The sequence below is a fragment of the Nocardia higoensis NBRC 100133 genome, assembly GCF_000308595.1.
GTDB classification, from domain to species: Bacteria; Actinomycetota; Actinomycetes; order Mycobacteriales; family Mycobacteriaceae; genus Nocardia; species Nocardia higoensis.
In genome coordinates this window covers 1-57,284 of sequence record NZ_BAGA01000098.1, presented here as the reverse complement: position 1 = coordinate 57,284, position 57,284 = coordinate 1, and the positions used below count along the sequence as shown (strand labels likewise).

Below are 57,284 nucleotides of genomic sequence, written 5' to 3'. Positions count from 1 at the left end.
TGGGCCGGGTCGGTCCGGTCCAGGTGCCGCGTCGTGGAGGACAAGCACAACCGGGTGCGCGAGGGTCGCGCACCCGGGCCGCAGCAAGCGGTACATCAGATGGAGGCGGGATCAATCGATGGCTAATCCGTTCGTCAAGGCCTGGAAATACCTGATGGCCCTCTTCGATTCGAAGATCGAGGAGCACGCGGACCCCAAGGTGCAGATCCAGCAGGCTATCGAGGAAGCTCAGCGCCAGCACCAGGCTCTCTCGCAGCAGGCCGCGTCGGTCATCGGCAACCAGCGACAGCTGGAGATGAAGCTCAACCGCCAGCTCGACGAGGTCGAGAAGCTCAATGCCAACGCCAGGCAGGCCGTGCTGCTCGCCGACCAGGCGGCCGCGGCGGGTGACACCGAGAAGTCCATCCAGTACACCAATGCCGCCGAGGCCTTCGCCGCCCAGCTGGTCACCGCCGAGCAGGCCGTCGAGGATCTCAAGGTGCTGCACGATCAGTCGCTGCAGGCCGCCGCCCAGGCCAAGAAGGCGGTCGAGCAGAACGCAATGCTGTTGCAGCAGAAGGTCGCCGAGCGCACCAAGCTGCTCAGCCAGCTCGAGCAGGCCAAGATGCAGGAGCAGGTCTCGGCCTCGCTGCAGCAGATGGACTCCACGCTGTCCGCGCCGGGCAGCACGCCGAGCCTGGACGCCGTGCGCGAGAAGATCGAGCGTCGCTACGCCAACGCGCTCGGTGCGGCCGAACTGGCCCAGAACTCGGTGCAGGGCCGCATGATGGAAGTGCAGCAGGCCAGCGTGCAGATGGCCGGGCACAGCAGGCTCGAGCAGATCAGGGCCTCGATGCGCGGCGACGCTCTGCCCGCCGGTGGCGTCGATGCCGCGCTCAATCCCGCCCCGGTCAATCCGGCCCAGGCCCAGCCGCAGATGAACAAGGGGCAGACCGCCCAGCAGTAGGACCGCGATCAGGTGAGCCGACGGTGCTCAGTTCGCGACACGTGTGAAGGAAGCACATGAGCCGCAAGCGAATTCCGGCCGGATACGCTCCGGCCGAGTACGCGCACGCACCGTACGGCACGCCGCCGCAGGCTGCCCTGCCGGACACCCTGCGCGACATGGGCGAACAGGCCCTGGGCGCGGTGCGCCGCTGGGCCGATCCGAGGGAACGTGAACTGCGCAAGCGGCGCCGGGTCCGCAGGCGCAGTGTGCACCTGAGTACCGTCTCCGGGATCACCACGGTCGGCCTGGTCGGCCTCGTTGTCGTCTCCGCGCCCGCCTGGGCGGTCGTCGCACTCGGCGGCGGTGCGGCTGTCGCGGTCACCGGCGCCGCCTACAACACCCGCCGTTATCTGCAGATGCGGCATATTCCGTTGCCGCCGCCCCGATTCCAGCCCCGGCGGCAACCCCCCTTGCGCTCGGCGGCCCGTGCTCCGATCGCCCGGCTGGTCCGGGCGGAACGAGCGATGCACGGCGTGACCGCCCAGATCGGCGCGGGTCGCAGACTCCCGCCCGCCGAACTCACCGAGATGGCCCAGACCGCCGCGGCAGGCGCCGCCGCGCTGCACGCGCTCGCCGCCGACATCGTGCAGATGGAACAGGCGCTCGAGGTCATCGGCCGGGCGGACCGGCGCAGCGCCGCCGCACTGGCCGAGACGGTGCGCGCCGCCCTGGCCAGGCTCGAACACGGCGTCGGCGAATACGAGCAGGTTCTCGCCGCGGCCGGCCACGTGCTGGCGGTTCCGGAGAACTCGGTGGTCGACTATCGGTTCCAGACCATCGTCGGGGAATTGCGCGACGCAGCCGACCGGCTGGACGGCTGGGCTCAGGCGCTGACCGAGATGGCCGATGGGCCGACCATGCGCCTCGACTAGGGGTGAACCCTGATTTCCACCCGGATATCCCGCCTGACCTGCTGATTTCCTGCTCCACGGCTGCCAGTGTGGAAGGTACCGGATCGTCGGACGACGACCGGACAAGACCTCCGGGAGGCTGGAAATGCTGTGGAAGATCATCGGTGTCGTGGCGATCGTCTGGATCGCGCTGGCGATCATCGGCGCGCTGATCGAAGGGCTGTTCCCGGTCCTGGTGGTCGGCGCCCTCGTCTTCGGCGCCTATCTGCTGTTCAAGGCGGTGTCCGGGAACGACCGGAGCACCGCAGGCAAGCTCTGACCGGGCTCAGAGCTGACCGCTGTCGGTGATCGTCACCGGCAGGTAGGTCGTGCCGTCCTCGGTGCCGACCTGCTCGACGGTCCGGACCACCTCGAGACCCTCGATCACCGAGCCGAAGACCACGTGCTTGCCGTCGAGCCAGGGCGTGGCGTCGAGGGTGATGAAGAACTGGGAGCCGTTGGTGTCCGGTCCACGGTTGGCCATGCTGACCACGCCCGCCCTGTCGTGGGTCAGCTCGAAGTTCTCGTCCGGGAAGGACGGGCCGTAGATGCTGGTGCCCCCGGTACCGTCGCCGTTGGTGAAATCCCCGCCCTGGGCCATGAATCCAGGGATCACCCGGTGCAGCGAGGAGCCCCGGTACCCGAAACCCTGTTCGCCCGTGGCCAGTGCGCGGAAGTTCTCGGCGGTGCGCGGCGCCACATCCGAGCGCAGTTCGATCACCACGCGGCCCACGGGGGCGTTGCCGATGGCGAGGTCGAGATAGACCCGGGGCAGTGCGTCGGCGTGCGCGTGTGGCGCGGTCAGCGGGCCCGGCGCGAAGACGGTGAACAACGCCAGCGCGAGGACAGCCACGGCACGTGTGAGCTTCATCATGCGCATGTGTCTACATGATGAACTGTGCAGTTGCTCACCGGGGCGGTGTTCAATGGGGCCCATGGAGCAGATACCCGAGGACTGGCACCGCGGCCTGGTGATCGTCGCTCACCCCGACGACATCGAGTACGGTGTGGCGGCCGCGGTCGCGAGGTGGACAGCGCAGGGCAAGGACATCCGGTACGTGCTGGTGACCAGCGGAGAGGCAGGCATCGCCGGTCTGCCGCCCGCGGAATCGGGGCCGTTGCGCGAACGCGAGCAGCTCGCCTCCGCGGCCGTCGTCGGGGTGAACGAGGTCGAGTTCCTCGGCTATCCGGACGGGCGTATCGAAGCGAATCTCGCACTGCGACAGGATCTGGCCGCCGCCATCCGCAGGCACCGCCCGGAGATGGTGCTGCTGCTGAACTTCGACGACACCTGGGCCTCGGGGTACCTCAACAGCGCCGATCACCGGGCGGTCGGTCGCGCCGGTCTGGACGCGGTCGCCGACGCCGCCAACGAGTGGATCTTCCCCGACATCGCCGACCTGGAACCGTGGCACGCGCGCTGGGCGGCGGTCACCGGGCCGAATCCCACACACGCGGTCGATGTGACCGAAACGGTCGACCGGGCGGTGCTCTCGCTGGCGGCGCATCGGCGCTATCTGGAAGTGCTGAGCCCGGAACCGGTGGAGCAGCAGGCCCGCGCCGTCGTCGACATGGCCACCGCCCCGATCGCGGGTTTCCCCGCCGAGCGGGCGGTGGGGGTGCGGCTGTACTTCTTCTCGTGAGGGGTCCGGTGGACAGCGCGAGGGGTATGCCCCGTACCGAGGCCCGCGGTGTGGCAGGCTGAGCCGATGCGTGTTGCGGTCGTCGCCGGTCCGGATCCCGGCCATGCGTTCCCTGCGCTCGCACTGTGCGAGCGATTCCTCGCCGCGGGTGACGATCCGGTGCTGTTCACCGGCCCACGCTGGTTCGATACGGCCAGGAACGCCGGGATTCCGGTACGCCGCCTGAAAGGGTTGGCGCCCAGGACGATCGATGACGACACCGACGCCGGACAGCGCATCCACGAGCGCGCCGCGCACATCTCCACCGAGATCCTGCCCGACCTCGGCGCCATGTTGCCGGAACTGGTTGTCGCCGATGTGCTCACCGCGGGCGGCGGAATGGCCGCCGAACGGCTCGGCGTGCCCTGGGTGGAACTTTCGCCGCATCCGCTGTATCTGCCGTCGAAAGGCTTGCCTCCCATCGGAAGCGGACTCGCGGTCGGCGAGGGCGTGCGCGGCCGGCTGCGGGATTCGGTGCTGCGCGCGATGACCGATCGCGCCGTGCGCAAGGGCGAGCAGCAGCGCTCGCGTGCCCGCGAGAGCGTCGGGCTACCCGCCGTCGACCCGGGACCGGCGATGCGCCTGCTGGCGACGCTGCCCGCGCTGGAGGTGCCGCGTCCGGACTGGCCGGACAACGCCCACCTGGTCGGGCCGTTGCTGTGGGAGCCGACCGACGACGTGCTCGAACTGCCGCCGGGCGACGATCCGCTGGTGATGGTCGCTCCGTCCACCGCGCACACCGGCGTCGAGGGCATGGCCGAAACCGTGCTGCGCGCGCTCGACGGCGCGGGTGTGCGGGTGGCGATATCGATGCTCGACACCCCGCCCGGCGACCTGCCGTCCTGGGCCACCGCGGGCCTCGGCAGGCAGGACGAACTGCTGCGACACGCGGCGGTGGTCGTCGGCGGCGGCGGGCACGGCCTGCTTGCCAAGACGCTGCTCGCCGGCGTCCCCATCGTCACCGTGCCCGGCGGGGGGGATCAGTGGGAGCTGGCCAATCGCGCGGCGCGCCACGGCAGTTCGATCGTCGTCCGGCCGCTGACCGCCGAAGCGGTGCGCGCCGCCGTGCGGGAGATGCTCGATCAGCCGCGCTACACCGCGGCCGCGGGGGCAGCCTCCACGGGTGCCGCCGAGGTCGAGGATCCGGTCGCACTCTGCCGCCGAGTGCTCGATCGAGTGCGCACCCGCTGACCGCGGGGGCTCGGGCGCCGAGCCGCAGGGCACGGTGCGGGCGCGTATCCGCGCGAGTATCTTCGGGACGATGCGGTTGACGGAGTTCCAGGAACTGTTGCACACCGAGTTCGGCAGTGTACGAGGCGACGCCCTGCTCGCCGACCACACCATTCTGGCCCTCGGCGGCCGTACCGGAGCGCAGGCTATCGAGGCGGGCATCGATCCGCGCGAGGTGTGGCGGGCGCTGTGCGCGGAGTTCGACGTCCCCAGGTCTCGTTGGTGAACGACCGGCTCGCTTCTACCCGGCTGTCGCGGGGTGCTCGGCAGTCTCAGGATTTCTTGGCGTAGTGCCGCGCGGCTTTGGCCCGATTGCCGCATGTGGACATCGAATGCCACCGCCGCGTGCCGTTCTTCGAGGTGTCGTAGAAGAACAGAACGCACTGGTCGTGGGCGCACTGACGGATCCGGTCCGGCGCCTCGGCGAGTAGCTCGAGCAGGTTCTCCGCCGCGAGCCAGCCGGGCAACCAGGCCGCCGTGGCGACCTCGGGTTCGGCGACCGGGCCACGGGCGCGCAGTGCCCGCCGGATCCGCCCATGATCGAGGACGGCGTTGAGACCGGCGTGGGTCCGTGTCTCGTGCATGCCCGAGACGACCACGTCGTAGATGGCCGCGCGCGCTTCCAGCAGCGCCGCCAGTGTCGGCTCGTCGGCCGTGGCCCGATCGGCGAGCCCGGCCGAGACCAGCCAGATCCCCAAACCGGTCACATCGGTGAGCAGATCCTGCGGACCGTTGTCCACCCATCGGGTGTTGAGCAGGTCGAGTGCCAGCGGTTCACCGAGGTGCGGGCGCGGATCGGGCATGCCCGAGGGTATCGAGCCACTGTCTGTCCGCATCATTGTCACCACCTCTATAACCACTTAAACACGTTTAGGGGGTTGACACTGCGTGCGCGCCGGCCGTACGGTTCTAACCGTTGAAATCGCAAAAGGCGGTTGCAAATTTCAGGAGGACGCAATGACCACGGTGGCCGCTCCCGCGCTCACGACCGGACATATCGGATTGAACGTCTCGGACATCGATCGTTCCGCCGAGTTCTACCGGCGCGCATTCGGTTTCGAACAGCTGGCGAACGGCGGGGAGGGCGGCACCCGCTTCGTGTTCCTCGGCGCGGACGGCAGGCTGGTGCTGACGCTCTGGGCGCAGTCCGACGGTGAGTTCTCCACCCGTACGCCGGGCCTGCACCATCTGTCCTTCCAGGTGGACGACATGGAGCAGGTGCGCGCGGTCGAGGCGACGCTGCGGGAGCTCGGCGTGGCCCTGGTGCACGACGGGGTGGTGGCGCACGGCGAAGGTGCGTCCTCGGGCGGCGTCTTCTTCACCGATCCCGACGGCATCCGGCTGGAGGTCTACGCGCCCGCCGGCGCCGAAGCCGCTCCCGCACCCCACGGTGCCGCGCCCACCTGCGGCTTCTTCTGAGGCAGGCGGTCGTGGGGCCCTTCCATCCCGGTGAGCTCGCCGTCCAGCGACGGATGGGGCAGGACGGCATCGCGGTCAAGGTCGGCCGGACCATTCGCACCGGCGTTCCGTCCGTGGCGGCCGATTTCCTGGCCGCACAGCCGATGGCGGTCCTGGCCGCCGCCGACGGCGACGGCAGGCTGTGGGCGAGCGCGCTGACCGGGACGCCCGGCTTCCTCCGGGTGACCGGTGACACCTCGATCGTCGTCGCCGCTCGTCCGGACGCCGGTGATCCGCTCGCCGCGGCGCTGTCCGCGCCCACCCGTGTCGGCATGATCGCGCTGCAGCCGGCCAAGCGCAGGCGGATGCGGGTCAACGGCAGGTCCGTTCCCGTCGGGGAGGGCCTCGCGATCACCACCGAGCAGGTCTACTCGAACTGCCCGAAGTACATCGCCCGCCGTGAACCGGTGGCACACGCGCTGGACCACATCGCGGGCGAGCCGCGCCGGGGAACGGCACTCGACCCGGCTCAGCAGGCGGCGGTGGCGGCGGCCGACACCTTCTTCATCGGTACCGCGGACAGCGACGGCAATGCCGATGCCTCGCACCGCGGCGGGAATCCGGGCTTCCTGCGCGTGCTGTCGCCGACCCGGCTGCGCTGGCCGGATTACCGGGGCAACTCGATGTTCATGACGCTCGGCAATCTCGTCGCCCAGCCGCGCTGTGGATTGCTCATCCCGGACTGGGCCACCGGCGGTGCGCTGCAGATCACCGGAACGGCCGAAACGAACTGGGATCCGGCGACATTCGCGCCGGGCGCGCAATGCTCGATCGATTTCACCGTCGACGAGGTGCTGGAGCGGCCGGACGGCCCGCTGCGCTGGGGCGCGGCCGAACTGTCGCCGGTCAATCCCTGACCGGGCCGATCACCTTGTTCACGCTGTATTCACGACGTGTCTCCACCGAGAGGATTCCTATGCGACCACCGCTACCCCCGTTCGACCGCGCGACCGCGGCGGAGAAGGTGCGTGCCGCCGAGCACGCTTGGAATACCCGCGATCCCGAACGGGTCGCCGCCGCGTACACCGAGGACTCGGTATGGCGCAACCGCGACGAGTACTTCATCGGCCGGGCGGCCATCGTCGACTTCCTCACCAGGAAGTGGGAGAAGGAGAACGGCTACGCGCTGCGTAAAGAGTTGTGGGCCTTCGACGGAAATCGCATCGCGGTGCGGTTCCAGTACGAATGGCACGACGAGTCGGGCGCCTGGTGGCGCAGCTACGGCAACGAGCAGTGGGAGTTCGCCCCGGACGGCCTCATGTCGCGCCGGGAGGCGAGCATCAACGACGTGGCCATCGCCGAGGCCGACCGGCGGATCTTCGGGCCGAGGGGACCCGAAGAGGACGATGCCCCGCTGCCGCAATGGTAGGTCCGGCGTTCCCTCGGCCCCGGTGAGCCGGTGATCGCCGGGCCGTTCGGGAGGTGACCCGATCGGTCCGGCGAGTCACTTGGACTCGAACACGTGTTCGTCTAGGCTCGGCGTCAGAACTTGTCGGTGCCGCCCTCTACTGTGGGCGCCAACCAGGACAACAGACCTACCCGTGGAAAAGGGGACAGGACATGGCACCACAGGCCTACGATCGCGACAAGGCCCTCGAGCTCGCCCTCGCGCAGGTCGAGAAGAGCTTCGGCAAGGGTGCGGTGATGCGCCTCGGCGAGGAGGCTCGCCAGCCCATCTCGGTGATCCCGACGGGTTCCATCGCCCTGGACGTGGCGCTCGGTATCGGCGGCCTGCCGCGCGGTCGCGTCGTCGAGATCTACGGCCCGGAGTCCTCGGGTAAGACCACCGTCGCCCTGCACGCGGTGGCCAACGCGCAGGCCGCGGGCGGCGTGGCGGCGTTCATCGACGCCGAGCACGCGCTTGACCCCGACTACGCCCGCAAGCTGGGCGTGGACACCGACGCGCTGCTGGTCTCCCAGCCCGACACCGGTGAGCAGGCGCTCGAGATCGCCGACATGCTGGTCCGCTCCGGCGCCATCGACATCATCGTCATCGACTCGGTGGCCGCCCTGGTGCCGCGCGCCGAGATCGAGGGCGAGATGGGCGACAGCCACGTCGGCCTGCAGGCCCGCCTGATGAGCCAGGCGCTGCGCAAGATGACCAGCGCGCTCAACAACTCCGGCACCACCGCCATCTTCATCAACCAGCTGCGCGAGAAGATCGGCGTCATGTTCGGCTCGCCGGAGACCACCACCGGCGGTAAGGCGCTGAAGTTCTACGCCTCCGTGCGCCTGGACGTGCGCCGCATCGAGACCCTCAAGGACGGCAGCGACGCGGTCGGCAACCGCACCCGCGTCAAGGTCGTCAAGAACAAGGTCTCCCCGCCCTTCAAGCAGGCCGAGTTCGACATCCTCTACGGGCACGGCATCTCCAAGGAGGGCTCGCTCATCGACATGGGTGTCGAGCACGGCTTCATCCGCAAGTCCGGCTCCTGGTACACCTACGAGGGCGATCAGCTGGGACAGGGCAAGGAGAATGCCCGCAAGTTCCTGCTGGAGAACACCGACGTCCGCGACGAGATCGAGAAGAAGATCAAGGAGAAGCTCGGTATCGGCGCCGACCTGACCGCCGAGTCCGCAGCCGAGGTGCCCGCCGATTTCTGAGCCGGTCGCCGGCAGGCACGGTGCATCGGATCGTTCCGCCGGACAGCGGGCTGATCCGGTGGACGACATGCGCCGCCGGTTGCACGAACTCCTCGCCGACGCCGGCCGCTCCGGGACCGACACCGCAGCGGACCGGCGGCGTGCGGGGGAGGAACCAGTCCCGTGGGCCGAAGGTGGTTCGGCCGACGCGGACCGCCAGGGAGCCCGGTCGAGCGCGCCCGATCCGCAGCGGGCACGCTCGACCGGGTCCACCCGCCGAGAGAGTTCCCGGTCGGCGCGCGCTGGTCGTGCGGCTCGCCGGGCGGATCCGGTGGCGGCCGGATCCGAGTGGGATGCGCGGGAGACGGAGGCGGGCGAGAGCCGGTCGACGCCGGGGCGCACCCCGCACGGTGGGACGGTCGAGCAGGCGAAGGACGCGTGCCTCCGCCTGCTCGCCGTCCGTGCCCGCAGCCGTGCCGAACTGGCGCAGCGGCTGGCAGCCAAGGGCTACACCGCCGAGGTCGCCGAGGCCGCGCTGGCACGTCTCGCCGAAGTGGGCCTCGTCGACGACGCCGCCTTCGCCGAGCAGTGGGTCACCGCCCGCCACACCTTCTCCGGCAAGGGCAAGCAGGCGCTGGCGCAGGAATTGCGCCGCAAAGGAGTCGCCGCCGAGGATTCGGCCGCGGCGCTGTCCGCGGTGAGCGATGACGACGAGCACGCCCGGGCCACCGAACTGGTCCGCCGGAAACTGCGCTCCATGCCGCGAAACCTGGAGCACGACAAGATACTTCGTCGTCTGGTCGGCATGCTCGCGCGCCGCGGCTACAACAGCTCGACGGCCTTCGCGGTGGTGAAGGCCGAACTGGGTGTCCTCGAGGCCGACGGAGCCGATCACGAGGACTGACCGGATGCCGTGCGGCGGCGCGGATCTGTCGACCCGCGCCGCCTCCGGTTACTTCTTCAGGTCCATCCCCGGTGCGGCGTCGGTCATGATCGACTCCGGCGCCAGCGCGGCGCCGGTGCCCTTGCCCTTCTTCCGTGCCCGCAGCCGCTTCTCCACGGCGGTCGCGACGACCGTGAGCGCGCTGTTGAGGGCGATCATGATGAGCGCGACGACGAGCAGGGCGGGAACGGTGTTGCTCTCGGCCGCGCCGAGCTGCTGGCCGGAGCGCACGATCTCGACATAGGTGATCTGGTAGCCGAGGGCGGTGTCCTTGAGCGCCACCACCATCTGCGAGATCAGGGCGGGCAGCATGGCGGTGATCGCCTGCGGCAGCAGGATCAGCCGCATCAGCTGGTTCTTGCGCATGCCCACCGCGAGCGCCGCCTCGGTCTGCCCGCGCGGCAGCGAGCGGATGCCCGCCCGCACGATCTCGGCGATGACCGAGCCGTTGTAGATGGTCAGTGCGGTGACGACCGCGGCCAGCGCCAGATCGTCGGACTTGAACAGGTTGTATTCGCTGAACAGCGCGAACAAGAAGATCATCAGGATCAGCACCGGGATGGCGCGGGCGAACTCCACGATCGTCCCCGCGACTATCCGCACCGAGCGGTGCTCGGACAGGCGCAGGATGCCGAAGATCATGCCGAGGACCATCGCGAACACGATGGACAGCGCCGCCGCGACGATGGTGCCCCGCAAGCCGGGCAGCAGATAGGTCGTCCAGACCTCCTGCTCCAGGAACGGCTTCCATTTCGCGGCCTCGAACTGGCCTTTGTCCGCGAAGGCCCCGTACAGGTAGTAGCCTGCGGCGACGATCGCGAGGGCGACCAGGACCGAGAAGGCGTGGTTGCGGATCCGCGCCCGGGGGCCGGGCGCGTCGAAGAGAACGGAAGCGCCTGAGCTCATCGGGACACCTCGTATCGTTTCGCGAGCCAGCCGAAGAACAGACCCGTCGGCAGAGTGATCAGGACGAAGCCGAAGGCGAAGATCGCGCCGATGGCCAGCAGGGCCGCTTCGTTCTCGATCATCTCGGCCATCAGGTGCGCGGCTTCGGCGACGCCGATGGCCGCGGCGATGGTGGAGTTCTTGGTCAGGGCGATCAGTACGCTGCCCAGCGGGGCGATCACCGCCCGGAACGCCTGCGGCAACACCACCAGCCGCAGGTTCTGGGCGAATCCGAAGCCGAGCGAGCGCCCCGCCTCGGACTGGCCGAGCGGCACGGTGTTGATGCCCGACCGCAGCGACTCGCACACGAACGCCGCGGTGTAGACGCTCAGACCGACGATCGCCCACCGGTAGTTGTTGTCGACGATGGAGTCGCCCGCCAGCGTCCAGCCCAGTGCCGAATACAGGCCGAGCGAACAGAACACGATGATCAGGGTCAGCGGGGTGTTGCGGAAGATCGTGACGTAGGCGGTGCCCAGCCAGCGCGCGACCGGGATCGGGGACACGCGCATCGCGGCGACGATCGTGCCGAGCAGCAGCGCGCCGATCGCCGAGAAGAAGGTCAGTTTGATCGTGACCCAGAACGCTTCGAGGATCTGGGTGTCGTATTCCGAGATCAGGTCGAACACGGCCGGCGCGTCCCTCCCATCGGTGTGTGGTGGTCGAGCGGGTGCGGGGCGGCCCGCGTCGGCGGACCGCCCCGCTCAGCCCCGGCTCAGTAGCGGTCGACCTGCGGTGCGGGTGACGGGGTGAAGTCTGCGGCGCCCACGTTCTCCTTCAGTGCGGCCTCCCACGCACCCGAGGAGATCATCTCCTCGAGCGCGTCGTTGATCTGGTCGCGGGCCTCCTGGTCGCCCTTGGCCAAGCCGATGCCGTAGTTCTCGGTGGTGAAGGTGTCGCCGACGACCTTGAGCTGGCCGGGGGACTGGGCGGCGAAACCCGCCAGGATGATGTCGTCGGTGGTCACCGCGTCGACCGAGCCGTTGCGCAGCGCCTCCACGCACAGCGAGTAGGTGTCGAACTCCTGCAGCTGAACTTCGTTGGCGTACTTGTCCTTGACGTTCTGCGCCGGGGTCGAGCCCTTCACCGAGCACAGCTTCTTGTTGCCGTTCAACGATTCCGGACCGGTGATGTCGGTGTTGTCGGCTCGCACCAGCAGCGACTGACCCGCGACATAGTAGGGACCCGCGAAGTCGACCTTCTCCTTGCGCTTGTCGTTGATGGAGTAGGTGGCGACGACGAAGTCGACCTGCCCGTTCTCGATCAGCGTCTCGCGCTGTGCCGACGGTGCTTCCTTGAAGGTGATGCCGTCGGGCTGCACGCCCAGCTTGCCCGCCACGTATTCCGCGACCGCCACGTCGAACCCGGTGTAGGTGCCGTCCTTGGTGCGCAATCCCAGACCCGGCTGGTCGTACTTGATGCCGATGGTGAGCTTGCCTTCCTTGGCATGGTCGAGGGCGCTGCCCTCGTCACCGCCGCCGCAGCCGGTGGCGGCCAGGGCCAGGGCGAGCGCCCCGACGCCGAAACGAAGTGCACGGGTGATCCTCATCGAGTTCCTAACTCCTTGTGTGATTTTCGCTGCCGTGGTCCGGGCGGGAAGGCTCAGTGGCTCAGAATCTTGCCCAGGAAGTCCTTGGCTCGTTCGGATTTCGGTGTGGTGAAGAAGGTTTCGGGGTCGGTGTCCTCGACGACGGAGCCGTCGGCCATGAACAGCACCCGGTCGCCCGCACGCCGGGCGAAGCCCATTTCGTGGGTGACGACCAGCATGGTCATGCCGTCCTTGGCCAGCGAGACCATCACATCGAGGACTTCGTTGACCATCTCCGGGTCGAGCGCGGAGGTCGGCTCGTCGAACAGCATGACCTTGGGGTCCATCGCCAGCGCGCGGGCGATGGCCACCCGCTGCTGCTGACCGCCGGACAGCTGGGCCGGATACTTGTCGGCCTGATCGGCGATGCCGACGCGCTCGAGCAGTTCCATCGCGCGGCTGCGCGCCTGTTCCTTCTTGACCCGCCGCACCTTCACCGGCGCGAGCATCACATTGTCGAGAATCGTCTTGTGCGCGAACAGATTGAACGACTGGAAGACCATGCCGACGTCGGCGCGCAGCGCGGCCAGGGCCTTGCCTTCCGAGGGCAGCGGAACACCGTCGACAGCGATGGCGCCGGAGTCGATCGGTTCGAGCCGGTTGATGGTCCGGCACAGGGTCGACTTTCCGGATCCGGACGGGCCGAGAACGATGACGACCTGGCCGCGGGAGACCTCCAGATTGATGTCACGCAGCACGTGGAGCTTGCCGAAGTGTTTGTCGACAGCGCGCATCGAGATCATCGGCGGAGTGGAAACCGCGGTGGCGGCCTCCGATTTCGGGTCGTCGCCGGTCGTGCCGGTCGGGGCGGCGGCATCGCTCATGGTCCTTGACCTTAAGGGGAAATCGACGATTTGCCCCGCTTTCCGCGACACGCCGTAGCGCCACGCCGCGCCGTCACTGCCTCGTAACGCCGGAGTGCAATCCTCGCCCGCCACGCCGGGCCTGCGCGGATGCCGTGTACGGCGACCGTGAACGGCCCCGTACCCTGGACCGGTGGAATCGATCGGACAGGTGATGAACGGAGAACGCAGTTACGAGATCCGCACCTTCGGCTGCCAGATGAACGTGCACGATTCCGAACGCTTGTCCGGCCTGCTCGAGGATGCGGGCTACGTCAAGGCCACGCCGGGGGCGACGGCCGATCTCGTGGTCTTCAATACCTGCGCGGTGCGTGAGAACGCCGACAACAAGCTCTACGGCACGCTCGGCCATCTCGCGCCGGTGAAGGCGGGCAGGCCGGGCATGCAGATCGCCGTCGGCGGCTGCCTCGCGCAGAAGGACCGCGACACCGTGGTGCGCAAGGCGCCGTGGGTGGATGTGGTGTTCGGCACGCACAACCTCGGCTCGCTGCCGGTGCTGCTCGAACGCGCCCGGCACAACGAAGAGGCCCAGGTCGAGATCCTCGAGTCGCTCGAGGCGTTCCCTTCGACGTTGCCCGCCAAGCGGGAATCCGCCTACGCGGGCTGGGTATCGATCTCGGTGGGCTGCAACAACACCTGCACCTTCTGCATCGTGCCCTCACTGCGTGGCAAGGAAGTCGACCGCAGGCCCGGCGACGTGCTCGCCGAGGTGCAGGCGCTCGTCGAGCAGGGCGTGCTCGAGGTGACACTGCTCGGCCAGAACGTCAATTCCTACGGCGCCTCCTTCGCAGATCCCGACGAACCGCGCGATCGCGGCGCGTTCGCCAAACTGCTGCGCGCCTGCGGGAGCATCGAAGGACTGGAACGGGTGCGCTTCACCTCGCCGCATCCGGCCGAGTTCACCGACGACGTGATCGAGGCGATGGCGCAGACGCCCAATATCTGCCCGCAGTTGCACATGCCGTTGCAGTCCGGCTCCGACCGGGTGCTCAAGGCCATGCGCCGCTCCTACCGCAAGGCCCGCTACCTGGGCATCATCGAGAAGGTGCGCGCGGCCATGCCGCATGCGGCCATCACCACCGACATCATCGTCGGCTTCCCCGGCGAGACCGAGGAGGACTTCCAGGAGACCCTGGACGTGGTGCGGCAGGCGCGGTTCACCAGCGCGTTCACCTTCCAGTACTCCAAGCGCCCCGGCACGCCTGCCGCCGAGATGCCCGATCAGTTGCCCAAGCAGGTGGTCCAGGAGCGCTACGACCGGCTCATCGCGCTGCAGGAGGAGATCTCGCTGGCGGCCAACCGGGAGTTGATCGGCAGCGAGGTCGAACTGCTGGTAGCCGAGGGGGCGGGCAAGAAGAATGCCGCCACCGCGCGGATGAGCGGCCGGGCGCGCGACGGCAGGCTGGTGCATTTCCGCCCGGGCGGAACCGCCGAGCCGATCCGCCCCGGCGATCTGGTGACCGTCGACATCACCGAGGCCGCGCCGCACCATCTGATCGCCGACTCCGAGATCAGGAATCACCGGCGCACCCGTGCCGGCGACGCGCACGAGCGCGGCGTCACCCCGAAGACCGCGCCGATCGGCGTCGGGCTCGGTCTGCCCCGGATCGGCGCACCCGCGCCGGAGCCGGTCATCGCGGGCTGCTCGACCGGGTGCGGCTCATGAGCGGGCCGGACCGGGACGACCGGGACGATCGCGACGAGGACGCCGACCCGGATACTACGTCACGTAGTGGGTCGGATGCGGCCGACGCGGGCACGGATGGCAGAGTGGATCGCGACCGATCCGATGCCGGTGACGACCCAGGAGGCGACGCGGTGAGCTCCGTCGAGCAGAGCAGTAGCAATACCGATGGGGAATTCGACCAATTCCGTGCGGAGCTCGATGCCGTCGAACGGCGCATCGCGGGGGAGATCGACCCCGGGGCCCGCGCGATGGTGGTGGCGATCGCGGTCTTCGTGCTCCTGTTCTCGCTGGTGCTCTCGCATGCGGGCAGCGCCCGCGGCTTCGACGTGCTGCTGGGCACCGACGCCGCGCGCCTGGAGCACATCGGCCTGCCCTCACGACTGTTCGTCTGGTTCGCCGCCGTGTTCGGCATCGGCTTCTCGCTGCTCGCTTTGATGACCAGGCGCTGGGTGCTGGCCTGGTTCGCGGTCGCCGGTTCCGCGCTGGCGTCGTTCTTCGGCGTGCTGTCGATCTGGCACCGCCAGACTCCCGGTCTGGACGACTACGTGGGCGCCGGGCCGGGTATCGGCCTGGTCATCGGCACCTTCGCGGTCGTCGTGCTGACCTTCCACTGGGTGCGTGTGGTGTGGAGCCGCACGGCACTGCAGCTGGCCGCCGAGGAGCAGCGTCGCAATGCCGCTGCCGCCGCCGAGGAGCGTGACCGCAAGCGCCTGTCCGGCGAGGACTAGTCACCGCCGGACGAGAACGACGACGAAGAAGGCGCCGCCGGGTGGGAACCCGGCGGCGCCTTTCGTCTCGCGGGAGGTTCAGCGGTTGCTGACCGCGCCCTCGGCCGCTTCGGCCCATTCGCGCCACTGCTTGGCCTGTTCGCGAGCCTTCTCGGCGTCGCGATCGCGGCCCGCGGCCTCGGCCTTGGCGGCCTGCTCCTCGAAGTGCGCGACCTTCTCCCGGAACTGCGCGGCGCGCGCCATCGCCTCGGGGTCGGTGCGCCGCCACTGATCGTCGACGGCCTCGCGGACCCGCTTCTCGATCGCGCGCAATTTGCTCTCGAGCTCGTGCATCCGCTCGCGCGGCACCTTGCCGATCGCCTCCCAGCGTTCCTGCAACTCGCGCAACCCGGCGCGGGCGGCGTCCAGATCCTGGGCGGGATCGAGGTGGGCGTAGGCGGCCAGCAGCTCTTCCTTGGCGGCCGCGTTCGATTCGAACTCGGCATCGCGTTCGGACACCGCGGCATTGCGGGCCGCGAAGAACACGTCCTGGGCGCTCTTGAACCGGCGCCACAGCGCTTCGTCGGCTTCCCGCGGCGCGCGGCCCGCGGCCTTCCACTCGTTCAGCAGATCACGGAAGACGGCGGCGGTGCCCGCCCAGTCGGTGGAATCGGACAGTTCCTCGGCCCGCACGCACAGCTCTTCCTTGCGTGTCTTGGCCGCCGCCCGCTCCCGATCCAGTTCGGCGAAGTGCGCCCCGCGCCTGCGATTGAACGCCTCGCGGGCTTTCGAGTAGCGCTTCCACAGCGCGTCGTCGACCTTGCGGTCGACGCCGCGGATGGTCTTCCACTCCTCGAGGATCTCGCGCAACCGGTCGCCCGCGTGCTTCCACTGGGTGGATTCCGCGGCGATCTGCTCGGCCTCGGCACACAGCGCCTCCTTGCGCTCGGTGTGCTCGTGGCGGGTGCGCTCCTTCTCCTCCTTGGCGTGCGCCGCGGCTTCCTCGGAGTGTTCGGTGATCGCCCGCAGACGCTGCGCCAGCGAGTCGACGTCGCCGATGACGGCCGCGGTGGGCAGCGATTCGGCGAGGCGGATCGCCTCGGCCTTGGTCTTGCGAGCGTCGGCGCCTGCGGCCAGCCGCGCCTCGAGCAGGGCGACCTCGGTGGCGAGATCGTCGAATCGGCGGCCGAAATGGGCCAGGCCCTCGGCCGCGTCACCCGCCTGCCAGGAGCCGACGACGCGCTCGCCCTCGGCGGTTTTCACCCACGCTGTGCCGTCCTCGTCGACCCGGCCCCATCGGGCGGGATCGGACACCGTGGGCACCACGACCGGATGGGGATGCTGCTGGGCCGGGCCCGGGGCCGGCTTGACCGCGTGCGGCTTGGGATGGGGCTTGGATCCGCCCGGCTTGGGGGCACCGGAGGGACGCGGCGCGCTGCCGGGTGTGGCCTTCGCGGTTCCGTTGCTGTCGGTCATTGCTCTCCGTCCTTTGCCGCGCGTCACGGCTGCCTGGTTACACCCTGGTTCATCCCGTTCGACCTGCTCTCCAGCCGCCGCGACGGACGCGTCCGGGTCGCTCGTGGGCGGTAGGGCGTCCCACGGGTCTGTGCGGGTGGCAACCCGTGATGACCTGGGTTGTCGCACCCCCGACACTATCAATCCCGGCAGCAATTGACCCGACAGACACTCGAACCCGCCCGCCGCCGCCCACCCGGCGCCGCGTCGGCGCGTCACGGCGAACCGATACGGTTGGCGAGGTGTTCAGCATTGCGGCTCTCGTACCTTCGCCGCCGGTCCTGGTTCCCGAGCTCTGCGGCGGTCGATCCGGGACGGCCGGGAACGACCCCGTCGCCGAGGTGACGCGGGTGCGCGCCGCCGCGCTCGCGGCCGTCGGCGAACTCGCCGGTATCGCCCGATGGACGGTCGTCGGAGTAGACGCGGCGCCCTCGCCCGCGGGCTCCGGCTCGGCCGCCGGCTCCGGCGCGGGCGATTCGCGCGCCGGTTCGCCGGCTCCGGCGCATTCGGTCACGGCGGCGCCGGTCCGGGAATTCGGCTCCGGCCTCGCGGGCACATTCCGGGGATTCGGGGCCGATGTGACCGTCGGAATGTCCGCGGCAGCGCTGTCCGCGGCTGCTGATCCGGATCCGGATGTGCCGCTACCCGTGCTGATCGCCGCGTGGTTGCGAGGCCGTGCCGCTCCCGGTACGCGGGCCCGTGCCTGCCTGGTCGCCGCGGACGCCGCGCCCGGTGACTGCCTCGCGGTGGGCGAGCGGCTGCGCACCGCCCTCGACGCCGACCCGGAGCCGCACGGTGTGCTCGTCGTCGCCGATGGCGCCCGGACCTTGTCGACCAGCGCCCCCGGCTACTTCCAGGAGCAGGCGCCCGAGGTCCAGCGGCGCCTGGACGACGCGCTGGACGCCGGTGACCGCGCCGCGCTGCGCGCCCTGGACCCGGCACTGTGCGCGCGACTCGGTGTCGACGGCCGGCCCGCCCATCAGGTGCTGGCCGGCCTGTTCGCCCCCGACGCCGCCGACCCCCTCGTGCGGACCTACTATCGGGACGCGCCGTTCGGCGTCGGCTATCACGTGAGCGTGTGGCGTCGGGGGGACGACCGGGAAGGCAGGGCGCGATGACGGTGCCGATCGCGGTGGTCGGTCCCACCGCCACCGGCAAATCCGATCTCGGCCTCGCCCTCGCCGAACGCCTCGACGGCGAGATCGTCAATATCGACGCGATGCAGCTCTACCGCGGCATGGACATCGGCACGGCCAAACTCACGGTCGCCGAGCGCCGGGGTATCCCGCATCACCAGCTCGACGTCCTCGAGGTCACCGAGACCGCCAGTGTCGCCACCTACCAGCGCAACGCCATCGCCGATGTCGAGGCGATCATGGCGCGCGGGCGCACCCCGGTGATCGTGGGCGGCTCGATGATGTACGTCCAGGCGCTGCTCGACGACTGGGCATTCCCGGCCACCGATCCGGCGGTGCGGGCCAAGTGGGAGCGACTGCTCGAGTCCGGGGGAGTGGCGGCCGTGCACGAGGCCCTGCGCGCGGCCGATCCGGTTGCGGCACAGACGATTCTGCCCACCGACGGGCGGCGGATGGTGCGCGCGCTCGAGGTCGTCGAGCTCACCGGCAAGCCGTTCGCGGCGTCCGCGCCCGGCATCGGCACGCCGCGATGGGGCGCCGTCGTGCTCGGCGTGGACCGCGACACCGCCGAACTCGACGAGCGCATCGAACGCCGCACCGCGCTGATGTTCGCCTCGGGTCTGGTCGACGAGGTGCGCGGACTGGCCGAGCGCGGTCTGCGCGCCGGGGTCACCGCGCGCCGGGCGATCGGCTACGCCCAGGTACTGGCCTATCTCGACGGCGAATACGATCTGCGCCACGCCGAGGAACGCACGCTCATCGGAACCCGGCGCTACGTTCGGCGGCAGCGCTCCTGGTTCCGGCGCGATCCCAGGGTCCACTGGCTGGACGGCGCGGATCCCGGGCTCGTCGGGGCCGCACTCGGCGCGATCGCCGAACACTCCACCGAGCACACAGAACGGACTGCGCAGTGACCCGACGTGTCAGCACCCGTAACGCCTCGATGCAGGTGTGGCAGGCCTACCTGCACAACCGCACCAAACGCAATCGCGATCGGCGCTTCCTGGTGCAGGGCGTGCGGCCGATCACGCAGGCGCTGGCGGCGGGCTGGCCGCTGGAGACCATGCTGTACCGCCTCGGCGGCGCGGAACTGTCGGCCTGGGCGCGCGAGGCGCTCGACGCCGCCGGGGCGCCCGCGGTCGGCCTGGTGCCCGAACTCATCGCCGAGCTCGGCGAAAAGGCCGATGCCGCACCGGAACTGATCGCCGTGGCGATTTCGCGACAGCTCGACTTCGCCGAGTACGAACCCGGCGAACCCGGTGAGAGCGCCCCGGTCGTCGTGGTGTTCGACCGGCCGAATTCGCCGGGCAACCTGGGCACCCTGATCCGCTCGGCCGATTCGTTCGGCGCCGACGCGGTGGTGGTCGCCGGGCACGGCGCCGACCAGTACGACCCGCAGGCGGTCCGTGCCTCCACGGGCTCCCTGTTCGCGGTGCCGGTTTTCCGGGTGGCCGGACCGGCGGAGGTGCTCGAGTTCCGGGACCGGCAGATCGCGCGCGGCATCCCGACCCGGATCGTCGGCACCGACGAACGCGGCACGTCCGCGGTCTTCGACCACGACTTCCGGGAGGCGACCGTTCTGGTGGTCGGCAACGAAACCAGCGGAATGAGCGCGGCCTGGCAGGATGTGTGTGACGACCTGGTGTCGATCCCGATGGGCGGTACCGCCAGTTCGCTGGGCGCGCCTTCGGCGGGCGCGGTCGCCCTGTACGAAATATCGCGGCAGCGCCGGACGTTCGTCCGGTGACCGGCCGTACCGACGACCGGACGACGGTGGAAACGGAGTGTCACGAGTGACGGACATCGAGTTCACGAAGGGCCACGGCACCCAGAACGATTTCGTGGTGCTGCCCGACGAGGACGTCCGCCTCGACCTCACCGTCGAGCGGGTCAGCGCCCTGTGCGACCGGCAGCGGGGCCTGGGCGCCGACGGCCTGCTCCGGGTCGCCCGTGCGGGAGCGCTGCTGGCCGCGGGCGTGCTCACCGAACTGCCCTCGGGCGTCTCCGAGCAGGACTGGTTCATGGACTACCGCAATGCCGACGGCTCGATCGCCGAGATGTGCGGCAATGGCGTGCGGGTGTTCGCCCACTATCTGGCCGCGACCGGCCGGGAGAGCAGCAGCGAGCACGTGGTCGGCAGCCGCGCGGGCGGTCGGCCGGTCACCGTGCACACCGCGGGGCCGGTGCACGGTGAGGTCACCGTGGAGATGGGCGAGGTGCGCCAGCTCGGTCCGTCCACCGCGACGATCGGCGGCTGGGGCCTGTCCGGCATCGGCATCGACGTGGGTAATCCGCATCTGGCGTGCGTCGACCCCGAGCTGACCGCCGAATCGCTGGCCAAACTCGATCTGACGGTCTCACCCGGCTACGACCCCGACCTGTTCTGCCACGGCGTGAACGTGGAGATCCTCACCCCCCTCGACGAGCAGCGCGGGGTCGATATGCGCGTCTACGAGCGTGGCGTCGGCGAGACCCGCTCCTGCGGCACCGGAACGGTCGCCGCGGCGGCCGCCGCGCTCGGCGCCGAGGGCTTCGATCTGGCGACCGGATCCGGCGAGGTGACCGTCCGGGTGCCCGGCGGGCAGGTGCGCGTCGGGCTGTCGGCGGGCCGCGCCTGGTTGCGCGGGCCGTCGGTGTTGGTCGCCACAGGTCGCCTCGGCGCGGACTGGTGGCGCGACCTCGGTTGAGGTCCGGCGGCACCGCCCGCGTGAAATAGAAGTGCGGACCGGGTCCGGAACGTGGCAGCATGGATGGTGTATGAGGAAATCAGAGACGTTCGACATCACTTCGACCTCCAGCGGAAACGACACCGCCGACCAGGCCGAGTTCTCCACTGACAACAACTCCGCCGCGGACAGCGATTTCGACGGCGCCGACTACCGCGACAGCGATTACGCGGACGCCGACTTCGACAGCGGCGACTACGGCGAGTACCCGAACGAGGGCGATGTGATCGCCGAGCGTGCCGCGCGAATGCGGCGCAACGGCTGGACCGCCGAGCCGACCACCGGCGAGATGCGGCTCGAGGAGCGCACATCGCTGCGCCGGGTGGCCGGTCTGTCCACCGAGCTCACCGACGTCACCGAGGTCGAGTACCGGCAGTTGCGCCTCGAGCGCGTTGTGCTGGTCGGGGTGTGGACCTCGGGCACGTCCGCGCAGGCCGAGGCCAGCATGGCCGAGCTCGCGGCGCTCGCCGAGACCGCGGGCTCGCAGGTGCTCGAGGCGCTGATCCAGCGTCGCGACAAGCCCGACCCGGCCACCTATATCGGATCCGGCAAGGCGGACGAACTGCGCGCCGTCGTGCTCGACACCGGCGCCGACACGGTGATCTGCGACGGCGAACTGACCCCCGCGCAGCTGACCGCGCTGGAGAAGGTCGTCAAGGTCAAGGTCATCGACCGGACCGCGCTCATCCTGGACATCTTCGCTCAGCACGCCACCTCCAGCGAAGGCAAGGCGCAGGTGTCGCTGGCCCAGATGGAGTACATGCTGCCCAGGCTGCGCGGCTGGGGCGAGTCGATGTCACGGCAGGCCGGCGGTCGCGCGGGCAGCAACGGCGGCGTCGGCCTGCGCGGTCCCGGTGAGACCAAGATCGAGACCGATCGCCGGCGTATCCGCGAGCGCATGGCCAAGCTGCGCCGTGAGATCCGCGAGATGAAGACCGCGCGCGACACCAAGCGCGCCAGGCGTGCGGGTTCCGGTGTCCCGCAGGTCGCCATCGTCGGCTACACCAACGCGGGCAAGTCGAGCTTGATGAACGCCCTGACCGGCTCCGGTGTGCTGGTGCAGGACGCGCTGTTCGCCACCCTCGACCCGACCACCCGGCGGGCCCAGCTCGACGACGGCCGCGAGGTCGTCTTCACCGACACCGTCGGCTTCGTCCGGCACCTGCCGACCCAGTTGGTCGAGGCGTTCCGCTCGACGTTGGAGGAGGTCACCGGCGCGGATCTGCTGGTACACGTGGTAGACGGTTCCGACGCCGATCCGGCCGGGCAGATCAAGGCGGTGCGGGAGGTCATCACCGACGTCATCAAGGAATCCGACGCGACGGCTCCGCCGGAACTGCTGGTGGTCAACAAGGTCGACGCCATGTCGCCGATGCGGCGCACCGAACTGCGCGGCATGCTGCCCGACGCGGAATTCGTCTCCGCGCACACCGGCGCGGGGATCGATCGGCTGCGGGCGCGCCTGGCCGAGATCCTCGGTGATCTCGATGTCGAGGTGGGGGTCCTGCTCCCGTACACGCGCGGCGACCTGCTCGCCCGGGTCCACGCCGACGGCCGGATCCTGCAGTCCGAGCACGAGGAGCGCGGCACGCGGCTACGGGCCAGGGTGCCGCATGCGCTGGCCGCCGCGCTCGCGGAGTACGCGCACGCCGGGCACGCTCCCGTAGAGCAGAATTAGAACCGACCGTCACGTATGTCCTTCTCCCTGAGGGCATACGTGACCAGGTGATATACCCCACGATGAGCGGATCCTTCTGTAACTGGTTCCAGTCTCTTCGGTACGGTGGAAAGCGGAGTCGCGATGGTGCGACGCAGGGGACATCACATTTTCCGTACCACCACGTTTTCCGTACGACGACGTGCCGGGAATCCGACATTCGATGGGGAATCCACCTATGCTCGAATCCTCGCCCGCCAAGGGGGCACTGACCGACGGCGCGCCACTGGAGGTGCGCCTGGACGACAACGATCTGCGGGTGCTCGACACCCTGCTGGCTCCGCTGCGAGCCTGGACCAGTCCGCGTTTCTACGGCCTGGACAACATTCCCGACGAAGGCCCGGTGTTGCTGGTCGCCAACCACAATCTGCTCGGCATCGTCGACGCACCGTTGCTGTTGCCCGAGGTGCTGCGCACCCGGGGCAGGCTGATCCGCGGTCTGGCCGAGGACCTGCTCATCGGGGTGCCGGGGGTGCGGCACTTCCTGCACTACTTCGGCTCGGTGCGCGGTAACCGGCACAACTGCCGGACGCTGCTCGAGCGCGGGGAGGCCGTGCTCGTGTTTCCCGGCGGCGGCCGGGAGGCCATTCGCCGCAAGAACGAAAAGTATGTGCTCAAGTGGGAGGGGCGCACCGGCTTCGCCCGGATGGCGCTGGAGTCGGGAGCGCCGATCGTGCCGGTGGCGATGATCGGCATCGACGACGCCTACGACATCGTGGTCGACGGCGAGCATTCGCTCATGCGACCGGTGCGCTGGGCTGTCGAATCGCTGGGCCTGAAGCGCGATCTCACACCACCGCTGGTGCGTGGTCTCGGGCCGATCCCGCGCCCGGAACGGTTCTACTTCTCCGCGGGCGCGCCGATCGATCCGGCGGCCTGGGCGGGCGCGGAGAATCCGGACGCGGCGGCCGCCGACCTGCGCGATGTCGTACGCAAGGCGCTCGAGGAGGAGATCCGCTACCTGTTCGCCGAGCGTGCCCGCGATGCCGGACGCACCCTCGGTGGCCGGGTCCGCGGTTTGCTGAGCATCTGACCTCGCCTCGGCGTGTGCCTCCGGGCACCCGATCGGTCGCGGTGCCGCTTTTCTCGTACAACGATCCCCGAACGCCGCGAGCCTTCCAGCTAATTTCTGGCATCTCGGCCGTACCGTGAGGGCATGGCATGGACGCGGATCGGGCGGACGCTGACCGGAGCTGCCGCCGCAACCGTGGTGGTACTGGTGACGGCAACGGGAGCGGCCGCCGATCCCGCCGCACCCGGGCCGCCCGTCTTCGATCCCGGCCGCTCCGAGCGCGCGGTAGCCGACCCGGTCATCCGCTCCGGAGCGCCATTGGCGACTCCGAGCGCCGCCGACGGATCGGCACTGGTGAGCTTCCGGGTCGTCGACGACCGCAGCCTCCGGTTGGGCGTGTATTCGGCCGCCATGGACGAGGTGATCGAACTCGACGTGCAGCGGCCGGCCGACCCGACCGTGCCGAGGCCGATCCTCTACCTGTTGGCCGGGGCGGGCGGCGGCGAGGACTCGGCGACCTGGGCCAAGCGGACCTCGGCGCTGGAATTCCTCGCCGCGTACCCGGTCAATGTGGTGCAGCCGATCGGCGGCGCGTGGAGCTACTACACCGACTGGCGGGCGCGTGATCCCGTGCTCGGGGTCAACAAATGGAAGACCTTCCTGACCGAGGAATTGCCGCCGGTGATGGACGGTGTGCTCGGCGCCGACGGGCGCAACGCGCTCGCCGGGATGTCGATGTCGGGCACTTCGGTCCTGCAACTGCCCATCGCCGCTCCCGGCCGCTATCGCGCGGTCGCCGCCTACAGCGGCTGCGCCCAGATCAGCGACCCGCTCGGCCATCAGGCCGTGCAGGCGGTGGTGGCGGCCGGAGGGGGCGATGTGGTGAACATGTACGGCCCGCCCGACGATCCGATGTGGGCCGCGAATGATCCGTACGTCAACGCCGAGGGGCTGCGGGGGCTCGAACTGTTCCTGTCCGCCGGTAGCGGTCTGCCGGGGCGCTGGGATCAGTTGAACGGCCCGCGTACCCAGCCGGGCGTCGGCGGGTGGGTCAACCAAGTCGTTTTCGGCGGAATCCTCGAGGCCGCGGCCGACTTCTGCACGCACAATATGCGCGACCGCCTGACCGGTCTCGGCATCGAGGCCACCTACGTCTTCGAGCCGCTCGGCACGCACTCCTGGGGGTACTGGGAGGACGCGCTGAAACAATCCTGGCCGGTCCTGGCCCGGGGGCTCGGGCTCGCGGAATGACAGCGATCGGCTATCGCGGTCGATGGTGGGCAACTCGCCGGTAGGTTTGTGAGCGGTCTCGATTCGTGTTCTCGGGTGGCGCTAGTCTTCCTGGTGAAGCGCAAGATTTCCGGTGCGAAGTGAACCGAGATTTGGGTTCCGGGTACCGTATCGGGTAACGACGGGTCGGTGTGGACCGGTCCGTGTGGTCATTAGGAGGTTGGTGTGGAGCGCACACTGTTCGAGCCCGAGCACGAGCTGTTCCGGGAGTCGTACCGCAAGTTCCTCGAGCAGCACGTGGCGCCGAACCACGCGGAGTGGGAAGAGGCGGGCGTCGTGCCGCGCGAGGTGTGGCTCGAGGCGGGCAAGCAGGGCTTCCTCGGCATGGCCGTGCCGGAGGAGTACGGCGGTGGCGGCGTGAAGGACTTCCGCTACAACGCCATCATCACCGAGGAGACCTCCCGGCTGCAGTACTCCGGCCTGGGCTTCTCGCTGCACAACGATGTCATCGCGCCCTACCTGCTCGAGCTGGCCAACGAGGAGCAGAAGCAGCGCTGGCTGCCCGGCTTCTGTTCCGGTGAGCTGATCACCGCGATCGCCATGACCGAGCCCGGCACCGGCTCCGACCTGCAGGGCATCAAGACCCGCGCGGTCCGCGACGGCGACGACTGGGTCATCAACGGCGCCAAGACCTTCATCACCAACGGCATCAACGCCGATATCGTCATCGTGGTGGCCCAGACCGACCCGGAGAAGGGCGCGCTCGGCTTCAGCCTGTTCGTGGTCGAGCGTGGCATGCCCGGCTTCGAGCGCGGCCGCAACCTCGACAAGATCGGCCTCAAGGCGCAGGACACCGCCGAGCTGAGCTTCACCGACGTGCGGGTGCCGTCGAAGAACCTGCTGGGCGTCGAGGGTCAGGGCTTCATCCACCTGATGCAGAACCTGCCCCAGGAGCGCATGTCCATCGCCGTGATGGCCGCCGGTGCGATGGAGGCCTGCCTGGAGATGACCTGCCAGTACGTGCGTGACCGCAAGGCGTTCGGCAAGCCGATCGGCGCCCTGCAGAACACCCGCTTCGTGCTGGCCGAGCTCGCCACCAAGACCACCGCGGTGCGCGTGCTCGTCGACCGCTTCATCGAGGACCTCAACGCGGGCAAGCTTTCCGCCGAGGACGCCGCGATGGCCAAGTGGTGGAGCACCGAGGAGCAGATCGACCTGATCAACCGCTGCCTGCAGTTGCACGGCGGTTACGGCTACATGCGCGAGTACCCGATCGCCAAGGCGTACATGGATGCTCGCATCCAGGCCATCTACGGCGGCACCACCGAGATCATGAAGGAGATCATCGGCCGCTCGCTGAAGCTGGCCTGATCCAAGCGATTTCGCGACACCGAGGCGGGACGTGATGTCCCGCCTCGGTGTCGTTTCGGGGCGCTTCCCATGTCCCCCGGTGGTCTCCTGCCGATAACGGTATGTTTGCCGACTCGCAATCGAGGAATGCTTCCTACAGGAAAGAACTGTGACCTGTGGCCGATTCTCGACGAGTTTTCGACGTCGGACCGATACCGAGGAGAGAGCCGATGGACCGGAAAGGCAAGGCGGCGTTGGCGGCTGGGGCAGCGGCGATTCTATTGCTCGGCGGCGCGGGCAGTATCGCGTTCTGGCAGGACCGGACCGAGACCGGTGGCGGCACGATCACCGCGGGCGAACTGTCCCTGAGCGATTGCGTGCCGGTCGCCGGCAGTGGCTGGGAGGATGTCACCGGCGGAGCGGCCACACCGATCGACGTGAACTCGTTCCGGATCGTTCCCGGCGACACCCTGCGCTACACCTGCACGACCACGGTGAATGCGGACGGCGACAATCTGACCGCCACGCTGGCGGCGGACACCTCCGAGATGTTCTCCGCGGACAGTGATCCCGCACTGCGCGCGCGGCTGATCGACACCTCGCTGACCGCCACGAGCAGCAGCGGCGCCGTATTGCCCAACGCCACCATCACCGAGGCCGACGACGGCGACACCCTGACGGTATCGGCGCGGCTGACCTTCGACCCGGCGACCGCGGGCACCGAAGCGCAGAACACTCAGGTGACGTTGCAGAACGTCGCCATCACGCTGACCCAGAATGCGAACCCGGGCACGCCGTAATCCCGGACGGACCGGCGGCGAGGGGTTCCGGTATGGGCGAACACAGATGGTGGGCCGCCGGCGCGGCGGCCGCGGTGATCGTGATCTTCGGTGTCGCCGATCGGTCCGGTGCGCTGTGGCGCGCGGAGGCCGCGATCGACGGCGGTGTGATCCGCTCGGGCACGCTGGCGCTCCGGGTAGGTGGTGCGGACGAACAGATCCGCGACTTCGCGTTCGCCGGTTTCGGCGGCGCCGATCTCGCGCCCGCCCAATCGGTCCAGAAGCCGCTGACCATCCGCAATGCGGGAGATGTGGAGATGCGTTACCGACTGCAGAACGTCCGGCAGCGCGATTCCCGCGTGCCGCTGACGTTGCGCGCCTGGATCGTCGGCGATGCGGCGAGCTGTCCCGATGCCGCCGAACCAGCCGGTGCCGCCGTCTACAACGGACCGATGTCCGGAGCCCAGGCGCCGCCCGCGCCCGCCTGGGCCCCGGCTCTGGCGCCGGGCGCCATCGCGGTGTGGTGCCCTGCGGGCGACCGTCGGCGCCGACGCCGCAGGCGGAACGAGTACCGCGGTGACCTTCGATTTCCTGGCGAGTTCGACATGAGCGCCGGCACCGACGTCGTCACCGGATCGGCCGAGGACACCGGCTGGGGCTGGTGGATTCGCACCGTGCTGGGCTGGCTGGGGCTGTTCCTGGTGCTGGCCTTCCTCGCGCTGACCATCCTGGTCCCGGCGCTGGTCGGCGGTCACCGCTTCACCATCCTCACCGGCTCGATGCGGCCGACCTATCCGCCCGGCACCCTCGTCGTGGTGCGGCCGGTGGAACCCGCCGAACTCGGGGTGGGTAGTCCCATCACCTATCAGCTGGAATCCGGCCGAGGCGAGGTCGTGACCCACCGGGTGATCTCGATCCGGCGTAACGCCGTCGGGGAGTACGGCTTTCACACCCAGGGCGACGCGAACGAGGTGCCCGACGAGAAGGTGGTCAGGCCCGAACAGGTTCGCGGCGCGGTCTGGTATTCCATTCCTTATCTGGGCTATGTGAACAACTGGTTGTCGGGGCAGCGGCGGGCCTTCGTCGTCGCGCTGATGGTGACGGTGTTGATCGGCTACGCCTTCTACAACATCGCCGCCGAGACCCGCGATCGCGTGCGAGCCCGCCGCGGCGGCGACGGCGCAGCGCCGGGGGAGTGCGGGGGCGAGCGGCCGGAAGACGAGCCGCGCAGCGGTGATCGGCGGGCAAGCCGGAGATGACCGCGCGGCAAGGGATTCGGAGCCGGCGGTGGGCAGCGGCGGTGCGCGTGCTGACCGGTCGCCGGCTGCGGGCCGTGCTCAGCCTGGGCGTGGTGGTGGGGATGGGCACGGTGGCCACGCTCGCGGCGTGGAGTGATTCCGCGACCGCGACCTCGGGGACGTTCGCCATCGGCTCGATCGATCTGCGGGTGGACGATACGAAGAGCCTGTCCTTCGGGGCGCTCACGGCGGCGAACATGGTGCCCGGCGAGAGCGTTTCGGCGCGCCTGACGGTGCAGAACAAAGGCACGATCCCGCTGACCTACACCATGACCGCGGTGGCGACCGGTGGTGCGGCATTGGCGAACAACCTCCAGCTGGACCTGTATCCGGGCGGCACGCCGAATCAATCGAGCTCGCAGGGCATCCGGAGCGGCACGTGCACCGGAACCCGGCTCGTGCAGGTGACTCTCGGCGTCAACGCGCCGGTCGCCGTGGTGACCACGCCCCGGCCGCTGGCCGCCAGGACCGGCTCCGACCCGCTGTGCATGGTGGTCCGGTTGCCGAGCACCGCGCCTGCCGCCGCGCAGAACCAGACGGTGCCCTCGATCCGATTCTCTTTCGACGCGAAAGTGGTGCGCCCGTGACGGCCCCGTCGGCACGGGCGGAGCGTCGAGACGCCCTGACGGAGGCCGTCCTGACCGCCGGGGCGATCGCCGGGCTGTTGTGCCTGCTGGCCTCGCTGGTGGCCGTCAGCTTCGGCATCACGCCGCTGCTGTTCCGCTCCGGATCCATGCAGCCCACGATCGGCGCGGGCGCGGTGGCGCTGGCTCGTGAAGTCCCCGCGGACCGGATCGCTGAGGGCGACGTGGTGAGCGTCGTCGACGAGACCGGCGAACGACTCACCCACCGTGTCGTCGCGGTGGAGGCGGTGGCGGGTAACAGCGCGACGTTGCGGCTGAAGGGCGACGCCAACGAGGCCGAGGACGTGCGGCGCTACACCGTCACCGAAGCCGAACGGGTTTTCTTCCACGCCGAGAAGGTGGGATACATGCTGACCTGGTTGTCCGGCCCCGCAGCGGTTTTCGCGGCGGGACTGTTCTCCGGAGTCCTGCTGATGATCGCGTTCTGTCCGCGCGGACGCCGCGACGACGACCCGCCGGCGCCGCCCGATGTTCGGCAGGCCCCCGGGCCGGACCCGGGGCTCCGGTCCGCGCGTCCGCCGGGCAGTGCGGATTCGGCATCGCCGCGTGGAGGTTCGCCCAGCCATCGCCTGCCGCCCCTGGTGCTGCTGCCCGCCGCCGTGCTCGTGCTGGCGACCGTACCCGCACCCCAGGCAAGGGCGGCCGATACGGATTCCGCCGTAGTGACCAGCGCCGCGTTCAGTTCCCGGACGGAATTCCTGCCACGCGCCGACCAGCCGTTCAGCTCGGGGGCCTACGTGACCTGTGCGGTGCGCACCGTGGGGTCCGCTCCCGATCTCGTCGACCTCACCTGGCGCCACGTCGGCGCTCCGTACCTCTACCGGCTGTTCCTGCGTGATCTGGACGGGCGCGTCTGGCGCACCTGGGATGTCACGAGCGTGCCGGCCGATGCCGGGGACACCGTGAGCTACACGATCACCGGCGCAGGCATGCCGCGCCGATCGGAGATATGGCAGTACGACCTGGAAGTGCACACGATGCTGCCCGCCCCGCCGGTCTCCACCGGACAGGTGTCCACCCCCTGGCGCGGCATCGGCATCTACCAAGATGTCGGATCGCTGTGGCAGGAAGACTTGAATTGCAGTCTGCGCGGACAACAGGACCGTGCCGCGGTCGAGGTGTTCGCGCCCGCCTCGGTGAGCTGCGTCTCGCAACCCGCGGCGGGGCTGAGCCAGGCGCGGGCCACGCTCAGCTGGCCGCATGTGGGCTCACCGCACACCTATACGGTCACAGTGCGTGACAAGAATTCCGGCAATGTGCTCGTCCTGGTGCGGGTGACCAGCGTGCCCGCCCAGGCCGGCCGAGCCGTGACCATCGACGTCTCCACCCTCGGCCTCGATCTCGCATTGCGCACCAGCGACGCCGCAGTCGCGGAAATCCGTGGCGTTGTCAGCGGCGTGCAGTCGACAGCGTTCGTCGCCCAGCCTCTCACTGTGGGGCTTGCCGCGGTGTCCTGTGCGAGCGCGCCCGCCCTGCGGTCGGCTCCGCAGCCTTCGTCGTCGGTGACCTCTCCGTCGGTGACTTCGTCGTCGGACACGTCGGCGCCGAGCACGTCGCCGTCGGCGACTTCGGCTTCGCCGAGCCCATCGCAGGACGCGCGGTCGTCGGTGTCGCCGTCACCGGAATCGTCCGCCGGGCAGACGGCTTCGCCGCCCTCGGCGCCGCCGACGACCGCGGAGGCGCCGCGGGCACCACCGGAACCCACCGTGACGACGGCCGAATCGCCTGTCCCCGAGGTGCCCCAGGCGCCGCCGGCGGCGTCCGGGCCCGCGGAGAGTACGACCACCACCGTCACTCCGGACGGGAGTTGACGGTCGAAACGTCTGCTATCGGCCGTCATCTCTCTCGGGCGCCGACAGTACCCCGACAAATCGGACATCGCGACGTGTTAGTGTGAATCGTGTCCGACAGCGCCGCTACCGGTTCCGTCCTATCGTGGGGAGCGGTCTCGCCGATCGCCGGTGAGAGCGATGCGGGCGAGGTCCGGACACTCGCGGGGGGCTGTGGCGAATCCGGGGAAATCGGAGCCGAATTCGGTCATCATCGGTCGGCATCCGGTTCCTTTCTCTTCCACCGCGATGCCGGTCCCGCCGTCCGTCTCGGCGGGGCCGATCAGTAGGGCCCGGCCTGGTCCGGGAGCGCGGCGTGCCGATGGTCGGTCGCCGTCGATGTGAAAGGGAATCCGTACATGGGTGTCAGTTTGTCCAAGGGTGGCAATGTCTCGCTGACCAAGCAGGCGCCGAACCTTACCGCCGTCGCGGTCGGGCTCGGCTGGGATCTGCGCACCACCACCGGCACCGACTTCGACCTCGACGCCAGCGCCATCGCGCTGGGGGCGGACAAGAAGGTCGTTTCCGACAAGCATTTCGTGTTCTTCAACAACCTGAAGTCCCCGGAGGGCGCCATCGAGCACGCCGGTGACAACCGCACCGGTGAGGGCGAGGGCGACGACGAGGTCATCAACGTCGATCTCGCCGCCACTCCGGCGAACATCGAGTCCATCGTGTTCCCGGTGTCGGTCTACGACGCCGATGCCCGCAGCCAGTCCTTCGGCCAGGTGCGCAACGCCTACATTCGCGTACTCGACCGCGCCAACGGCGAGGAACTGGCGCGCTACGACCTGTCCGAGGACGCGTCCACCGAGACCGCGATGGTGTTCGGCGAGCTCTACCGCAACGGCGCCGAGTGGAAGTTCCGCGCCATCGGCCAGGGCTACAGCTCCGGCCTGGCCGGCATCGCGCAGGATTTCGGCGTCACCGTCTGATTCGTCCGCACCCGGATCCGTCGAGGGTGGGGCGCTCACCGCAGCGTCCCACCCTCGTGGTCGGTGGATGCCTCGCGCGTCCGTCGCCGCGCCGACCGGCCCGCCGTGTGCGCGCCGCTTGCGGCATCATCGGTATCGGACCCGAAACCGTTCCTGTCCACCGATTCACCCGAGACCACGCGTTACACGAAAGGCGTCGCAGCACATGATCACTCTCCGCAAAGAGGACGGTCCCGCGGACCTGGCCGGCATCACCAATCTGAGCGTCGGGGTCAGCTGGGATCCGTCGGCGGGCTCCAGCGGCGGTCTGCTCGGTATCGCGCGTCGCAAGAAGGGCGTCGACCTGGACCTCATCGCGATCTGCGCGCAGGGCGGCGATCCGGTGCGCTTCGCGGGCCTGGACTCGCTCGACCCGTTCGGCAACGGGTCGATCGTGCACTCCGGTGACGAGCAGACCGGCGCGGCGGCAGGCGACGACGAGACCGTGAACGTCACCTTCGCCGGCGTGCCCGCCGCGATCGACTCGATCATCTTCGTCGCCGCGGCATTCAAGAAGGGCGCTTCCTTCGAGAAGGCGAACAACATCGCGTTCAAGATCTACGACGCGACCGGCGGCAGCAGTCAGCAGGTCGCCGAGATCTGGCCGTCGATGCTGGGCACCGAGAACGCCAACGCGATCGCCCGCGCGTTCCGCAACGGTCCGGTGTGGCAGCTCGAGGTGCTCGATCGCAAGGGCAAGATCAAGCAGGGCGACCGGCAGGCACTGCTGCGCTTCGCAATCCAGAGCTGAGCCGTCGCCGGCGCGAGCAGCCCGAGCTGATGCAGAGTCGCGGCTGCCGGTTCCGAGGAGAGTCGGCAGCCGGGTCGGTGATCTCGGCGGCCGCGTCCCGTGATGTCGACGGTGGCGCCGACCGCGCCGGTCACCGAACCCTGAACCCGTCGTAGGCTGGGGGTGGGCGTGTCAGGCGGGGATCGCGCCGGGCGCGTCGAACGTCGGCGTGGCCGTTGTGGTGACGGTCTCCGGCATCGCGACATCCTCCGGCGCCGGACCGAGCGCGCGCGGCGGCGCGGTGAGTGCCTGTGCCGCGCCGACGGTGGCGCCGACGCCCGCGCCGATCACCGCCAACGGCGCGGCCATGAGAGCCGCGCCGTAGGCCGCGCCGACCGGCACGGCGGCCAAACCGATGGGCGCGAACGGCATTCCGATGAACAATCCCATCGCCCCGCCCGCACCCGCGCCGATCAGGGCGAACGGGCTGGCGACAGCGGCCCCCGCGGCGGCACCGACCGCTGCCGCGCCGACGGTCTGGCTCGCGATCCGGTCCGAGCGGGTCCGTTCCATGCCGACCGAGTCGAGGAAGGTCGCGAGCTGCGCCTCCTGTACGGCAGCGGCGTCGTTGAGCTGGATGGCGTGCTCGCGCGGCAACCACTCCGGTGGTTCGACCTGGACATCTCCGAAGCGGAGCATGTCGGGTGGCGGCGCGATCGGCGGGACCGGCACGACCGGGACCGGCGCGTGCAGCCCTTCCACCGGCGAGAGGTATTCGGGCTCGGGCAACGGCCGTGCCCACTGCAATGAACTGAAGATGTCGTCGGGAATGCGAACCCCATGGTAGGGGCGGATATTCGGCGCCTCTGCCGCGGGCCACGCCGGCGAACCCGGTCCGGCACCCGGGGCCTGCGCTTCCTCGGTGACAGCGGTCGCGCGCTCGAAATCGGCTGCGGCCTGGCCGGTCCCGGCCAGTGTGAGCACGACCGGCGCTGCGCCGGCCGCCACCGCGAGGCCCACTCGCCTGCGTGACGGACTGATCGCCCGGTGCCGCCCTGTTCCTGCCCTCCCGCCGACGGCCTCGCGCCCTTCGGGTGCCGCGTGCTTTCCGGCGCCGGTGTGCTGGGCTGCGCTGGAGTGCCGACCGGGTGCCATCGATCACCTCTCGTCCGAAAGAGTTCTTCTCCCTTCACGTTCGAACTCACGGACGAAACGGATGGGTCGACAGCGCGTCACGAGATCAGCGTGTCGGAGCATCCCGGTGGAGGTGCAGGTACAGATCGCGCAGCAGGCATACCTCGGCGAGATGATGGATGAGCTCGCGGTGGATGTGCAGAATCAGTGTGGCCATCGGCTCGGCCGCGTACGGTCCCTCGGTCGGCCCGCACGGTCGCAGCAGACCGGCTTCCCCCAGCGACTCGACGCCGGCGACCCAGGTGGCGTACTCCGCCTCGAGTTGCGCCAACGCCAGCGAGGCGGTCGGCGCGTAGTCGAAGGACCGGTAGTCGACCGCCTCCCGACCGAAGTGCCCGGCATTGCGCATGGCCAGCACCCCGACGATGACGTGCCCGAGCCGCCAGGCGATCGTCGTCAACGGCGGCGGATCCGGTGGTGGAAAGGCGAAGTCCATGGTCATGGCACCGCTGCCCGCCTGCACGGGAGCGGTGCCGGTGCCGCGCGGGCGCACATTCCAGCAGCCGGGGACCGGCTCCCACAAGTACTCGGCGTCGGTGAGTCCGTCGAGCCGCCCGCGCAGCTGATGGCGCCAGTGCCAGTCGAGCTGTTCGCGCAGCAGCGGGTTCCAGACCGGCTCGGTCATCGCCACGCTCCGGTCACTCGGTCGCCACCGACACCTGGTCGTCGTCCCAGGGCTGGGTATCGCGCGAGCGCGCCGATCGGGCCGGTACCGCCTTGCGCAGCTCCCAGTCCTCGGGCAGCCCGGTGACTTCCGCGGAGTTGGCGTGCGCGGTGATGTGCACGGTCGCCGATCCGAGCCGCAGGTCGCCGATGCGCACCGTGCCCCAGTCCGAGGGCAGCCTCGGATGCAATATCAGGGTGCGTTGCGGCACGTCCGGTTCCAGGCCCAGCCAGGAGCGCAGCAGCAGCAAGGGCGTCGCGGCCGAGGTGGCGTGCGGCGCACAGGCCGCCGGATGCGGGACCGGGGTGGGGAATTCGGTGCGATCGAAGCCGCAGAACAGTTCCGGGAACCGGCCGTCGAAGAAGCCCGCGGCGTCGAGCAATCCCGCTGTCAGGGTCTCGGCGAGCGCGGTGGCTCCGGGAACGTGCCGGTAGCGCAGCAGCCCGGCGACCGCGATCGCGGTGTCGTGCGGCCAGACCCCGCCGTTGTGGTGGCTCATCGGGTTGTAGGCGGCCATGTCGGAACCGAGCGTGCGCAGCCCGAATCCGTTGCCCATCGACCGGCTCGCCAGCGATTCGATCAGTTGCGCGGCACGTTCGTCGGCGACGATGCCGGTCCACAGGCAGTGCGCGGGATTGCTGGTCATCGCGTCGATATGGGCCTTGTGCCCGTCCAGGCCGAGCGCGTAGTAGCCGCGTTCGGGGATCCAGAACGCCGCGTCGAAGCGCGCCTTGCGCTCGGCGGCGCACGCCCGCAGTCGTTCGGCATTGCGCTGGTCGCCGAAAGCGTCGGCCAGGTCGGCGCGCGCGAGTTCGGCAGCGTAGGCGTAACCCTGGACCTCGGCGAGGGCGATCGGCGGGTCCGCTCGGTGACCGTGCGCGTCGTTGATGCAGTCGCAGCTGTCCTTCCAGCTCTGGTTGATCAGCCCGCGATCGGTGTGCCTGCGGTATTCGACGAAGCCGTCGCCGTCGAGGTCGCCGTACTGATCGATCCAGGTCAGCGCGGCATCCGCGGCGGGCAGCAGCTTGCGCACATCGGCCGGATCGGCGCCCCAGCGCAGCGCCTCGCCGAGCAGCATGACGAACAGCGGCGTGGTGTCCACCGATCCGTAGCAGGCGCCCGCCCGGTCGGTGGCGCCTCCCGGCCCGTGGTGCACACGCAGGATGCGACCGGGTTCCTCCTCGGTGTGTGGATCGCAGGCGGCGCCCTGCAGCGCGGCCAGCCCGGTCAGGGTGCTGAGGGCGAGACCGGGATTCAGCGGCAGCGTCATCCAGGCGCTGAGCAGGCTGTCGCGGCCGGACAACTGGATCGACCAGGGCGCGCCCGCGGCGAGGTAGGCCGGTACGCCGTTCTCGTCGTGGATGGACAAGGCAGCCAGATCGCTCTCGGCGTAGGTGAGCACCCGGGCGAATTCCCTGGCGGTCGCGTGCACCCTGGTGGGGGTGTCGCGCCAGCTGACCGTGGGCTCGTCCGGCTCGCGCGGAGTCTCGGAGCCGACGAGCGGCATCCGGCGATAGCGGTTCACCGGCTGCACGCCCAGCTCGGTCTGCCAACGGCCCTGTGCGGGAATCACCGCGCGCCAGCGCAACAGACCCGGCGTCACTTTGGGCTCGCCGGTGGCGCGGACGGCGACCCCGTGCCCGGAGTCGCTGTCGTCGATGAACAGCATCTCCTCGCCGTTCACCGCGACATCGCCGCCGCCCGCCTCCGGTTTGCCGTGCTTGACGGCGGTCAGATCGGCGAAATCGGCGTCCACGTCCAGGGTCAGGGTGAGCGCGGTGTCCTCGTGACCGAGATTGCGCACCGTGATCGACTCGGTCAGGCCGTGCCCGAGAATGCGGTGGCGCTCGATCAGCACGGTGCTCGTGCACCCGGAATACGGGGTCACCCGCAACAGGAACCGGGTCTGTCCGGACCCGATGTTGTCGAAGGCGATCTGTTCGACGGCGCGGCCTTCCACGGTCAATTCCCACTGGGAGAGGACACGCGCGTTGCGGTAGAACAGGCCCTGGGTGGCGTCGCGGTGGATGTCGCCACACCGGTCGCTCACGCACAGGCAGCCGGTGTCGGCCTGCACCAGGCTGACCACGGCGGTACCGGCCAGCGGGCGCAGTGGCGCGGTCATCACCGCACCGCCGTGACGAGCGTGGACCGGGCGGCAGCCCGGGGCCGGACAGTCGTTTCACGGGAGCCCGCGACGGTCTCCAGATAGACCGCCTCGTAGCCGGCGGCCAGCCGATCCACGCAGAACAATCGCTCCACCCGGGTGCGGCAGGCGCGGGGATCGATCTCCTCGCTGCGCAGCATGTACTCCGGCAGGTCGGTGGCTTCGTCGCACACCCAGCCGGTGACGCCGTGCTCGACCACCTCCTCGACCGCGCCGCCGCGCATCGCGACGACCGGTGTGCCGCATGCCATCGCCTCGATCAACACCATGCCGAAGGGCTCCTCCCAGCGGATCGGGAAGAGCAGGCAGCGCGCGTCGGCCAGCAATGTGCGCTTCTGCGTCGAATCCGCTTCACCGAAGACCAGGTCGTCGTCGGTGAGCAACGGACGCACGCAGTCCTCGAAGAATTCTTTCTCGATCGGCTCGATGCATTTGGCGGCCAGAATCAACGGGACACCGGCCTCGTGCGCGGCGCGCACCGCGAGATCGGCTCCCTTGCATGGGGAGAAGCGGCCGAGAAACAGTGCGTAGGAATCCTTTTCGGCGCGAAACGGCCACTGACCCGGAACCACGGCGTTGTGTACCCGGCCCACCCAGTTCAGATCCGGCGCCAGCGCGCGCTGCCGATCGCTGATGGCCACCAGACCCGCCGTGCCCCCGATCCGGCGGTAGTACTCGGCGAATTCCCCGTCGACCGCACCGTGCACGGTCAGGACGGTCGGGATGCCGAGCCGATGGTAGGACGGCGCGTTGAGGACTCCGGCGAAAGTATGGTCGTGCAGCACGTCGATCGGCTCGGTCGCGGCGAGTTCCTCGACGGCCTGGCGCACTCGAAGGGCGTGCAGCACTTCGGGATACGCCTCGCCGAGCTGTTCGGCCGCGCCGCGCTCGGCGACCGCGACGAAGTCGGCTCCGGTGCCCGGCTCGCCCACCCCGATGAGGGTGACCCGATGACCGCGGGCGACGAGCGTGTCGGCCAGTTGCGCGACGACCGCCTCCACGCCCCCGTAACCGGTGGGCGGAACCTGGAAGTAGGGCGGAGCGACGAGCACGATGTGTAACCCGCCGCGCGGATCCGCCAGACCCGCCCCGTCGCCGCCGCGCGGCACCGAAGCAGACCTGCCGCCTCGCGGCACCGAACCAGAGTCCGAACCAGACCGAACGCCCACGACTCATCCTCCTGCATAGGGGGGTGGTGCATTTCCTGCCGAAAACACGTCCTGCGACTAGCACATGTCCTGCTGGAAAAACGTCACGCGCTGCGTGTCGAACAACGGTCCTGTGGCGAGCGGAGAAATCCGCGCGGACCTCGAAGCCATTCAACAGTGATAGCTATTCAACAGCAACTACCCGGGAATCGCGTGGATGAAACCGTGGCGGCAGTGCGGAGCGTGCCCACGGGTGACACGGCAACCCGCGGGCATGCGCGGCGTCGGCCCTCAGGCCACGGCGGCGACCGGCTCGGCCAGCGCCGATTCCCGGAGTTGGGTCAGGGTCCGGTTCAGGATGCGGGAGACCTGCATCTGCGACACACCCAGCCGCTCGGCGATCTGTGACTGGGTCAGCGAGTCGTAGAAGCGCCAGATCAAGACCTGGCGTTCACGCTCGGGCAGTGCCGCGATGAGCGGTCGCACCGCCATCGCATCCTCCATCAGCGTGTAGCAGGGCTCCTCGGAACCGAGGCTGTCGCCGACCGACAGGCCCGCGTTGCCGTCGTCGTCGCGGCCGACGGCATGCAGGGTGTTGGTGGAGTAGGCGTTCGCGGCGACCAGTGCGCGCGTCACGTCGACGAGCTCGATACCGAGCTCTTCGGCGATTTCGCGCGCCGAGGGCATCCGCCCGAGGCGCTGGGACAGGGTCTCGGTGGCCGGGCCGATCAGCGCCTGCAGTTCCTTGGCCCGGCGTGGTACCCGCAGTGCCCAGGTGTGATCGCGAAAGTGGCGGCGCACTTCGCCCATGATGGTCGGTACCGCGAACGCCAGGAATGAGCTGCCCCGGCTGACATCGAATCGATCCACTGCCTGCACCAGACCGAGGCGGGCGGTCTGATGCAGGTCGTCGAAGGCCTCTCCCCGGCCGGTGAATCGCCGTGCGATGTGGTCGGCGAGCGGCAGGCAGAGTTCGATGATGTGCTCGCGCAGTGCGTCTCTACGCGGATCGGTGCCCGACAGTGCGGCCAGCTCTTCGAACCGGGGTTCGATGTTGTCGTAGGTGTCTTCGGTGTGGCGGCTCTGTCGGCGTTCCTCGGAGCCGGTGTTCGCGGTCCGGGCGGGCGCGGCGGTCTCGCGCATGGGATATCTCCCTCGTGTGCTCTCTCGCTGCCGTTGGACTCGACTGACGAGGCAATACCCTCGACCCCAGCGACCAAACAGGTGTGTTCCGGAACTCCTTCAGAGCCCGGTACGCATGACTTCGGCCACCGCTTGCGGAGTCCAGGCCGTCTCGGCACCGGGCCGGGTGGCCAGGTAGTGGGCGATCTGCGCGGGCGGCCGGCCGTGCGACTATCAGACCTTACGGATGACGGTCACGACCTTGCCGAGAATGCGGGCGTCGTTACCCGGAATCGGTTCGAACAGGGGGTTGTGCGGCATCAGCCATACGTCCTTGCCGATGTGCTTGAACGTCTTGACCGTCGCCTCTCCGTCGATCATCGCTGCCACGATGTCACCGTTCTCGGCGACGTTCTGCTGGCGCACCACCACCCAGTCGCCGTCGCAGATCGCCGCGTCCACCATGGACTCGCCGACCACGCGCAGCAGGAACAGCGAGCCGTCGCCGACGAGTTCGCGCGGTAACGGGAAGACATCCTCGACCGCCTGCTCGGCGAGGATGGGGCCGCCCGCGGCGATCCGGCCGAGGACCGGCACGAAGGTGGGGGTCGGGTGAGCGGGGTCGGCAGCGGACTCGCCTGCCTCGGGTGCACCACCGGGCAGTGCGGTGACCGCACGCACCGCCTCGTCGAGCCCGCGGACGTCCACGGCGCGTGGCCGGTTGGGATCGCGGCGCAGATAGCCCTTGCGCTCGAGGGCCCGCAGCTGATGGGCGACCGAGGAGGTCGAGGTGAGGCCGACGGCGTCGCCGATCTCCCTGATGCTCGGCGGGTAGCCGCGCTCGCTCACCGACGACCGGATGACGTCGAGCACCTTGCGCTGACGCACGGTGAGATCCGCCCCGTTCAGGACGGGGTCGACGGCGACTCCGCTCTCTTCCACCGTGTCGTCTGTACGGCTCACCACAACCCGCCCTTCCCGTCGTCTGTCGTCGTGTCCGAATCTAGTCCGGCCGCAGGGAATCTTCAAACATCCGTTCGACTCGCGTCGGCGTTTGGTGGTGACAGCGCGGGTGTGCCGTGATAGAAATTCGAACATACGTTCTTCGAACATGTGAGCGAACAACGCGCCGGCTGTGCGCCCCGAACCGGGGGACCGCGAGTCCCCCGCCGATATCCCCATCACGACGGTTTCCCTGGAATTCCCACGGAGCCCCCACGGAGGTTTTGGCCGATGAACCACCAGATCCGTTCCCTCGCAGCGTTATCCGCAACCGCGCGGGGTCGCGGCTCGATCTCGGCGCCGGGGCTGCCGGGCGTGCGGCCTCGCGGCATCGCGCAAGGTTCCGCGGTGAGCGGCGACATCGTGGTATTCCCGGCGGTGGCATGTGCTCACGGGTCCGGCGGCGAGGGCGAGCGCGTCCTTCCGCTGCGTGGGCGACGCGTCGCCGGTCGCGACGTGCGGCGGGTGCGGCAGGTGGACCGCCGGCCGCTGGTCGGCAGGCCGGGCGGCGCGCCGGTGCGCTACGACCGGGTCCGCGTCGCGCCGCGTCGTCGTCCGCATCTTCCCTCGTCTGCCGCCCGCGTCGAGCGGGCGCAGGTGGGATTCGCGATCCTGGCGGTGGCGGCGCTGGTCACCGCGTTGTTCGTCGTCGCGATGCTGCTGCTGACGCAGTGGCGGGCGGGTACCCTCGCCGCCCCGTCGTCGCCGGCGAGCTACAGCCTGTCCGAACTTCCGCACGAGATCGAACACGTGTCATCTCGTGTATGGCAGCCCTGAGCTGGTTGTTCTTTCAGAAGTTGGCTTCTTTCTGAAACGTGTTGCTACTGTGCTGCGGATGTGACCCAGGCAGTTCCCCTGCCATGATCGACCTTCGGGGGCTCTCTCGATGACGCCGCGCACCACCGGATATGCCGTACGGGCCTGCTCCGTGCTCCTGCTGTGCCTGTCCGTCCTCGTCGCCGGGCTGCCCGCGGCCTCCGCCCAGCCTGCCTACGCGCGGTATCTGGATCTGCCGACCGTCAACGGCGACGGCGAGGCCGGTGGCGGCCTGCATCCGGCGCTGCCACTGGACGAGCCGGCGCTGCGTTCGGCGCTGGAGGCGGCGCGCGCCGACGGCATCGCGCCCTCGCGGTACGCGACGCTGCTGCACCAGTACTGGCTCGTGGTCGCGCTCGGCAATGCGCAGATCGACCCCGTGGCCTGGGATCCCGGCCACGGGGTGCGGCCCAACGAGCACACGTTCAACCAGGTCTACGTCAATTACCTGCGCCTGGCAGCCGCGCATCCCGGCTTCTATTGGGCGGGTCTGGCGGCCATCGCCGGTGGATCCTTCGCCTCCGGCTTCTTCGACGCCGGAGACATCGGCCGGGTGCTCGACGTTCCCGGCGTCCATGCGATCGGCAACGGTGTGGCCGACGCGCTGGCAGGTACTCCGGCGGAACTGGTCGAAGGACTGCCCGCCGACATCGCGACGCTGGTCACCGAGGGCGCACGGTTGTCCGCCGCGGACGTGGACTGGTACCGGACCCGGCTGATGATCATGCAGAAGCACATCTTCACCGATCTGGTGCCGATGCACGAGGCCTACCTCGCCGGAGGCCTGGCTGCCGTCGAGGAACTCGCCGCGGCCGGTGTGCTCGACGCCGATCTGCGGGACGGCTGGCGCGCGCTCGACGGCGGCACCCAGGAGGGCTACATCGACGCGTTGATCCGGATGACCGACCGGGAGCAGAACCGGATCGTCGCCGACCAGTGGGATGTCACCTCCTCCGGTCGCGACGGCATCGGCCGGGTGCTCACCTACATCAGCACCCTCGCCGCCAAGCCGGGCGTGCCCGGGGTGCGCGCACCAGGGGTGTTCTCCCCGGCCACCGTGCGCGCCACCGTCGATGGCCGTGAGCTGGCGCTGCGTACCCCACTGCCGGATTTCAACTGGGCCGACCGCGAGAGCCGCTGGGCCTACATCACCGGCGACCTGGTTCCCCGGCACATCGAACTGATGACGAACCGGCCGTTGGCGGCTCTCGTACTGGGCGAATCACACTGGCAGAAGCTGGCGAACGGCAGGCTGATCGCCCGTCTGCCCGACCTGCTCGCCGATCTCGGCACGCAGTGGCAAGTGCTGTCCTGAGTTCGGCAGGTAAACTCGGCATACTGCCTACCTGCCTGGACAACGTGCTCGCCGGGCTCGGCCACCCACGGGGGTGACCGGATGCGAGGGGCACGCACGGACGAAGGACCTCGGATGCATTGCCCGTACTGCCGACACCCCGACTCCCGGGTCGTCGACTCGCGCGAAGCCGAGGAAGGTGCGGCCATCCGCAGGCGGCGTTCCTGCCCCACCTGCGGGCGCCGGTTCACCACCGTCGAGACCGCCATCCTGTCGGTCGTGAAGCGCAGCGGCGTCACCGAGCCGTTCAGCCGTGAGAAGGTCATCCGTGGCGTGCGCCGTGCCTGCCAGGGGCGGGAGGTGGACGACGACGCGCTGAACATGCTGGCTCAGCAGGTCGAGGACGCGGTTCGCGCCAAGGGCTCTCCGGAGGTCCCCAGCCATGAGGTCGGCCTGGCCATCCTCGGCCCGCTGCGCGATCTCGACGAGGTGGCCTATCTGCGCTTCGCTTCGGTTTACCGGTCGTTCACCTCTGCCGAGGACTTCGAACGCGAGATCAGCGCCATGCGGGCGGCCAGGGCGGGCGCGGGCGCCTCGGCGGACTGAACGGCGGCGGGACCGAAGGCTGCGACCGAGCGCGGCCCGCGCCGCCGCGTATCAGCGGCGAATCGTGCTGACGGCTTTCTCGATGCGTTTCGCCGAGACCGGGTACGGGGTGCCGAGTTTCTGGGCGAACAGGCTCACGCGCAGTTCCTCGATCATCCACCAGATCTCCACGACGTCCGGGGCGGTGCGCCGGGATTCGGGCAACGCCTGCAACAACCGGTCGTAGGCGACCATCGCGCGGTCGACCTCGGCCATGCCCTGGCGGTCGCGCACGGCCGATCCGGGCAGCGCTTCGAGTCGCATCCGGGCGGCCCGCAGGTAGCGGGGCACCTCCCGCAGCCGGACACGGCCGAATTCCATGACGAAACCGGGGAAGACGAGTTCGTCCGATTGCGCGCGCACGTCCTCGGCGATGTCGGCCTCTCTCGTCTGCGCCAGCGCGGTGGACAGCCGGTGGGCTTCAACCAGCACCGGCACCACGAGCCGCACGAATGCGGCCACCGTGCTCGCCATCCGCGGCCGGACGGCCGCGAGCAGTTCCTGGAAGCGTTCGGGTTCGCGCACCGGCCCGCCCGCGGCGGCGATGAGTTCCTCGGCCGCGGCGGCGCGGCAGTCCTCGACGAGGGCGTCGAGCGATCCGTACGGATTTTGGCTCAGCGCGAGCCGGTCGGCCGAGGTGAGACCGGAGGTGACGGTGCGCACCGAGGTCGGGATCGCCTGCAGAACCAGGGCACGGGTGCCCGAGCGCATGGCCGCGGCCTGCTCGGCCGGGGAGCTGAGCACCCGGACCGCGACACCCTCACCCTCCGGAACCAGCGCCGGATACCCGGTCACCGTCTGACCGGCGACCTGCCTGCGCACCTTCTCGGGCACGGATCCCAGCGACTCCGAGGTCCACACCGTGGCGGGCGCGCGCTCGGCTCCCGCGGTCGCTCGGGCGACGGATCGGGAGACCTGTTCGGCCAGTCGGGTTTTCAGCTCGGTCAGGCTCTTGCCCGAGGCGAGCGCCGCGCCCGATCGGTCGACGGCGGCAAAGGTCATCCGCAGATGCGCGGGCAGCGCGGCGGGATCGAAGTCGGTGGGGGCGATCGTGACGCCGCCCAGCCTGGACAACTCTCTGGCCAGGCCGATGCGCAGCGGCTCGGCGCGCGGAGTGAGCGCCGCCAGCGCCGCGGCCGCGAAGTCCGGCGCGGGAACCACGCTGCGTCGCAGCGATTTCGGCAGCGTTTTGATGAGCGCGCCGACGAGTTCGGCGCGCATGCCCGGCACCAGCCAGTCGAAGCCGACCGGCCGGACGTGCGCGAGTTGTTCGACGGGAATGCGGATGGTCACGCCGTCGTCGTCCTGGCCCGGCTCGAACTGGTAGGTGAGTGGGAAGCTCAGCTCGCCCTGTCGCCAGGCGTCGGGAAAGTCGGTGGGGTCCAACGCGGCCGCGGTCTCGTTGACGACGGTCGTGGTGGTGAAGTCAAGCAGCTCGGCGTTCTCCCGCCTGGCCTTCTTCCACCAACTGTCGAAGTGACGCGCCGAGACGACATCGGCGGGAACGCGCTTGTCGTAGAACTCGAAGAGCACCTCGTCGTCGACGAGGATGTCGCGGCGCCGGGCGCGGTGTTCGAGATCGGCGACGTCCTCGAGCAATTCCCGGTTGCGATGGAAGAACCGGTGCTCGGTGCGCCACTCGCCCTGCACGAGGGCGTGACGGATGAACAACTCCCGCGACAGCTCCGGATCGATGCGCCCGTAATCCACCGGCCGCCCGGTGACCAGCGGAACGCCGTACAGGGTGACCCGTTCGTAGGCCTGCGCCGCGCCGCGCTTGGCCGACCAGTGCGGCTCGGAGTAGGTGCGCTTCACCAGGTGCCCGGCCAGCCGCTCGGCCCATTCCGGCTCCACCTTCGCCGCCATCCGGCCCCACAGGCGCGAAGTCTCCACCAGCTCGGCGGCCATGGCCCAGCGCGGCGGCTTCTTCGCCAGCGACGAGCCGGGGAAGATCATGAACTTCGCCCCGCGCGCGCCGAGGAATTCGCGTGACTCGGCTTCCCGGACGCCGATATGGGAGAGCATGCCAGCCAGCAGCGACTGGTGGATCGCGGCGGAATCCCAATCACCCTCCGGCACACCGGATTCACTCGCCGTCGAGTCGCCGCGCCGGGCGCCCGGACCGGCCTGCTGCACGCGCGGGGCGCCGCGGCGCGGACCGGAGTCCGCGGAAGCCGCCCGGAGCTTTCCGGACTTGCCTCGCCGTGACGACGATCCGCGCGGAAGTTCCCCGGAATCACCCGGTTTTTCCGTCTCACCGCCACGCCCGGCTTCCGGTCCGGCAGGCTGCCGGGGCGCAGCGCCGCGTGCGGAGGAATCCTTGGCGGTGGGATCCCGGCGATCCGAGGACCAGCCGAGCCCGCGGGTGATGGTCCGCAGCTGGCCGTGCAGATCCTGCCACTCCCTGATCCGCAGGTAGTGCAGGAACTCGTCACGACACATCCGTCGGAACTGGTTGGAGGACAGGGACTTTCGCTGCTCGGTGAGGTAGTCCCACAGTCGCAGGAAGGCCAGGAAGTCCGAGCCCTCCACGACGAATCGGGCATGCCGGGCGTCGGCGGCCTGTTGATGGTCGGCGGGCCGCTCGCGCACATCCTGGATGGACAGCGCCGCGACGATGACCAGCACATCGCTCAGACATCCGTTCCGGTTGGCCTGCACCAGCATTCGCGCCATCCGCGGATCCACGGGCAGCTGGGCCATCTCCCGGCCGATCGCGGTGAGCGCCATCCCGCCCGCGCCCTCGCGGCCGCGGGGCCTCCCGTGTGATGCGCGCCCCGCGTGCGCCGAGCTCGGCTCGGCCGATTCCGTACCCTCGGCACGAGCGCCGGCGCCGGGAGCCTCGTGCCCGTCGGCGCTGCCCGGATCAGCGCTGCCCCGATCGGCGCTGCTCGAAGCCGCGCCACTGGAACCGGCGCCGTCCGTCGCACTGTCGCCGGTCCCGGGGTTCGCGAGCGCGCCCAGCTCCTGGAGCAGAGCGATACCGTCGCGGATGGCGCGCCGGTCGGGTGCCTCGACGAACGGGAACTTCTCGATGTCGCCCAGGCCGAGCGCGGTCATCTGCAGGATGACCGCGGCCAGATTGGTGCGCAGGATCTCCGGTTCGGTGAAGGCGGGCCGGGACTCGAAGTCCTCCTCGGAGTACAGCCGGATGCAGATGCCGTCGGCGACGCGACCGCAGCGGCCCGAGCGCTGGCGGGCCGAGGCCTGGGACACCGGTTCGATCGGCAGCCGCTGCACCTTGGTTCGCAGCGAATAGCGAGAGATGCGCGCCGTGCCGGGATCGATCACGTAGCGGATGCCGGGCACGGTCAGCGAGGTCTCGGCGACGTTGGTGGCCAGTACCACCCGGCGGCCGGTGTGCGGAGCGAAAACCTTGTGCTGCTCGGCTGCCGAGAGCCGGGCGTAGAGCGGCACGATCTCGGTACGCGGCAGTTTCAGGTCGCGCAGGGCATCGGCGGTGTCGCGGATCTCGCGTTCGCCGGACAGGAACACCAGCACGTCCCCATCGCCCTCGGCGAAGAGTTCTCGCACGGCCTCGCCGATGGCGTCGACCGGATCGCGGTCGACGACAGTGGCCTCGGAATCGTCCTCGTCGTCGGCCTCGGCGGCGGGCAGTTCCAGGCTCAGCGGCCGGTAGCGGATCTCGACGGGATACGAGCGGCCCGAGACCTCGACGATCGGTGCGGGCGTGCCGTCCGGGGCGGCGAAATGGCGGGCGAAGAGTTCCGGGTCGATGGTGGCCGAGGTGATGATCACCTTCAGGTCCGGGCGTTGCGGGAGCAATTGCGCCAGGTAGCCGAGCAGGAAGTCGATATTGAGGCTGCGTTCGTGCGCCTCGTCGATGATGATCGTGTCGTAGCGTCGCAGCAGCCGGTCGCGCTGGATCTCGGCGAGCAGGATGCCGTCGGTCATGAGCTTGACCAGTGTGTTCTCGGAGACCTGATCGGTGAAGCGCACCGTGTAGCCGACCGTCTCGCCGAGCTCGGTACCCAGCTCCTCGGCGATTCGCTCGGCGACCGTGCGGGCCGCCAGCCTGCGCGGCTGGGTGTGGCCGATGACTCCGCGTACGCCGCGCCCGAGCTCGAGGCAGATCTTGGGGATCTGGGTGGTCTTGCCCGAGCCGGTCTCACCGGCCACCACGACGACCTGGTTGGCGGCGATGGCGGCGGCGATGTCGTCACGGCGCGCGCTGACCGGCAGCTGTTCCGGGTAGCTGATTCGCGGGATCGACGCGCGCCTGGACTCGATGCGTGCCTCGGCGGCGGCGATATCGGCGGCGATCCCGTCGAGGTCGGCGGCCCGTGCGCGGTCGAGCCTACGGCGCAGCCGGTGTTCGTCGCGGAGGGAGAGATTCGCCAGGCGGGTGCGGAGCTCGCGGGTTCCGGTGGTAGCTGTCCTGGTCATTGCATCCACCAGACTACCGGGCGGGCCGGTGTGGCTGTCCGCCGCGGCTCTCGCACACGGTAACCGGGGGTTCGCCGTCCGGCTCGATCTGCCGGTCCGGGCGGTTCCGGTGTGCGAGGATCGGCGCATGGACGCCGGTTCGGGCACCGCGCGGTGGATTCGGGGGTCGCGCATCGTCTTCGCACTGCTGGGAGTCATGGCGCTGGCGTGGATACCGTTGCGCAACCGGGGCGAAGGCGAGTTCTCCGGCGCGAACTATGTCAGCTACTTCACCATCCAATCCGCGGTGCTGGGCGTGCTGGTGCTGCTGATCGGCGGTCTGGGTGACCCGAGTGGCAGGCGCTGGCAGCTCGTCCGGGGCGCGGCCACGCTGTATCTGATGATCACCGGCGTGGTCTACGCGATACTGCTGGCCGATGTCGACGTCATGCTCACCGACCGGTGGATCAACGACATCCTGCACCGCATCCTGCCCCTCGTGCTGGTCGCGGATTGGATTGTCGCTCCGGTCGCGCTCGGCATCGCCGGCCGGTTGATCGGCGGGTGGCTGCTCTATCCGGCTGGCTACGCGGTCTACACGCTGGCCAGGGGGCGGGTCGTCGACTGGTATCCGTATCCGTTTCTCGACCCGCGCACGCAGGGCTACGTCTCGTTGACGATGGGGCTGATCATGCTGGCGGGGGTATTCGCCCTACTGGCGGTCGCGGTCGTCGCGCTCGGCGGGCTGGCGGCATATCGGCGCGAACCGGTCTCGGTGTCCTGATCGGCGCGCTGTCTCTCGACGGGCGCCTCGGCCGCGACCTAGGGTGGAGACATTCGTCGCGGGACTCGGGATGGTGCGTGCTCGGAACGTGCGCCCGCGCGGCGGAACACGCAGGTGTGCCGGGGATTTCGCGTCCGGTGACCGGTGTCCAGGAGGTGTGTGAGCGTGTGGGGTGAGGGGAGCGCGGTGACGAAGACGGTGGCGGCGGGCACCGGCATCGTCCGGCGGGTCGTCGGCGAGACCTACGCGGCGGGACTGGCGGTCCGGGCAGGCCTGGTGACCCCGGAACGGCCCGACCGGCTCGCCCGGATGGGGTTGGCGGTGGCGCGTTCGGGCCTGCTGGGCGGCCTGGCCACGGTGGCCGCGCTGCGGTACCGCGACCGCGCCGCGCTGATCGACGAGCGCGGCAGCGTCAGCTTCCGGGAACTCGACGAGCGCACCACGGCGCTGGCCAATGCCTGGCGGGCCCGCGGCCTGCGCGACGGCGAGGGAGTGGCCGTGCTGACCCGCAATCACCGGGGCTTCCACTATGCGGTGTTCGCCGCTGCCAAGTGCGGCGCTCGAATCATCTTGCTCAACACCGATTTCGGGGCCGGGCAGCTGCGCGAGGTGATGACCCGCGAACAGGTGGATCTGCTGGTCTGCGACGACGAGTTCACCGCGCTGCTCGGCGAGCACCGCCCGCGCCGCGGCCGCTATCGGGCGTGGACCGACAGCCCGGCGATCGACACCCTCGACAACCTCATCGCGGGCGGTTCGCGCGCCCCGGTTCGCAGCCCGCGCACCACTGCCCGGATCGTGCTGCTCACCAGCGGAACCACCGGAACGCCGAAGGGCGCCCCGCGCGGTGAACCGACCTCGCTGACCCCGCTCGGCGGCATACTCGGCCGAGTTCCGTTGCGCGCCGGACAGGTTGTCGAATGCCCGGCGCCGCTGTTCCACACCCTCGGCTTCGCGCACGCGATGATGGCGGTCGGGTTCGGCTCCACCTTGGTGATCCGTCGCCGGTTCGATCCGGGCGCGGTACTCGGCAGCCTCGCCGCGCACCGCGCCCACACCCTCGTCGTGGTGCCGGTCATGCTGGCGCGCATGGTCGACGCCTGCCCGGATGCGCGCGCCCGCTACGACCTGTCGCGGCTGCGGGTCGTGTTCGTCGCCGGCTCGCAACTGGGCGCGGCGCTGTACGAACGGGCGGTCGAGGCGTTCGGACCGGTGATCTACAACGTCTACGGCTCCACCGAAGCCGCCTACGCGACCATCGCGACCCCGGCCGATCTGGCCGCCGCGCCGGGGTGCGTGGGGCCTCCGGTGCCCGGTGCGGTTGTGAAGATCCTCGGCGACGACGGTCGTGAGGTGCCCGCCGGGCGGACCGGACGCATCTTCGTCGGCAACGACTACCAGTTCGAGGGCTACACCGGCGGCGGTGACAAGGAGCGGGTGCGCGGACTGATGTCCACCGGTGACGTCGGGCATTTCGATCGTGCGGGCCGGTTGTTCGTCGACGGCCGTGACGACGACATGATCGTCTCCGGCGGTGAGAACGTCTTCCCCGGCGAGGTTGAGGAATTGCTGGCCGCGCACCCCGCGGTGGCCGATGTCAGTGCGTTCGGAGTGGACGACGCAGAATACGGCCAGCGCCTGCGGGTGGCCGTGGTCCTCCGCGCCGGGCACGTGCTCAGCGCCGAGGACATCCGAGACCACGTGCGCACCCGGCTGGCCCGCTACAAGGTGCCGCGCGATGTGCTCTTCCTCGACGAACTGCCGCGGAATCCGAGCGGCAAGGTGCTGGTGCGACAGTTGCGCGAGCTGCCATGACCGGACGCCGGAGCGGCGAAAACCCGTGCCGGATCGGCGAAAACCTCCGAGGCCCGCGAAGCCGAGCCGGAGAACGGCGAAGGCCCGCCGCGGAAGCGGCGGGCCTTCGTGCTCGGGTGGAACTGCCGGATCAGACCGACGCGGCGGCGAGCGCCTCGGTGGACTGCACGGCCTGGCCGACGCCCGCCACGATCGCGGCGACGCGCAGCGACTCGAAGATCACCTCACGGGACACGCCCGCCTCACGCAGGGTGTGCTCATGCGCCTCGAGGCAGTGCGCGCAGCCGTTGATCGAGGAGACCGCGAAGGACCACAGCTCGAAATCGGCCTTGTCCACGCCCGGGTTGCCGATGATCTGCATGCGCAGACCTGCCCGCAGGTCGTCGTAGCGACCGTCCAGGAATGCCTTGCCCCGGTAGAACACGTTGTTCATGCCCATGATCGAGGCCGCGCCGAGGGCGGCGTTGTAGGCCTCCTCCGACAGCACGTCGGCAGCTTCCTCGGCGATCTCGCGCAGCGTGGTGGCCGAGCGGGTGGCCGCGGCCGAGGCGAGCAGGGTGCCCCACAGCTGCTGCTCGTTCAGCACGGTGGTCCGTGCGATGGAGGACAGATTGAGCTTGAGGTCCTTGGCGTACTCGGGGAGGGAGTTCTTCAGGTTCTCAACGCTCATTCTTCATGACCTCTTTCGCGATAGGCCGCCGTCCGTCGGGCGGCAGGGGTGGGAGCTCCCCGAAGGGAGTGGAGATGGGAGGGGTGGGTCGGTTCGACTCAGACGCTGGCGGCGAGCAGTTCGCCGGCGTTGATGGTCGGGTCGCCCTTCTTCCAGTTGCAGGCGCACAGCTCGTCGGACTGCAGGGCGTCGAGCACACGCAGCACCTCGTCGACATTGCGGCCGACCGAACCGGCGGTCACCGAGACGAACTGGATCTCGTTGTTCGGGTCGACGATGAAGGTCGCGCGGTCGGCGACGCCGTCGGCGTTGAGCACACCGGTCGCGGTGGCCAGCTCACGCTTGAGGTCCGACAGGATGGGGAAGGGGAGGGTCTTGAGATCCTCGTGCTGGGCGCGCCACTGGAAGTGCACGAACTCGTTGTCCACCGAAGCGCCGAGCACCTGGGCGTCGCGGTCGGCGAACTCGTCGTTCAGCTTGCCGAAGGCGGCGATCTCGGTGGGGCAGACGAAGGTGAAGTCCTTCGGCCAGAAGAAGACGATGCGCCACTTGCCCGCGTAGTCGTCGCTGGTGACCTGGGTGAAGTAGTCGTCGGGCTGCTGAGCGTCGACCTTCGACAGGTCACCGCCGATCACCGCGGTGAGGTTGTACGCCGGGAACTGGTCGCCGATGGTCAGCAGGGCCATGCTGTTTCTCCTCGTTCTATTCGGTGAATTCACGCTTCCGTACCAATCTTGCCGAGTACGCTTCAAAAGGTAAAGGTGATGGGTGGCACTAGACTGATAGGTATGAACGATCAGACTTATCAGCCGACCCTGTCACAGCTGCGTGCGTTCGCGGCAATCGCCGAGCATCGTCATTTCGGCACGGCCGCTTCGCGTTTGGGTGTGAGTCAACCCACACTCTCGCAGGCGCTCGCCGCACTGGAGAACGGGCTCGGACTGCAGCTGATCGAACGCAGCACCCGGCGGGTGCTCGTCACCGCCGCCGGAATGCGGTTGCTGCCGCAGGCGATCGCCACCCTCGAAGCCGCCGACCGCTTCGTCGCCTCGGCCACCGGCGACGTCCTCGGCGGGCCGTTGCGGATCGGCATCATCCCGACGGTGGCGCCCTACATTCTGCCGGGCCTGCTCCGGCCGCTGCTCGACCGGCTGCCCACCCTGGTGCCGCAGATCGTGGAGGACCAGACCGCCCGGCTGCTCGAGGGGCTGCGCACCGGCGTACTCGACGTCGCGCTGCTCGCACTGCCCGGCGACGGGCCCGGGCTGACCGAGATTCCCTTGTTCACCGAAGAATTCGTGCTGGTCACACCCCCCGGACACCCGCTGGCAGGGCGGGCCGACCTGGCTCCCGCCGTACTGTCCGGGTTGCCCTTGCTGTTGCTCGACGAAGGGCACTGCCTGCGCGACCAGACGTTGGAACTGTGTCGCAGCACATCGGTGGATCCACCGCCCGCTGGGGGCGACACCAGAGCGGCCTCTCTGGCGACAGTGGTGCAGTGCGTGGCCGGCGGGCTCGGCGTGACGCTCATTCCCGAGATGGCCGTGGCCACCGAGACCGGGCGCGGGAGACTGGAAGTCGCGCGGTTCGCCGCCCCGGCGCCGGGGCGCACGATCGGGCTGGTGTTCCGGTCCTCGAGCGCTCGCGCGCCGGACTACGAATACCTGGCCGCGATCATCCGGGCGCACCGGCCGATGTGACCCGCGCGGCCGGATGCGCGAACGCGAACGGCGCCGGACAGCCGTAGCGGTCCGACGCCGTCGAGGCGGATTCGCGAGGGTTCAGCGACCCGCGCGCAACGAGTACGGTTCGATCGCACCGCGCACGAGGGCGCGGGCGTCGACCGTCTCCGGGCGGTACGGCAGGGTGACCAGGCGGTCGACCATGCCGGGCACCGGATCGTCGATCTTGTCGACCAGGCCGAACAGGAACGACCACTCGTGCTCGTCGCTGCCGTAGTGCACGACGGTGCCGAACTGCTCGTGGAACCGCTTCCAGGACCGTTCGAGGGTCTCGTTGCGCCACATCGTCGCGCAGCCGGCCTGCGCGCTGAGCACCCCGCCGGGCGCGAGCAGCGCTTTGCAGCGGGACAGGAACTCCGCCTCGTACAGACGGTTGTGCTGGGCATCCTCCACGCGCTCGTCGGGCAGGTCGATGACGATGACGTCGTAGCGGGTGCCCGACTGCTGCGCCTTCGCCAGGAAGTCCCAGCCGTCGGCGTAGTGCACGGTGATCGGCCCCTCGCCGCGCACGGCGGCGGCGAGTTCGTCGCTGGTGTAGCCGTAGGGCAGATGCTGCGCGCACAGCTCGACCTCGAGCTGATCGATGTCGACATGGTCCACGCGGGTGGCGCCCGCCGCGACCGACATCTGGCTGGCCACGCCCTCGCCGGAGCCGATGATCAGTACCGAGTCCAGCTTCTCCGCGAGCACGAAGGCCGGAACCATCATGGCCTCGTGGTAGGTGAGCTGGGAGAACTCGGTGGACTGACGGTCGTCGTCGGAGAACAGGCTGATGCCCTGCTCGGTACGCGCGATCACCATGTGCTGGAAGGGGGTGTTCGTATCGACGATCACCTCGTGCAGATCCCAGATCCTGGTCAGGCCTGCGCCGACCGGCTCTTCGATCCGCTGCGAGCCGTGCCCGCGCTGGATGACCCGGGTATGGACCGTCTTCGGGGACAGTGCGTCCCGCAGCAGGTCCACGGCCTTCGTCGCGCCCGCACCGATGCTGCCGCAGGTGAAGACGTCGACGAAGATCTCGCCGGACTCCGGATAGGTGTGAATCGAGGCGTGGGACTCCGACAACAGCGCGAGGACGGTCACCCCCTGCGGTTCGAACTTCTTGTGTACGACATCGCAGATGGTGACGCCCGCCGCGATCAGAGACTCACGCAACGCCGATTCGAGTCGTTCGAGATCGTCGCACAGGTCTGTGTCGACACCACCGAACTCGGCCAGCACATGCCAACCGGTGAATTCCGCCGTCATAGGCAAACTCACTCTCGCTCAGCGCCCGAGACATGAACGGTCAAGGGCGGAAAACCATTGAAGGACACCGACGAATAACTCGCGGTATATGCGCCGGTGTCGAGGATCTGGACGCGATCACCGGCTCGCAACGTGGTCGGCAGAAGGACCCGCGTGCGTTGATACAGTACATCGTCGCCGTCACAGGTAGGACCGGCCACTACCGCCTCGTCGACGGGGTCTCCGTCGCGTTCGGTGACGAATCGGTAGGCGATGTACTCGTTCTCCGTCTCGGCCATTCCGTTGTAGCGGCCGATGTCGAGATAGACCCAGCGCCGCCCGTCCGGCGCGATGCGCACCGCGACGACCTCGGCGTGGATGGTGCCCGCGTTGCCGACCAGCGCCCGCCCCGGTTCGACGACCAGGGCGGCGTCCGCGGGCAGGCAGCGCAGGGCGGTCTCGGTGATCACGGTGGCGATCTCGCCGAGGTCTGGCGCGGCGTCGGCGTAGGCGATCGGCAGCCCGCCGCCGATGTTCACCGAGGTGACCGGAATCTCTTTGTCGGCCAGCGCTTTCGCGATCTGCCCGGCCTGCTCGATGCCGATCCGCCAGGCGTTCGGGTCCAGTTGCTGCGAGCCCACGTGGAAGTACGGCCCGGCCGGAGACAGCCCGAGGTCGCGGGCGCGCACCAGCAGCCGCAGCGCTTCCTCGGGCGCGCAGCCGAACTTGGTGCCGAAGGGCGTACGCGACTGCGGGGCCGAGGCCAGGAAGCGGCACTCCACCTCCGAGGCCGGCGCGTGCTCGGCGATCCGGAGCAGGTCCTCCTCGGTGTCGAAGGCGTAGCGGCGTACCCCGTCGGCGTAGGCGCGAGCGATGTCGGCGGCCTTCTTCACCGTGTTGCCATAGCAGAGTTTGCCGGCGGCCACGCCCAGCTCGAGGCACAGCGCGATCTCGCCGATGCTCGCCACGTCGAACTCCGCGCCCTCGTCGTCGAGCAACCGGATCAGCTCCGGCACCGGACTCGCCTTCACCGCGTACCGGATGCGCGCACGACCGGACATCGCGGCATCGAGTGCGCGGTAATTCCGGCGGACACGCTCCGGGTGGATGACAAGGTACGGAGATTCGGGCATAGTTGAACTTTCGCGTGGGCACTTTCGCGTGGGCAGCAGCGCAGAGAGTATCAGCGGCCCCGACCCGGAAACGAATCCGTGGCCGCCGCTCGTCGGCGTCCGGCCGCCGACGCTTTCGCGGTCAGCCCGCCACTACCGTGACCTCGTCGAACACGACCTCGCCCGCCGCATCCGAGGCTTCCAGATCCACCACCGCGCGCACCGACCAGCCGTGATCGCCCGCCGGATCGTCGAGCGTCTGGCGCACATCCCAGAACCCCGCGCGCTGCTCGACCTGGAACAACCGCGGCCCCCGGGCGTTCTGATCCGTGCCGATGCCGTCGTACTCGGCGAAGTACGGTTCCAGCGCACTCTCCCAGTCCGGGCCGATGCCGTCTTCGTCGAGCGCGTCCAGTTCGTCCCAGCGCCTGCGGGCGGCCAGCTCCACGCGCCGGAACATCGCGTTGCGTACCAGCACCCGGAAGGAACGCTCGTTGGCGGTGATCGGCCGGACGCTCTCCGCGCCGAAGGCGACCTGATCCGCGTCGGTCTCCGCGCCGGGGTCGGTGAGCTGTTCCCATTCGTCCAGCAGGCTCGAATCCACCTGCCGGACGAGCTCGCCGAGCCACTCCACGATGTCGTCGAGCTCCTCGGTACGCGCCGCATCGGGCACGGTGCGGCGCAGCGCGCGATAGGCGTCGGCCAGGTAGCGCAGCACCACGCCCTCCGAGCGGGCCAGCTCGTAGTAGGAGATCAGCTCGGCGAAGGTCATGGCGCGCTCGATCATGTCGCGCACCACCGACTTCGGGGAGGGGGCGAATTCCGAGACCCACGGATGGCCGGCGCGGTAGGTCTCGTAGGCAGGCTCGATCAGCTCGGCCAGCGGCTTGGGCCAGGTCACCTCTTCGAGCAGTTCCATCCGCTCGTCGTAGTCGATGCCGTCGGCCTTCATCTCCGCGATCGCCTCGCCGCGCGCCTTGTGCTGCTGGGCCATCACCAGCTGGCGCGGATCCTCGAGCGTCGACTCGATCAGCGAGATGACATCGAGGGTGTAGGTGGGGGAGTCCTTGTCGAGCAGTTCGAACGCCGCCAGGGCGAAGGGGGACAGCGGCTGGTCGAGGGCGAAATCGCGCTGCAGATCCACGGTCAGCCGGGCGTAGCGGCCCTGAGCGTCGGGCTCGTCGAGTTGCTGCACGACGCCCGCGTCGCGCAGGGCGCGGTACAGCCGGACGGCGCGCACGATGTGCCTGCGTTGGGCCGGGCGCGGTTCGTGATTGTCCTCGAGCAGATGGCGCATCGCCCGGAAGCAGTTGCCGGGCCGGGCGATGACGTTCAGCAGCATCGCATTGGTGACCTTGAAGCGCGACACCATCGGCTCGGGCGTGGCCGCGACCAGACGATCGAAGGTCTCCTCGCTCCAGGAGACGAAACCCTCCGGCGGTTTGCGCCGCTGGACCTTGCGCTGCTTCTTCGGATCGTCGCCCGCCTTGGCCAGCAGCCGCGCGTTCTCCACCTCGTGCTCGGGCGCCTGCACGACCACCGAACCCACGGTGTCGTAGCCCGCGCGGCCCGCGCGTCCGGCGATCTGGTGGAATTCGCGCGCGTTCAGCCTGCGGGTGCGCACACCGTCGTACTTGGTCAGACCGGTCAGCAACACGGTGCGGATCGGCACATTGATGCCGACACCGAGAGTATCGGTGCCACACACCACCTTCAGTAATCCGTCCTGGGCGAGCTTCTCCACCAGCCTGCGGTACTTGGGCAGCATGCCCGCGTGGTGCACGCCGATGCCATGACGTATCAACCGCGACAGCGTCTTGCCGAAGCCGGCGGCGAAGCGGAAATTCCCGATGGCCGCCGCGATGGCGTCCTTCTCGGCGCGGGTGGCGAAATTGACGCTGGTGAGTGCCTGGGCCCGCTCCAGCGCGGCGGCCTGGGTGAAGTGCACGACATAGACCGGCGCCTGATGGGTGGTGACCAGTTCCTCGAGCGTCTCGGTGATCGGCGTGCGCACATACGAGAAATGCAGTGGCACCGGACGTTCCGCGCCGGCCACGATCGCGGTCTCGCGTCCGGTGCGCCGCCGCAGATCCTCGGCGAAGAAGTCGACGGCGCCGAGCGTCGCCGACATGAGCAGGAACTGCGCGCGCGGCAACTCCAGCAGCGGCACCTGCCAGGCCCAGCCGCGATCCGGGTCGGAATAGAAGTGGAACTCGTCCATCACGACCTGGCCGACCTCGGCGTCGGCGCCCTGGCGCAACGCCAGGTTCGCCAGGATCTCGGCGGTCGCGCAGATGATCGGCGCATCGGCGTTGACCGCCGCGTCACCGGTCACCATGCCGACCTTGTCCGCGCCGAACACCTCGCACAGCGCGAAGAATTTCTCGCTGACCAGCGCCTTGATCGGTGCGGTGTAGTAGCTGCGGATGCCCTGGGTCAGTGCGAACAGGTGGGCGGCCACCGCGACCAGTGACTTACCGGAACCGGTGGGCGTCGCCAGAATGACGTTGGCTCCGGCGGCGAGCTCGAGCACCGCCTCGTCCTGCGCCGGATACAGTGGCGTGCCCTGCTCGGCGGCCCACATGCCGAACGACTCGTACAGCGCGTCGGCGTCGGTCCCTGGAATGTCGAGCAGCTCGGTCAGATCCACTCCGAGCAGCTTACGGATCAGTCCTCGTCGTTGTCGTAACCGGCCTGCTCGGCAAGGAAACGTTCGAACTCCGCACCCAGTTCGTCGCCGCTGGGCAGCTCCTGATCGGCGGCGAGCAGGCTGGACTGGCGTTCCTGCGCGGTCACGAAGCTGTCGTACTGGCGCTCGAGCGCCTGCACCACGGTCTCGACCTCGGGATTGCCCGCGATGTGCTCGTTCACCTGCTCGAGCACCCGCGCCGCGGATTCACCCAGCGCGGCCAGCGGCAGCTCCAGGCCCGCATTGCCCGCCACGTTCTCCAGCAGTGTCTGCGCGGCGGCCGGGTAGGCGGTCTGGGCCAGG

52 protein-coding genes and 1 pseudogene are annotated in these 57,284 nt (G+C 69.4%); 33 read left to right on the top strand and 20 right to left on the bottom strand.

Annotated features, from left to right (window positions below):
* Positions 1–118 precede the first annotated feature (118 nt).
* The 3 genes from ON26_RS17835 to ON26_RS33870 all read left to right on the top strand — a co-directional run bounded on the left by ON26_RS17835 (position 119) and on the right by ON26_RS33870 (position 2,158).
* Positions 119–946, top strand: a complete 828-nt coding sequence (locus ON26_RS17835; RefSeq protein ID WP_040797305.1) for a PspA/IM30 family protein — start codon at positions 119–121, stop codon at positions 944–946.
* A 56-nt stretch (positions 947–1,002) separates the two neighbouring features.
* Complete coding sequence (pspM, locus tag ON26_RS17830; RefSeq protein ID WP_051027189.1) at positions 1,003–1,860, top strand: phage shock envelope stress response protein PspM; 858 nt, start codon at positions 1,003–1,005, stop codon at positions 1,858–1,860.
* Positions 1,861–1,984: 124 nt separating this feature from the next.
* Positions 1,985–2,158: a hypothetical protein gene (locus ON26_RS33870; RefSeq protein WP_040797304.1), complete on the top strand. Its 174-nt coding sequence runs from the start codon at positions 1,985–1,987 to the stop codon at positions 2,156–2,158.
* A gap of 6 nt (positions 2,159–2,164) precedes the next feature.
* Here the strand turns inward: ON26_RS33870 and ON26_RS17820 are convergent, their stop codons facing one another.
* Positions 2,165–2,752 carry a peptidylprolyl isomerase gene (locus tag ON26_RS17820; RefSeq protein WP_245545899.1) on the bottom strand — a complete coding sequence of 196 codons (588 nt, stop codon included), beginning with the start codon at positions 2,750–2,752 and terminating at the stop codon, positions 2,165–2,167.
* A 61-nt stretch (positions 2,753–2,813) separates the two neighbouring features.
* On the opposite strand from ON26_RS17820, the gene ON26_RS17815 reads away from it, so the two are divergent.
* The 3 genes from ON26_RS17815 (at position 2,814) to ON26_RS17805 (ending at position 5,016) form a co-directional block, all read left to right on the top strand.
* On the top strand, positions 2,814–3,521 hold the full coding sequence (locus ON26_RS17815) for a PIG-L deacetylase family protein (protein WP_040797303.1): 708 nt from the start codon (positions 2,814–2,816) through the stop codon (positions 3,519–3,521).
* Positions 3,522–3,587: 66 nt separating this feature from the next.
* On the top strand, positions 3,588–4,751 hold the full coding sequence (locus ON26_RS17810; protein ID WP_040797302.1) for a glycosyltransferase: 1,164 nt from the start codon (positions 3,588–3,590) through the stop codon (positions 4,749–4,751).
* A 70-nt stretch (positions 4,752–4,821) separates the two neighbouring features.
* Positions 4,822–5,016, top strand: a complete 195-nt coding sequence (locus ON26_RS17805) for a DUF3046 domain-containing protein (protein WP_040797301.1) — start codon at positions 4,822–4,824, stop codon at positions 5,014–5,016.
* Between the two features lie 46 nt (positions 5,017–5,062).
* On the opposite strand, the gene ON26_RS17800 is transcribed toward ON26_RS17805, so the two are convergent.
* Positions 5,063–5,593 carry a CGNR zinc finger domain-containing protein gene (locus ON26_RS17800; RefSeq protein WP_040797300.1) on the bottom strand — a complete coding sequence of 177 codons (531 nt, stop codon included), beginning with the start codon at positions 5,591–5,593 and terminating at the stop codon, positions 5,063–5,065.
* 154 nt (positions 5,594–5,747) lie between these two features.
* On the opposite strand from ON26_RS17800, the gene ON26_RS17795 reads away from it, so the two are divergent.
* The 5 genes from ON26_RS17795 to recX all read left to right on the top strand — a co-directional run bounded on the left by ON26_RS17795 (position 5,748) and on the right by recX (position 9,735).
* Positions 5,748–6,209 (top strand): VOC family protein, encoded by a 462-nt coding sequence (locus ON26_RS17795; protein ID WP_040797299.1) that lies wholly within the window; start codon positions 5,748–5,750, stop codon positions 6,207–6,209.
* A gap of 53 nt (positions 6,210–6,262) precedes the next feature.
* The gene (locus ON26_RS17790) at positions 6,263–7,105 is read left to right on the top strand and encodes a pyridoxamine 5'-phosphate oxidase family protein (RefSeq protein ID WP_051027188.1); all 843 of its coding nucleotides are present in this window, start codon (positions 6,263–6,265) and stop codon (positions 7,103–7,105) included.
* Positions 7,106–7,164: 59 nt separating this feature from the next.
* Complete coding sequence (locus ON26_RS17785) at positions 7,165–7,617, top strand: nuclear transport factor 2 family protein (RefSeq protein WP_040797297.1); 453 nt, start codon at positions 7,165–7,167, stop codon at positions 7,615–7,617.
* Between the two features lie 191 nt (positions 7,618–7,808).
* On the top strand, positions 7,809–8,852 hold the full coding sequence (recA, locus tag ON26_RS17780; RefSeq protein ID WP_040797296.1) for a recombinase RecA: 1,044 nt from the start codon (positions 7,809–7,811) through the stop codon (positions 8,850–8,852).
* Between the two features lie 310 nt (positions 8,853–9,162).
* A complete protein-coding gene (gene recX / locus ON26_RS17775; RefSeq protein WP_083884178.1) occupies positions 9,163–9,735 on the top strand; it encodes a recombination regulator RecX in 573 nt (190 codons plus the stop codon).
* A 48-nt stretch (positions 9,736–9,783) separates the two neighbouring features.
* Here recX and ON26_RS17770 read toward each other — a convergent pair whose 3' ends face one another.
* From ON26_RS17770 to ON26_RS17755, 4 genes are all read right to left on the bottom strand, one after another.
* Positions 9,784–10,680 (bottom strand): amino acid ABC transporter permease, encoded by an 897-nt coding sequence (locus tag ON26_RS17770; RefSeq protein WP_040797295.1) that lies wholly within the window; start codon positions 10,678–10,680, stop codon positions 9,784–9,786.
* Entirely contained in the window at positions 10,677–11,348 is a 672-nt protein-coding gene (locus tag ON26_RS17765; RefSeq protein WP_040797294.1) for an amino acid ABC transporter permease, read from the bottom strand. Before ON26_RS17765 ends, ON26_RS17770 begins: the two co-directional genes overlap by 4 nt.
* Positions 11,349–11,434: 86 nt before the next feature.
* Positions 11,435–12,268, bottom strand: coding sequence for a glutamate ABC transporter substrate-binding protein (locus tag ON26_RS17760; RefSeq protein ID WP_040797293.1), 834 nt, complete (start codon positions 12,266–12,268; stop codon positions 11,435–11,437).
* A 53-nt stretch (positions 12,269–12,321) separates the two neighbouring features.
* Positions 12,322–13,050, bottom strand: coding sequence for an amino acid ABC transporter ATP-binding protein (locus ON26_RS17755; protein WP_040797351.1), 729 nt, complete (start codon positions 13,048–13,050; stop codon positions 12,322–12,324).
* 274 nt (positions 13,051–13,324) lie between these two features.
* Between ON26_RS17755 and miaB the strand changes: the two genes are divergently transcribed.
* Positions 13,325–14,836 (top strand): tRNA (N6-isopentenyl adenosine(37)-C2)-methylthiotransferase MiaB, encoded by a 1,512-nt coding sequence (miaB, locus tag ON26_RS17750; protein WP_373280949.1) that lies wholly within the window; start codon positions 13,325–13,327, stop codon positions 14,834–14,836.
* 152 nt (positions 14,837–14,988) lie between these two features.
* Positions 14,989–15,585, top strand: a complete 597-nt coding sequence (locus ON26_RS17745) for an Rv2732c family membrane protein (RefSeq protein ID WP_040797350.1) — start codon at positions 14,989–14,991, stop codon at positions 15,583–15,585.
* A gap of 78 nt (positions 15,586–15,663) precedes the next feature.
* Here ON26_RS17745 and ON26_RS17740 read toward each other — a convergent pair whose 3' ends face one another.
* Entirely contained in the window at positions 15,664–17,040 is a 1,377-nt protein-coding gene (locus ON26_RS17740) for a DUF349 domain-containing protein (protein WP_040797291.1), read from the bottom strand.
* Positions 17,041–17,321: 281 nt separating this feature from the next.
* Between ON26_RS17740 and ON26_RS17735 the strand changes: the two genes are divergently transcribed.
* The 14 genes from ON26_RS17735 to ON26_RS17660 all read left to right on the top strand — a co-directional run bounded on the left by ON26_RS17735 (position 17,322) and on the right by ON26_RS17660 (position 32,525).
* On the top strand, positions 17,322–18,197 hold the full coding sequence (locus ON26_RS17735; RefSeq protein WP_040797290.1) for a class III extradiol ring-cleavage dioxygenase family protein: 876 nt from the start codon (positions 17,322–17,324) through the stop codon (positions 18,195–18,197).
* Positions 18,194–19,129 (top strand): tRNA (adenosine(37)-N6)-dimethylallyltransferase MiaA, encoded by a 936-nt coding sequence (gene miaA / locus ON26_RS17730; protein WP_040797289.1) that lies wholly within the window; start codon positions 18,194–18,196, stop codon positions 19,127–19,129. Before ON26_RS17735 ends, miaA begins: the two co-directional genes overlap by 4 nt.
* A complete protein-coding gene (locus tag ON26_RS17725) occupies positions 19,126–19,962 on the top strand; it encodes a TrmH family RNA methyltransferase (protein ID WP_040797288.1) in 837 nt (278 codons plus the stop codon). The genes miaA and ON26_RS17725 overlap by 4 nt, the downstream gene beginning before the upstream one ends.
* Before the next feature lie 55 nt (positions 19,963–20,017).
* Complete coding sequence (dapF, locus tag ON26_RS17720; RefSeq protein WP_040797349.1) at positions 20,018–20,902, top strand: diaminopimelate epimerase; 885 nt, start codon at positions 20,018–20,020, stop codon at positions 20,900–20,902.
* A gap of 286 nt (positions 20,903–21,188) precedes the next feature.
* On the top strand, positions 21,189–22,619 hold the full coding sequence (gene hflX, locus ON26_RS17715; protein WP_051027196.1) for a GTPase HflX: 1,431 nt from the start codon (positions 21,189–21,191) through the stop codon (positions 22,617–22,619).
* Positions 22,620–22,836: 217 nt separating this feature from the next.
* A complete protein-coding gene (locus ON26_RS17710; RefSeq protein WP_051027186.1) occupies positions 22,837–23,691 on the top strand; it encodes a lysophospholipid acyltransferase family protein in 855 nt (284 codons plus the stop codon).
* 123 nt (positions 23,692–23,814) lie between these two features.
* Positions 23,815–24,921, top strand: a complete 1,107-nt coding sequence (locus tag ON26_RS17705; RefSeq protein ID WP_083884171.1) for an alpha/beta hydrolase — start codon at positions 23,815–23,817, stop codon at positions 24,919–24,921.
* Positions 24,922–25,125: 204 nt separating this feature from the next.
* A complete protein-coding gene (locus ON26_RS17700; protein ID WP_040797287.1) occupies positions 25,126–26,271 on the top strand; it encodes an acyl-CoA dehydrogenase family protein in 1,146 nt (381 codons plus the stop codon).
* Positions 26,272–26,480: 209 nt separating this feature from the next.
* Entirely contained in the window at positions 26,481–27,050 is a 570-nt protein-coding gene (locus ON26_RS17695) for an alternate-type signal peptide domain-containing protein (protein WP_040797286.1), read from the top strand.
* Between the two features lie 32 nt (positions 27,051–27,082).
* Positions 27,083–28,288 carry a signal peptidase I gene (locus tag ON26_RS34620; protein WP_245545898.1) on the top strand — a complete coding sequence of 402 codons (1,206 nt, stop codon included), beginning with the start codon at positions 27,083–27,085 and terminating at the stop codon, positions 28,286–28,288.
* A gap of 47 nt (positions 28,289–28,335) precedes the next feature.
* Positions 28,336–28,914 carry a TasA family protein gene (locus tag ON26_RS17680; protein WP_245545897.1) on the top strand — a complete coding sequence of 193 codons (579 nt, stop codon included), beginning with the start codon at positions 28,336–28,338 and terminating at the stop codon, positions 28,912–28,914.
* A complete protein-coding gene (locus ON26_RS17675) occupies positions 28,911–30,782 on the top strand; it encodes a S24/S26 family peptidase (RefSeq protein ID WP_051027185.1) in 1,872 nt (623 codons plus the stop codon). The genes ON26_RS17680 and ON26_RS17675 overlap by 4 nt, the downstream gene beginning before the upstream one ends.
* A 377-nt stretch (positions 30,783–31,159) precedes the next feature.
* The gene (locus tag ON26_RS17665; protein WP_040797283.1) at positions 31,160–31,735 is read left to right on the top strand and encodes a TerD family protein; all 576 of its coding nucleotides are present in this window, start codon (positions 31,160–31,162) and stop codon (positions 31,733–31,735) included.
* Positions 31,736–31,940: 205 nt separating this feature from the next.
* Entirely contained in the window at positions 31,941–32,525 is a 585-nt protein-coding gene (locus tag ON26_RS17660) for a TerD family protein (RefSeq protein WP_040797282.1), read from the top strand.
* A gap of 171 nt (positions 32,526–32,696) precedes the next feature.
* Here the strand turns inward: ON26_RS17660 and ON26_RS17655 are convergent, their stop codons facing one another.
* The 6 genes from ON26_RS17655 to lexA all read right to left on the bottom strand — a co-directional run bounded on the left by ON26_RS17655 (position 32,697) and on the right by lexA (position 39,762).
* Positions 32,697–33,512: a hypothetical protein gene (locus ON26_RS17655; protein WP_245545896.1), complete on the bottom strand. Its 816-nt coding sequence runs from the start codon at positions 33,510–33,512 to the stop codon at positions 32,697–32,699.
* Positions 33,513–33,744: 232 nt separating this feature from the next.
* Entirely contained in the window at positions 33,745–34,323 is a 579-nt protein-coding gene (locus tag ON26_RS17650; RefSeq protein WP_040797281.1) for a DinB family protein, read from the bottom strand.
* A 13-nt stretch (positions 34,324–34,336) separates the two neighbouring features.
* Positions 34,337–36,487, bottom strand: a complete 2,151-nt coding sequence (locus ON26_RS17645; protein ID WP_040797280.1) for an amylo-alpha-1,6-glucosidase — start codon at positions 36,485–36,487, stop codon at positions 34,337–34,339.
* On the bottom strand, positions 36,487–37,530 hold the full coding sequence (locus ON26_RS17640) for a glycosyltransferase (protein WP_444543701.1): 1,044 nt from the start codon (positions 37,528–37,530) through the stop codon (positions 36,487–36,489). Before ON26_RS17640 ends, ON26_RS17645 begins: the two co-directional genes overlap by 1 nt.
* Before the next feature lie 438 nt (positions 37,531–37,968).
* Entirely contained in the window at positions 37,969–38,820 is an 852-nt protein-coding gene (locus ON26_RS17635) for an RNA polymerase sigma factor SigF (RefSeq protein WP_051027183.1), read from the bottom strand.
* Positions 38,821–39,033: 213 nt separating this feature from the next.
* On the bottom strand, positions 39,034–39,762 hold the full coding sequence (lexA, locus tag ON26_RS17630; protein WP_040797340.1) for a transcriptional repressor LexA: 729 nt from the start codon (positions 39,760–39,762) through the stop codon (positions 39,034–39,036).
* 387 nt (positions 39,763–40,149) lie between these two features.
* Here lexA and ON26_RS17625 point away from each other — a divergent pair, with 387 nt between their 5' ends.
* From ON26_RS17625 to nrdR, 3 genes are all read left to right on the top strand, one after another.
* Positions 40,150–40,578, top strand: a complete 429-nt coding sequence (locus tag ON26_RS17625; protein WP_157171928.1) for a hypothetical protein — start codon at positions 40,150–40,152, stop codon at positions 40,576–40,578.
* A 109-nt stretch (positions 40,579–40,687) separates the two neighbouring features.
* A complete protein-coding gene (locus tag ON26_RS17620; protein WP_040797278.1) occupies positions 40,688–41,932 on the top strand; it encodes a hypothetical protein in 1,245 nt (414 codons plus the stop codon).
* 114 nt (positions 41,933–42,046) lie between these two features.
* Entirely contained in the window at positions 42,047–42,517 is a 471-nt protein-coding gene (gene nrdR, locus ON26_RS17615) for a transcriptional regulator NrdR (RefSeq protein WP_040797277.1), read from the top strand.
* Positions 42,518–42,568: 51 nt separating this feature from the next.
* Here nrdR and hrpA read toward each other — a convergent pair whose 3' ends face one another.
* Entirely contained in the window at positions 42,569–46,963 is a 4,395-nt protein-coding gene (gene hrpA, locus ON26_RS17610) for an ATP-dependent RNA helicase HrpA (RefSeq protein ID WP_040797276.1), read from the bottom strand.
* A 127-nt stretch (positions 46,964–47,090) separates the two neighbouring features.
* Here hrpA and ON26_RS17605 point away from each other — a divergent pair, with 127 nt between their 5' ends.
* Complete coding sequence (locus ON26_RS17605) at positions 47,091–47,726, top strand: Pr6Pr family membrane protein (RefSeq protein WP_040797339.1); 636 nt, start codon at positions 47,091–47,093, stop codon at positions 47,724–47,726.
* A 186-nt stretch (positions 47,727–47,912) separates the two neighbouring features.
* Complete coding sequence (locus ON26_RS17600) at positions 47,913–49,541, top strand: acyl-CoA synthetase (RefSeq protein WP_040797338.1); 1,629 nt, start codon at positions 47,913–47,915, stop codon at positions 49,539–49,541.
* Between the two features lie 130 nt (positions 49,542–49,671).
* Here ON26_RS17600 and ahpD read toward each other — a convergent pair whose 3' ends face one another.
* Complete coding sequence (gene ahpD, locus ON26_RS17595) at positions 49,672–50,211, bottom strand: alkylhydroperoxidase, AhpD family (protein WP_040797275.1); 540 nt, start codon at positions 50,209–50,211, stop codon at positions 49,672–49,674.
* A 98-nt stretch (positions 50,212–50,309) separates the two neighbouring features.
* Positions 50,310–50,897 (bottom strand): peroxiredoxin, encoded by a 588-nt coding sequence (locus ON26_RS17590; protein WP_040797274.1) that lies wholly within the window; start codon positions 50,895–50,897, stop codon positions 50,310–50,312.
* Positions 50,898–50,999: 102 nt separating this feature from the next.
* Here ON26_RS17590 and ON26_RS17585 point away from each other — a divergent pair, with 102 nt between their 5' ends.
* A complete protein-coding gene (locus tag ON26_RS17585; protein ID WP_040797273.1) occupies positions 51,000–51,911 on the top strand; it encodes a hydrogen peroxide-inducible genes activator in 912 nt (303 codons plus the stop codon).
* Between the two features lie 81 nt (positions 51,912–51,992).
* On the opposite strand, the gene speD is transcribed toward ON26_RS17585, so the two are convergent.
* From speD to ON26_RS17565, 4 genes and pseudogenes are all read right to left on the bottom strand, one after another.
* Positions 51,993–53,201: an adenosylmethionine decarboxylase gene (gene speD, locus ON26_RS17580; protein ID WP_040797272.1), complete on the bottom strand. Its 1,209-nt coding sequence runs from the start codon at positions 53,199–53,201 to the stop codon at positions 51,993–51,995.
* An 8-nt stretch (positions 53,202–53,209) separates the two neighbouring features.
* Complete coding sequence (locus tag ON26_RS17575; protein ID WP_040797271.1) at positions 53,210–54,313, bottom strand: type III PLP-dependent enzyme; 1,104 nt, start codon at positions 54,311–54,313, stop codon at positions 53,210–53,212.
* Positions 54,314–54,434: 121 nt separating this feature from the next.
* Entirely contained in the window at positions 54,435–56,942 is a 2,508-nt protein-coding gene (locus tag ON26_RS17570) for a DEAD/DEAH box helicase (RefSeq protein ID WP_040797270.1), read from the bottom strand.
* A gap of 17 nt (positions 56,943–56,959) precedes the next feature.
* Positions 56,960–57,284 (bottom strand): annotated as a pseudogene (locus ON26_RS17565) (PAC2 family protein); the annotation flags it as partial.

Excerpts from the sequence above, each read along its gene's own strand:
- ON26_RS17835 (WP_040797305.1), top strand. The coding sequence starts at position 119 with ATGGCTAATCCGTTCGTCAAGGCCTGGAAATACCTGATGGCCCTCTTC.
- ON26_RS17710 (WP_051027186.1), top strand. The coding sequence starts at position 22,837 with ATGCTCGAATCCTCGCCCGCCAAGGGGGCACTGACCGACGGCGCGCCA.
- ON26_RS17585 (WP_040797273.1), top strand. The coding sequence starts at position 51,000 with ATGAACGATCAGACTTATCAGCCGACCCTGTCACAGCTGCGTGCGTTC.
- hflX (WP_051027196.1), top strand. The coding sequence starts at position 21,189 with ATGCGGCGCAACGGCTGGACCGCCGAGCCGACCACCGGCGAGATGCGG.
- ON26_RS17785 (WP_040797297.1), top strand. The coding sequence starts at position 7,165 with ATGCGACCACCGCTACCCCCGTTCGACCGCGCGACCGCGGCGGAGAAG.
- ON26_RS17590 (WP_040797274.1), bottom strand. The coding sequence starts at position 50,897 with ATGGCCCTGCTGACCATCGGCGACCAGTTCCCGGCGTACAACCTCACC.
- ON26_RS17805 (WP_040797301.1), top strand. The coding sequence starts at position 4,822 with ATGCGGTTGACGGAGTTCCAGGAACTGTTGCACACCGAGTTCGGCAGT.
- ON26_RS17645 (WP_040797280.1), bottom strand. The coding sequence starts at position 36,487 with ATGACCGCGCCACTGCGCCCGCTGGCCGGTACCGCCGTGGTCAGCCTG.
- ON26_RS17650 (WP_040797281.1), bottom strand. The coding sequence starts at position 34,323 with ATGACCGAGCCGGTCTGGAACCCGCTGCTGCGCGAACAGCTCGACTGG.
- ON26_RS17815 (WP_040797303.1), top strand. The coding sequence starts at position 2,814 with ATGGAGCAGATACCCGAGGACTGGCACCGCGGCCTGGTGATCGTCGCT.
- ON26_RS17575 (WP_040797271.1), bottom strand. The coding sequence starts at position 54,313 with ATGCCCGAATCTCCGTACCTTGTCATCCACCCGGAGCGTGTCCGCCGG.
- nrdR (WP_040797277.1), top strand. The coding sequence starts at position 42,047 with ATGCATTGCCCGTACTGCCGACACCCCGACTCCCGGGTCGTCGACTCG.
- recA (WP_040797296.1), top strand. The coding sequence starts at position 7,809 with ATGGCACCACAGGCCTACGATCGCGACAAGGCCCTCGAGCTCGCCCTC.
- ON26_RS17620 (WP_040797278.1), top strand. The coding sequence starts at position 40,688 with ATGACGCCGCGCACCACCGGATATGCCGTACGGGCCTGCTCCGTGCTC.
- ON26_RS17740 (WP_040797291.1), bottom strand. The coding sequence starts at position 17,040 with ATGACCGACAGCAACGGAACCGCGAAGGCCACACCCGGCAGCGCGCCG.
- ON26_RS17635 (WP_051027183.1), bottom strand. The coding sequence starts at position 38,820 with ATGCGCGAGACCGCCGCGCCCGCCCGGACCGCGAACACCGGCTCCGAG.
- ON26_RS17790 (WP_051027188.1), top strand. The coding sequence starts at position 6,263 with ATGGGGCAGGACGGCATCGCGGTCAAGGTCGGCCGGACCATTCGCACC.
- ON26_RS17755 (WP_040797351.1), bottom strand. The coding sequence starts at position 13,050 with ATGATCTCGATGCGCGCTGTCGACAAACACTTCGGCAAGCTCCACGTG.
- ON26_RS17760 (WP_040797293.1), bottom strand. The coding sequence starts at position 12,268 with ATGAGGATCACCCGTGCACTTCGTTTCGGCGTCGGGGCGCTCGCCCTG.
- ON26_RS17605 (WP_040797339.1), top strand. The coding sequence starts at position 47,091 with ATGGACGCCGGTTCGGGCACCGCGCGGTGGATTCGGGGGTCGCGCATC.
- pspM (WP_051027189.1), top strand. The coding sequence starts at position 1,003 with ATGAGCCGCAAGCGAATTCCGGCCGGATACGCTCCGGCCGAGTACGCG.
- ahpD (WP_040797275.1), bottom strand. The coding sequence starts at position 50,211 with ATGAGCGTTGAGAACCTGAAGAACTCCCTCCCCGAGTACGCCAAGGAC.
- ON26_RS33870 (WP_040797304.1), top strand. The coding sequence starts at position 1,985 with ATGCTGTGGAAGATCATCGGTGTCGTGGCGATCGTCTGGATCGCGCTG.
- ON26_RS17820 (WP_245545899.1), bottom strand. The coding sequence starts at position 2,752 with ATGATGAAGCTCACACGTGCCGTGGCTGTCCTCGCGCTGGCGTTGTTC.
- ON26_RS17770 (WP_040797295.1), bottom strand. The coding sequence starts at position 10,680 with ATGAGCTCAGGCGCTTCCGTTCTCTTCGACGCGCCCGGCCCCCGGGCG.
- ON26_RS17795 (WP_040797299.1), top strand. The coding sequence starts at position 5,748 with ATGACCACGGTGGCCGCTCCCGCGCTCACGACCGGACATATCGGATTG.
- ON26_RS34620 (WP_245545898.1), top strand. The coding sequence starts at position 27,083 with ATGGGCGAACACAGATGGTGGGCCGCCGGCGCGGCGGCCGCGGTGATC.
- speD (WP_040797272.1), bottom strand. The coding sequence starts at position 53,201 with ATGACGGCGGAATTCACCGGTTGGCATGTGCTGGCCGAGTTCGGTGGT.
- ON26_RS17800 (WP_040797300.1), bottom strand. The coding sequence starts at position 5,593 with ATGCCCGATCCGCGCCCGCACCTCGGTGAACCGCTGGCACTCGACCTG.
- ON26_RS17705 (WP_083884171.1), top strand. The coding sequence starts at position 23,815 with ATGGCATGGACGCGGATCGGGCGGACGCTGACCGGAGCTGCCGCCGCA.
- ON26_RS17695 (WP_040797286.1), top strand. The coding sequence starts at position 26,481 with ATGGACCGGAAAGGCAAGGCGGCGTTGGCGGCTGGGGCAGCGGCGATT.
- hrpA (WP_040797276.1), bottom strand. The coding sequence starts at position 46,963 with ATGACCAGGACAGCTACCACCGGAACCCGCGAGCTCCGCACCCGCCTG.
- ON26_RS17660 (WP_040797282.1), top strand. The coding sequence starts at position 31,941 with ATGATCACTCTCCGCAAAGAGGACGGTCCCGCGGACCTGGCCGGCATC.
- miaA (WP_040797289.1), top strand. The coding sequence starts at position 18,194 with ATGACGGTGCCGATCGCGGTGGTCGGTCCCACCGCCACCGGCAAATCC.
- miaB (WP_373280949.1), top strand. The coding sequence starts at position 13,325 with ATGAACGGAGAACGCAGTTACGAGATCCGCACCTTCGGCTGCCAGATG.
- ON26_RS17810 (WP_040797302.1), top strand. The coding sequence starts at position 3,588 with ATGCGTGTTGCGGTCGTCGCCGGTCCGGATCCCGGCCATGCGTTCCCT.
- ON26_RS17665 (WP_040797283.1), top strand. The coding sequence starts at position 31,160 with ATGGGTGTCAGTTTGTCCAAGGGTGGCAATGTCTCGCTGACCAAGCAG.